Below are 57,671 nucleotides of genomic sequence, written 5' to 3'. Positions count from 1 at the left end.
GTCCAAGATTGGGTAAACCTTACTCACAGAGGAATGGCATTAATCGCTTTTATCTGGATAATGATTACGTTCATTCATGCTGTAAATAATTACAAAGACAACCGCACAATACGTTATGGTTACACAGCTGCATTTATATTAGTTATCCTGCAAGTAATTACTGGCGCATTATCAATTATTACAGAAGTTAATTTATTTATCGCCTTATTACATGCTTTATTTATTACATTACTCTTTGGTTTAATAGCCTACTTCATTGTATTGATGTTACGGACAATTAGAAGTGGTGGCTAACTAAAACATTAAATATGTTATATCAATGAAAAACTGTCAACAAGATAAAACACTTGTTGACAGTTTTTCATTGCAAATTTTTTGTACATATACTCCAAATTACTTTTTTACATTAGATACATAATGCAACCTTGAAAATTTTCTAACAATATCAACGCCACTATGCATTATGTAATTCCATAAAAATACAAATAGATGTGATTAGCACGTAAATCACAGAAAAATAGCACTCAGATGATTCAATTCATCTGAGTGCTTCTTTTGATTCAACAATACATATTGAATAATCTTATAAATCATTTTGCTGAAAATTTAATCCACAGGTTCTTTTTCAATTTCTATTAATAAATCTCCCGTTTCAATTGCCTCTCCACTTTGCACTGTCACTTGCTTCACAACACCATCGAATGGAGCCTGAATCGTTGTTTCCATCTTCATAGCTTCAGTTATCAATAATGCCTGTCCACTTGTGACTGTTTCGCCTACTGAAGTCTTAACTTCAGTAACTGACCCCGGCATTTGAGCACCGATGTGGTTTGGATTTAATTTATCTGCTTTCGGTTTAACACTTTCATTCGCTTTTACATTTTCGTCTTGAATGAATATACGTCTCGCTTGTCCATTCATATCATAGAAAATGGTACGAATACCTTTGTCATCTGGTTCCGTAATCGTCTTCAATGTGATGATTAGACGTTTACCTGTATCAATTTCAATTTCCACTGTTTCATTTGAACGCATTCCAAAGAAGAATGTAGGTGTATCTAACAGAGATACATTTCCAAACTGTTCTTGCGTAGCAATGAACTGTTCATAAACTTTAGGATATAGAACATAACTAATAATATCTTGTTCTGTCACTTCTCTCTCTTGCTTCTCTTCTAACTCTGCTCTTACCGCTTCAAAATCAACAGGCTCTAAATATTCTCCTGGACGATCTGTAATTGCTTTTTGACCTTTTAAAATCACTTTTTGTAATTCCTTATTAAAACCATTCACTGGTTGGCCAATATCCCCTTTGAAGAACGAAACAACTGATTCAGGGAAGTCTAATTTATAGCCATCTTTTATCACTGTGTCTTCATCTAAATCATTTTGTACCATATATAATGCCATATCCCCAACAACTTTAGAGGAAGGTGTCACTTTAACAATGTCACCAAACAAGAAGTTAACACGTTGATACATTTCTTTCACTTCATTAAATCTATTGCCTAACCCTAGGCTCTTCGCTTGTTGGCTAAGATTTGAATATTGTCCACCTGGCATTTCATGTTTATAAATTTCAGTATTTGGTGATTTAATATCACTTTCAAAGTCATTGTAATATTGACGTACAGTACCCCAATAATGTGATAATGTTTCCATTCCATCAACATCGGCACGCATATTTCTATCAAAACCATTTAATGCATAATACAGTGAATTACCACTAGGTTGACTTGTTAAACCACTCATTGAAGCAACAGCTGTATCAATAACATCCACACCTGCATCTATCGCTTCTTTATAAACTAACAAACCATTACCACTTGTATCATGTGTGTGTAAGTGAATTGGTAGGTCGACAGCTGCTTTTAATTCACCAATCAATTCATTTGCTGCTTTAGGTTTCAACAGACCTGCCATATCTTTAATTGCTAATATATGGAAACCTTCACGTTCTAATGTTTTCGCCATATTTACATAATACTCTAACGTGTATATATCCGAGCGATTCGGATTTAGAATATCACCTGTATAACAAATAGTACCTTCTGATATTTTACCAGCTTTTAGTACAGCTTCATTTGCCACTTTCATTTGATCTACCCAGTTTAATGAATCAAAAATTCTGAAGACATCAATACCAGCCTCTGCACTTTCTTTCACAAATTTTTCAATGACGTTATCAGGATAGTTCTTATAACCGACAGCATTAGATGCACGAAGCAACATTTGGAATAATACGTTAGGAATTGCTTTTCTAAGTCTTTCTAAGCGTTCCCAAGGATTCTCTTTCAAGAAGTTATACGCTACATCGAATGTAGCACCTCCCCACATTTCTAGGGAGAAACTATCTTTCATTACTTGCGCTGTTTTCGAAGCAATGTTCATCATATCTTTCGTTCTAACACGCGTTGCTAGTAACGATTGATGCGCATCCCTAAAAGTAGTATCAGTTATTAAAACATCGTCTTGCTGTTTAAGCCATTCAGCTACAGCATTTGGGCCTTTACTATCTAATAGTTGTTTAGTACCTTCTAATGCTGCAACTTCTTTTTTAGAGACTTGTGGTATAGGTGAAGTTTCATAAATAGGTTTAGGGCGCTTTTCTACGTTTGGAAAACCATTAATTGAAACATTACCAATATATTCCAGTGTCTTTGTACCTCTATCGAGTGTTGGTGCAATATCAAACAGTTCTGGTGTTTTTTCTATAAATTTAGTTGTGTAATCACCTGTTTTAAATTGTTCATTTCTCATAACATTAATTAAAAATGGAACATTAGTTTTAACTCCACGAATTCTCATTTCTTGTAGTGAACGGTCCATTTTTTCATTCGCTTGTTTGAAAGACATTGCATGCGTTGATAATTTCACTAAAAGAGAATCATAATAAGGTGATATTTCGGCACCTTGGAATCCGTCACCAGCATCTAACCTTACGCCAAAACCACCACTCGAACGATAAGCAATGATTCTACCACTATCAGGCATAAAATCATTTGTCGGATCTTCGGTAGTAATACGACATTGAATCGCATAACCAAGCGTTTGTATGTCTTGTTGTTGTGGCATACTAATTGCTTCATCATATAAATTCTCGCCATCAGCAACTAATATTTGTGTCTTAACGATATCAACACCTGTAATCATTTCAGTTATCGTATGTTCAACTTGTACACGCGGATTTACTTCTATGAAATAAAATTCATCGCCAGCAACTAAAAATTCTACTGTACCCGCATTCACATACTCAATGTTTTCCATTAATTGAATCGCAGCAGCACATATACGTTCTCTTAAATCGTCTTCAAGCGCAACTGAAGGTGCTACTTCAACAACTTTTTGATGACGTCTTTGTACCGAACAGTCACGTTCATATAAATGGACTATATTTCCATGTTCATCACCAATGACTTGAACCTCAATATGTTTTGGATTATCGATATATTTTTCTATATAAACTTCACTATTACCAAAAGATTTTTCAGCTTCTGACTTAGCACGACGGAATGCATCTTCTAGCTCATCTTCTGAACGCACGATACGCATACCTTTACCGCCACCACCGCTTGTCGCTTTAATCATCAATGGATAGCCAGCTTTATTTGCAAATGCAATTGCATCTGGTTGATTATCTATCGGGCCATCTGTACCTGGTATAACCGTTAGATTTGCATTAATTGCTGTGGTTCTAGCTTTAACTTTATCGCCAAACATATCTAAGTGCTCAACACGCGGGCCTATAAATTTAATGCCTTCTTCCTGACATCTTTTTGCAAAAGTTTCATTCTCACTTAAAAAACCATATCCTGGATGAATTGCGTCTACATCTGCTTGTTTAGCAACATCAATAATTCTTTCAATGTCTAAATAAGATTCAGCTGGTCCTAAATCTTCACCCACTAGGTATGATTCATCCGCTTTATATCTATGTAATGATCCTTTATCTTCATTTGAGTAAATAGCAACTGTTTTAACATCTAACTCTGTTGCTGCTCTAAAAATCCTTATTGCAATTTCACCACGATTGGCTACCAAAAGCTTGTTTATTTGTTTCACATCATGGTCCCCCTTAAATTTAGAATTTTCAAAAAAGTTTGATATAAAATTCATTATAGCAAAATCCGAACAATGTAGACAGTAAAAAATATATAGCCATCATGTTAAAACAGCTCAAAGTTCATGTATCACTTACTGGTGGATAGCTAACAACCATCGCGTTACAAACTACATAAGACCCTGCTATCATCACTTTCTCACAAAATTATATCATAAGATTTACATAATAAAAAGTTATTAATTACGATAAGTTTTAGTTATCATTATTATACTTTGCTAAAAGTTTTTCAAAATTAATTTAAAAATGTAAAAAAATAAGCAAACGTTTTCAATACATTTGTATCAAAACGTTTGCCTTTATTAAGAATATCTAGTTGAGTTAATTCTTGTTCTGTTTTTTCTTACTTTTTTATATTTTGCTTGTTCGATTTTAATTTGTTTTGCTGTTATTAACAATAAGCCCATCGCTATACTTAAACTAATCATCGAAGAACCACCAAAACTAATGAATGGTAAAGGTACACCTGTTAATGGGATCGTACCTGAAATACCACCTAAATTAACAAAAGTTTGACTACCTATATAACTTGCTACTCCTACACAAACTAGCTTATAAAAATAAGAATTTGTTTTGCTTGCAAGTTCAAAAGCTCTATAAACAATAAAAAAGAGTAAACATATAACGAATAAACCACCTAATAAACCTAATTCTTCGCAAATAATAGAAAAAATAAAGTCTGTATGTGGCTCTGGTAAATACCCTAATTTCATAATACTGTTTCCTAAACCTCTGCCTAGTAATCCTCCATTACCAATTGCAATCAACGAGTTTGAAATGTGGTACCCTGTACCAGACTCTTGACTAAATGGATTCGTTAACGTACTGAATCTCGCTGTTAAGTAATCCGGAACCAACCCAACTAGTAAGAAAAGCGAGCCAATAATTACGATCCCTACTATAATTAACAATCCATATTTGATTGATTTTTGAACACCAATACCTGCATAGAATAATATTGAAAAGAAAATAATCATAATAAGTAACGTTTGACCAACGTCGCGTTGTAATAAAACGAGACCTATACATATGCCTGCTAAAACGATAGGATATGTTAGCAATTTAGGTTCTTTGAATACTTTAGGGCGTTTTTTTTCAATCATATATGGTATATATAAAATTATGCCAATTTTTAGTAACTCGGAAGCTTGTAAATTCATAAAGCCTAAATTAATCCAACTTTTTGAACCATTGATATTGCTACCAATTAACAACGTCGCAACCAATAATATAACGATGCCAAGCATCATGCCTTTTTGGAACCTGCTCGTTTCAAGAAATTTGACGTTCATAAAGAAAGCCATAAAAAATACAATAATCAAACTCATAATTACATACATTAACTGTCTAGTATAAAAGTATGTACCAGCTACTGATATACCACCCGTTAACGACCCTTTAGTGGCAGCGACCATACTTGCGCTGTATACCATTACCAAACCTATTAAACATAGTAATAAATAGGTAATGACTAACGGATAATCAATATACTTTGCATTTCGACCTATATATCGAAAAAATTGTTTTACATTATTCATTTGACATATCATCCAATTCTCATTATTTATTATCACTAACTAAATACTTTTATTAATTCGACTTATGTTCAATAACTTAGTTGTCTTTAAAACTTTACCAACATTATGTAAAAATAAATTGTACATCAAACATTATAACAAACATTCTATCAATTTCTCGAATAAACATAATAAAATATTCTTTTTAGATACTCATATATTTAATCTTTTAAACACGACAAAAGTGGCTAAGATATAATCAACAATTATTGATATCCTAGCCACCCGCAGTATACTTATGTAGTTTGACAATGAACACTATATAAGTTTTTATATTTTTCGAACATGGAAAACAACTTTCCCAGTTATAAAACTAATTTATTTTACCCCAATTAAACGTTTGTAAATGCATCATGCAATTTAGAAAGTTCTTTTTCTAATCGAAGCATTAAATCTTTGCCCACTTCTCTATCAACTAAACCAAGTTGTACAGCGAAATCTACTTCTTTTTGTAATCCAAACATCTGTGTATCAAGTACTTCTTCATACAATGGGCATTGAGGTAATGTAAGATTATCCATCTGTACTTTAATAAGTTGGAGAATCCTATCAGCATCTTTATTCAACTGGTCATATGCCACATTACTAATATTTTGATTTTTTACCAAGACATACTCCCCCTATCAATTGTAACTTTATATGACGAGTTTATCTCAATGCATACCAAAAAGCAAGTAAATTCAGGAATATACGTAATACTAGTATTTATGATAAAATTATAATTAACAATTATTTATTTTGATTGAATTTATAACGTTACTAAGTGTCAGACGAACAATATCAATATATCTACTGATTTTTGTCAGAATTTTTTCGCTTTAACAATAGGATAAATATTTTTATTTTAAACATGTATTTGTTCACAAAAAAGTCAGATTCAATCTCATATATTTACGTTGTGAGTCATTACTTAATAACGTTTTAATTTAGAAACAAGATATGCAAATAGGAGTGGGATTATGATTCAAATTAAGGGTGAAGTTAAATTTCCAATTACTTTAGATAGTACAACTTGGATTTTTGACGACAGAAAAGTTCAAATAGAAGATTTAGAGCAAGGTATATTCGACGGTACTAAACCAATCAACTTTGATGATAACCGCGAATGGAATAGAGCAATCTTAGAAGGTCAAACTAATCCACCAACGTTAAATTCTGAAATTAAATATAAAAAAAGAGCCATATTAGAAAATTCATTTGTCATTAACATGTCTCCATTTTTCAAGAATGCTGAACCGTTTGATCACGCAAAAGCAATTCGTTTATTTAATGATAATGAGTCAATTGAAGTACCTATTGACTTATTACCATATCTTTTTTTCCAATTTGCAAAAGACGGCAAAAAATTATATGACGATTATTCAGTAGATAGCTTTGTATATATTCCAGAAGAAGGTTATTCATACGAATTTAAGTATGTCACTCATATCGAGGTGATTTAATATGAAGAAAGTTCAATGCATAATTTGTGATACTGAAGTATTTATAGATCAAAATACTTTAGAAGCTAAAAGATTACGCAATGATCCAATGCATACCTTTATGTGTGATGAATGTAAAAGTAGACTTGATACCCCTAAACAGCGCAATCAAGTAACTACTTACAATCATCGTTAATATAAACATAATAAATACTCCCCATCGTAAAACGATGGGGAGTATTTATTAACATATTATTTAACCTAACTATAAACAAGAATAGTTACCGTTATTTTTGTGTTTTATTGTTATGCTATTACTTCAACAATAAATGGTATGAGCCTTTTATGCCCCTATAAAATACTAAATATAATTTAGTATTTTATTCATCTTCTTGCATTAGTTGTTTAATACGTTTCGCTTCTTTTTCACGAGCATTTTTTTCTAATACTGTTTTTCTAATACGGATATTTTCTGGTGTAGCTTCTACAAGCTCATCATCATTAATAAATTGTAAAGCTTCTTCAAGAGTTAAAATTCTTGGACGCTTCATAGTTACAGTTTGGTCTTTGTTAGATGAACGTACGTTAGTTTGGTTTTTCTCTTTCGTAACATTAACTGTTAAGTCGTTTTCACGATTATGTTCACCAACAACCATACCTTCATAAACTTCAGTACCTGGTTCCATGAAGTTAATACCACGGTCTTCTAAGCCCATAAGTGCATATGAACTTGCTTTACCTGTGTCTAATGATACTAATGCACCATTTCTTCTACCGCCAATACGACCTTTAACACGAGGTTTAAATTCTTCAAATGTGTGGTTGATAATACCATAACCACGTGTTTGAGACATAAATTCAGTAGTATAACCAATTAATCCACGTGCTGGTACCATAAAGATAATACGCGTTAAGCCATTATCTGTAGTTACCATATCTAACATTTCACCTTTACGTTGGCCTAATGATTCAATAACAGCGCCTGTATATTCTTGAGGTACTTCACATTGTACACGTTCAAATGGTTCACATTTTACGCCATCAATTTCTCTTAAAATAACTTGTGGTTTAGAAACTTGTAATTCGAAACCTTCACGTCTCATATTTTCAATTAAAATTGATAAGTGTAATTCACCACGTCCAGCAACTATCCATTTATCTGGTGAATCAGTTTGTGTAACTTTTAGCGACACATCTGTTTCTAATTGTTGATCTAAACGTTCTTGAATTTGACGAGAAGTTACATAATCACCTTCACGTCCAGCAAATGGTGAATTATTTACTCTGAATGTCATTTCTAACGTTGGTTCGTCAATTCTTAATACAGGTAAAGCATCTCTATTATCTGTTGGGGTAACAGTTTCACCAACGTTGATGTCTTCCATTCCTGATACAGCAATTAAGTCGCCTGCGTATGCTTCATTAACTTCTTCACGTTTCAAACCAAAGTAACCAAAAATCTTAGTTACACGGAAATTTTTAACAGTGCCATCTAATTTAATTAACGAAACGCTATCACCTACACGCATTGTTCCTCTAAACACACGTCCAACACCAATACGACCTAAATAATCACTATAATCTAGTAATGCCGTTTGGAATTGTAATGGCTCATCTCTATTATCAACAGGAGCAGGAACATAATCAATGATTGTTTCATATAATGATTGCATGTTTTCGTCTTGTTTCTCTGGATCTAAACTTGCTGTACCATTAACAGCTGAAGCATAGACTACTGGGAAATCTAATTGCTCATCATTTGCTTCTAATTCGATAAATAAGTCTAATACTTCATCTACTACACCTTCAGCTCTAGCTTCAGGTTTATCAATTTTATTAACTACAACTACTGGTTTTAAATTTTGTTCTAAAGCTTTTTTTAATACGAAACGAGTTTGTGGCATTGTGCCTTCATATGCGTCAACTACTAAGACAACACCATCAACCATTTTCATAATACGCTCAACTTCTCCACCAAAATCGGCGTGACCTGGTGTATCTAAAATATTAATACGATTATCTTTATAATTTACTGCTGTATTTTTAGCAAGTATTGTAATACCACGTTCTCTTTCGATATCATTTGAATCCATTGCTCTTTCGTCTACATGCTCATTCTCACGGAAAATTCCTGATTGTTTTAATAATTCATCTACAAGTGTCGTTTTACCATGGTCAACGTGAGCGATGATTGCTATATTACGAACATCTTCTCTTAATTTAGTCATTTTATACAATTTCCTTTCTCGAGTAAATTCCCACTTTTCTTTGCAACTTTTTTATTATATCATATAATTGGTTAAAGAAAACTATAAAGGTGTGGTATAATGCAACAAAAAAAATCCAAATCAATTTTCTGGGTACTCGCTGTAATAGCTATTGTCTTTTTGCTATTATTTAGCTTTAGTATAGCTGCTACAAATGTTCCATTCATGATTTTAACATTTATATTATTCATTGCAACATTTGGTTACGGTTTCACATTAAAAAAGAAATATCGTGAAAATGATTGGCTATAATTGAATGATTTTGACTATATATAATAACTGAGTGTCCCATTCCTTCAAACTAGGATTGAGACGCTTTTTTTATAAATAATTATAAAATATATACACTAATTCTATTTTTTTAATCGCTGCTGTAATAATTCAATAATTTCGTTATTTTTTTGAAAATGGTGTTCGATTAATTCGGAATGTAACTGTGCATTAGCCATAACGATTGAATTAGGTTCATAAATCGATAATGTATCTCCCATTAAATTTGTACCAAGCCCGCCTACTTCATTTAAAACAATCAAACCACCTGCGAAATCCCAAGGTTGTAATCTGGGGGTAACATAACCACCCAATTTTCCTGTTGCGACATGTATAATCTCTAAAGCTGCGGAACCATATGCTCGTGCACTTCTGGCTTCCTCTACTATAGGTTTAAACACTTCTCCTAATCTAGGCTTTGTAAGCCAATTCGGATTAATTCCAATAATACTTGTCTTTAATGGCGTATTCTCGATTTCAGGTAACAACGTACCATTTTCATATGCACCTTCACCGCTTTTAGCATGATATAGCACATCATTCATAACGTCATAAACAAATCCAGCGTATGGTTTTCCGTTATTATAAATACCAATAGATATTGCAAAATTCTCTTTTTGGTGCACAAAATTTAATGTACCATCTATTGGATCGATGACCCATACTACACCTGTTTCATCTTTTAGGTGATGCCCATGACCTTCTTCTCCAATAACTAAATGATTAGGATAAGTTTCTGTTATATTGTCAAAAAGGTATTTTTCTGTAGCTTTATCGACATTTGTCACTAAATCATTAGGATTAGATTTAGTTTCTACTTTTATATCTTCTTTCATTATTTTTCTAACATTAATTCCTGCTTCTAATATAAGTCCTTTGGCATATTCATAGACAGTCATCGTATCAGCTCCTTATTCACTCTTCATTATACATTAACTAACTTTCAAAAAGATATTAACCAACCTTTATTTTTTCAATATTTATACGAATTAAGAATAAGGTAAATTTAAGATTATTCAATATAATTTATCTCTACCCTTTTCAAACATAGTGTACACAATACACAGCAAATCATTTACTATCTTAAATAAGAAGCATGTAAAATGTCTATATGAGTATAATGTGCTACAATACATACGAAAATAATGATTATAGGAGGCACAAATGACTCAATATACATTTAAACCAAAAGACTTCAAAGTATTTACAGTAGATGGCTTAGATGCCAGAATGGAAGCACTTAACAACCATATCAGACCTCAATTACACGCCTTAGGTGATTATTTCTCACAATATTTAGAAACCGCTACAGGTGAAGTGTTCTATCCTCACGTAGCCAAACACGCTCGTCGAAGTGTTAACCCACCTAAAGATACATGGGTAGCATTTGCGACTAATAAACGTGGTTATAAAATGCAACCTCATTTCCAAATAGGACTTTTTGAAAATCAATTATTTATTATGTACGGCGTTATGCATGAAGCGAAAGATAAAGCGCAACAAGTTACAATTTTCGAAAATCAATTTGAAACATTAAAAAATCTACCAAATGATTTTAGTATAAGCTTAGACCATATGAGCCAAGAAAAGACATACATACACGAAATGACCGATGAAGATATATACAAAGCATTTAAACGTGTTAAAGAAGTTAAAAAAGGTGAATTTTTCGTAGCTCGTACGTTAACACCTGGTTCTGAAGTCCTTAAGAACGATAAGTCATTTTTAGAATTTTTAGAAGAAACCTTTGAATATCTATTGAAATTTTACAAATAACACATTCCTTATTTTTTATTCGTAAACTTCATAAAACCAAAGAAAACATCAATTTCTATATATTTTCAGTAGAAATTGATGTTTATTCTTTAGTCACAGATATTTATGTCTCGGACCTAATCATTATATTAGTAATAGCTTAAAATCTTACTTCTTTGAAAGATTACTTTAAAATCCATTGAGTTAGTGTTCCTTATACAATAATTCAAAGTCTTGTAAATTCATTAAATCACCTAATCAAAACCATTTTAGTAAATATATGGGTCATCCTCTTTTTTCTTTTTCATTTCATTTTCTGGGTTTATTTCTGATTGTTTGCGCTGATTATTTTGCTCATCAAAATTTTGTTGATAAAATGCTCTATCATTTTGATTTTGTCCATCGTGCGGATCTTTTCTTACAAACAACATGATAGCAACAACAAACCATAATATCAGTGCAATAAAGTTCCCTGCAAATATACCAGTAATTGCTGCAATAATTAACATACAACCTGCTAATATACGATTACCTTTAATAGTCAATGTTCCAATAATACCTAGTATCGTTGAAATAATTAAAAAGGTACCTTGGAAAATCACGGAAGTTTTAAATGCTTCAACTGACATTTCTACACCTTGTTGCTGATTCATCTCTTTAAATGTTTCTTGAAACTCTGGCACATTTAGGAAAGAAAATACAAGGATCATGAGTAACAAGAATAGTATACTTAGACCATTTGCTACCCAGGCTGTGATTCTTTCAGCTTTTCTTTTCATAATCTTCCTCCTACTTATTTTATTAATTCTATCATAGCAAATTTATATTGAGTAAAAAATCATCACGTCCTAATTGCTACACATCTTTATTCAATATGTTTAAATTTAATAATAAATTCAGTAAAAATAAAGTGACTATCACAGTACTGTTTAGGTTGACCTAATATTTTTTTTGGAGTAATCTATGAAATGTTAATAAATGTATATGGAGGTGAGGGTATTGACCAAAACGAATCAATCCCATAACAAGAGTTTAGATGAAATCAATAATACGGTTTCCGTCAATGCTCATGGCAAGTTTAGCCAAAAACTTTTTTCATATTTAGGACCTGGCCTATTAGTAGCAGTAGGTTATATGGATCCTGGTAATTGGATTACATCTATGCAAGGTGGTGCACAGTTCGGCTACATTTTGCTATTCGTGATTTTACTTTCAAGTCTGTCAGCCATGTTATTACAAAGTATGACAGTAAGGTTAGGAATAGCAACAGGTATGGACTTAGCACAAGCAACAAAACACTATTTAAATAAACCGATTGCTTTTATATTTTGGATTATTGCAGAACTAGCAATTATCGCAACAGATATTGCTGAAGTAATAGGTAGTGCAATCGCACTTGATTTACTCTTTGGCATCCCCTTATTGGCAGGGGCATTAATCACTGTCTTAGATGTTTTTCTATTATTGTTCATTATGAAATTTGGCTTTAGAAAAATTGAAGCTATTGTAGGCACACTTATTTTTACAGTGCTTGTTATATTTATCTTTGAAGTCTTTGTAGCTTCCCCACATGTAACAGAAGTTTTAAATGGATTCGTCCCTAATAAAACAATCGTCACAGATAATAGTGCTCTCTTTATTGCTTTAGGTATAATTGGAGCGACAATCATGCCTCATAACTTATATTTACATTCATCCATTGTTCAATCAAGAATGTATGATCGTAAAAGTACTAAATCTAAAGCACAAGCGATTAAATATGCAATTATAGATTCAAACATTCAATTGTCCATTGCTTTTATAGTTAACTGTTTACTTTTAGTACTAGGTGCCGCGCTTTTCTTTGGTGTTAATTCAGACCAACTCGGTGGATTTTATGACTTATTCAATGCGTTACAAAATCAACCTGTATTAGGAGCTTCGTTAGGCGCAATCATGAGTACACTTTTTGCTGTTGCATTACTAGCTTCTGGTCAAAATTCTACAATAACCGGGACAATGGCTGGTCAAATTGTGATGGAAGGTTTTATCAATTTAAAAATACCAAATTGGTTACGTAGATTGATTACTCGTTCAATCGCGATATTACCAATTATATTGTGCTTAATTATCTTCAAAAGCAACGAAGCAAAAATGGAACAATTACTAGTGTTCTCACAAGTTTTTTTAAGTTTAGCCCTACCATTCTCACTAATCCCATTACAACTTTCAACTAATAACCATAATTTAATGGGACAATTCAAAAATAAAACGTGGGTTAATATCATCTCTTGGATTTTAATCATTATTTTAAGTTTATTAAATATATACTTAATTATACAGACTTTTCAAGAACTATAAATGAAGCACAAAAAAGGAACGAGACCTAATGTCTCGTTCCTTTTTTAACTTTCAAATACGCTATCATATCTCATAACACATTTTAAAATATTTATACTTATTTATTGTCTTCTTTGTCGTCGGATTCAGATGCTTTATTATTATTATAATCAGCTGAATCATCCGTAGTTTGTGAAGTCATTTTTTTACGTTCTTCAAAATTTTGTCTGCGTTGATTTACTGCACTTGGTTGTTGTTTACGTCTTTCTTTTTCACGTTTTCGACGTTCTTTTTTCTCTTGTTTAATGCGAGCCTTTTCTTCTGCTTTCTCTTGTTTCAATCTTGCCGCTTCTTCTGCTTGAGCTTGCTTACGACGTTGTTCTTCTTCGTATGCTTCTTGCTGTTTTCGTTGCTCTTCTTCATACGCTTCTTGTCTTCTCTGAGCAGCTTCTGCTTGAGCTTGTTCTTCATACTCTGTTGTTGTATCATCAACTTCTGTTTGACTTTGATTTGAAACTGGCTCTCCATCTTCATCATAAACATCACTAACTGCACCAAATTCATCAGTTTGCTGTTGGTTATCTTCTGTCTGTTTTTTCTGTTTATAATTGTATTTCGCTTGTCTTGAAAGTACTTGGGGTTCTTCATGTGCCTCTTGTGTTTCAGCGTTCACTTTTTCTGCTATTTCAGAAGAATAGCCACCTCTTCTTAGCTGATTCTCTTTGCTCACTTGTTGTTCAACGTCAGAAGTATGTTCTCTCTCACTATATTGTGGTGTTGATTCAACCTGTGGTTCATATTCTGAATAACGACCTTGATATCCTTCACCATAATAAGTAGGCACCGTTTCCAACTTATCTTTACGTGCAAACATCATAACTGCTACGATTAAAAATAAGATTGGAATAATAAGTGGAACAAACAATAACACTAACGGCAATGTAACTATTGTAGCTAAAAGGAATAAAAATCCTGATAGCATTCTAATATTCATTGAGATAAGTGCTAAGAATGATAATAATAAACATACAATAAAGTAAACGATAATAGCCCAAACTCCATTTTGTAACCAAATAACAAATTGAGTTGTATTCAAGCTATTATTAGCTAAAATTTGCTGAACAAAATCATTACCATTTAATGTTGTTTCTAAATTTTGTATTGATGTCTCACTACTAAAAGATACTAGTGCAATAAACATCGTAATAATGGTTAGTAATAATAAAAATACCCAGCTTAACCAACCTAATACTTTTTCTGCTAGTCGACTCACAGGTCGTCTAACTTGAGTATATTGCTCTCCTGACATGTCTATACAACTCCTTATAATGCTTTCAAACTATTATAGCGAAAATACGCTAAAATAACTACTAACTTAGATTTATTTTAATGACATTTTAAAATTTAAAAATCGTTCATTATATTCACTCAATGTTTCTTTTCCTAAATCTCTGTATACTTCTAATTTTTCTTGTGACTCTTGTGATGGATAAAATCGTTCATCATTTTTCACATCATCTGGAAGTAAATTTCTTGCTGCTTTATTTGGTGTTGCATAACCGACCCATTCTGTATTCTGTTTATTATTTTGTGCGTCTAGTAAGAAATTCATAAACTTATATGCGCCTGCTTTATTTTGAGCAGTTTTAGGTATAACCATATTATCAAACCATAAATTTGAACCTTCTTTAGGCACAACATAATCAAATTCATCACTACCCTGAACCATAGGAGCAGCAACACCACTCCACACAACAGCAACATTCGCTTCATGTTGTTCTAGCATCATTGTGATTTCATCACCTACGACACCTTTAACGTTTGGACCTAAATGCCTTAAAGTTCTTTCCGCTTTTTCTAGGTGTTGTGAATTCGTATCATTTAGACTGTATCCTAATTTATTCAATGCTAAACCTATTACTTCTCTTGCACCATCTACTAATAATACATCATTGCTATACTTTTTATTATATAATTGATTCCAAGAGTCAAAATTGTCATTAGGATAAGCTTTTTTATTATAAATAATTCCTACAGTTCCGAAAAAATACGGCAACGAATATCGATTATTTTTATCAAAAGACATATTCATATAATCCGAATCTAAATTTTTGATATTAGGGATTTTATCATGATTTATTGGTAATAACATGTTTTGTCTTTTTAATTTTTGAACAGTATATTCACTAGGAAAAGCAACGTCGTAGTGCGTACCGCCGTTACGTATTTTTGCTTCCATAGCCTCATTAGAATCAAAAGTTTCATAGATTACTTCAATACCTGTTTCCTTTTGGAATTTTTTAATTAAACTAGGATCGATATATTCTCCCCAATTATAAACGTAAATTTTTTCGCCAGTTTTTGAATGATCTTTCGCTGTATACTTATGACTGACAAACAGACATATCAATCCCACAACAACTGAAACTATGATTAATTGTAAGAATCGCTTCATTGCTGTAAACCTCGTTTCACTTGCTTTTTATGTTTCATCATATTTCGAATGAAGTAATAACCAAAAATACCTAACATAATAACTACAAATAATATTGTAGAAATAGCATTGATTTCCATGCTTATACCTTTTCTAGCCATGGCATACACTTCTACTGATAATACACTAAACCCGTTACCTGTCACAAAGAAACTTACAGTAAAATCATCTAGTGAATATGTGAGAGCCATAAAAAACCCACCAATGATTGCTGGCATCAAATGCGGTAACATTACTTTATTTAGTACTTGAAATTCAGTTGCACCTAAATCACGCGCTGCATTAAGTGTATAATCATTCATTTCATAGAGTTTGGGTAAAACAATAATAACAACAATGGGTATACAGAATGCAATATGAGATATTAACACAGTCGTGAATCCAAGTCCTAGACCCGTAAAATGACCAATTGCTGTAAACATAATTAAAAATGATGCTCCAATAACAACATCTGATGAAACCATCAATACATTATTTAATGTTAATAATGAAACTTTTAACTTTTTATTTCTCAAATGAAATAAACCAATCGCACCCATCGTACCAATCACCGTTGCAAAGGCTGCAGCTAATAAAGCAACAGCAATTGTATTAAAAATAACTGCCATAAGGCGTTCATTACTAAATAATGATTGATAATGTTCTAATGTAAATCCTTCAAAGTGAATCATGTTACCTGCGGAATTAAAGGAATAAAGCATTAAAAATAAAATTGGAACGTATAATACTGCCGTTAATATGCAGATATATGCCTTACCATACCATTTCACGTGATTCACCCTCTCCCATTCGAAGATTTAGTATTAGTAATGATTAACACTATTGCCATAAACATAATGAGGCATAGCGCAATCGTTGAACCCATCCCATAATTTTGAATTACAAGAAATTGCTCTTCAATCGCAGTTCCTATATTAATTACTTTGTTTCCTGCAATTAATCTCGTTATCATAAACAATGATAAGGCAGGAATGAACGTCACTTGAATACCTGTTAATACACCTTGTTTAGTTAAAGGAAGTATTACTTTTCTAAAGGTAGTGAGCGGACTTGCACCTAAGTCGCTAGATGCTTGTAATATATTATTGGGAATGTCTTTCATACTATTAAAAATAGGCAAAATCATAAATGGGATATAAATATAGCTTGCTACAATTAAAAATGCTGGAACAGTAAACAATAAATCCATTTCAGGTAAATGTAATAATTTGAGCATTTGATTGATAATACCATCATGACTTAATAACCCAATAAATGCATAGGTCTTCAGTAGTAAATTAATCCATGTAGGTATGATTAATATCAGTAACCATAAATTTTGAAATTTTGAAGACCTGATAAAATAAGCTGCTGGATAACTGATAAGCAACGTGATGAGCGTAATAACAGCTGCAAAAACTACTGAGTCCCATATCATATGAAAATATTTCCATGTCAGAATTTGCTTATAATTGTCAAAACTAAAATGCCCGTGTAAATCAAATAATGAAAAGTACACAAGCAAAAGTACTGGAACGATAATAAATAGTATCATCCACAACACATACGGAATAAATAAGAACTTGTTTATTTTACTCATGGTTAAGCTCCTCATAACTTTCGATACGTTGATCAAATTCTTCTTCAGTTTCTCCTGGTACCATAATGTGAATCGCTTCAGGATCAAAATACAAGCCAACTTTGCTTCCTATTTCCGCTTTTTTAGTAGAATGAATCATCCATTCATAGCCTTTTCTATCTATACAATTAATTTCATAATGAACGCCTCTAAATAGCATTGAATCAACAGTAACCTCAAATAGACCTTCTTCCGCTGCTATCAAACTAATATCTTCTGGCCTTATAACAACTTCAACCTTTTTCTGTGAATCTATCCCCATATCAACACAGTCAAAATCTTGACCATAAATATTAACTAAATAGTCATCGATCATTGTACCTTCAACGATATTAGATTCTCCTATAAAATCTGCCACAAAGCGATTGACCGGTTCATCATAAATGTCAGTAGGCGTACCAAATTGTTGAATTTTACCATCTTTCATAACAAAGATATAATCACTAAGTGCTAAGGCTTCCTCTTGGTCATGTGTTACAAAAATAAACGTTATTCCTAATCTTGATTGTATCTCTCTTAACTCATATTGCATTTGTGTACGTAATTTTAAATCTAGTGCAGACAGTGACTCATCTAACAAGAGTATTTCAGGCTCATTGACAATAGCTCGTGCAATTGCAATACGTTGCTTTTGACCGCCACTCATACCATCAATTGTGCGGGTCTCATACCCTGTTAATTTCACAAGCTGTAAAGCTTCATCAACTTTGTTTTTAATTTCAGTCTTAGTCATTTTTTTAAGTTTTAATCCAAAAGCTATATTGTCATAAACATTAAGATGAGGAAACAATGCATAATCCTGAAACACTGTATTTACTTTACGTTTATTTGCAGGTGTTTGATTGATTTTCTTATTTTGATAAATAATTTCTCCATTATCTGCAGTCTCAAAGCCAGCAATGAGTTTTAATATGGTTGTTTTACCACAACCCGACGGACCAAGTAGCGTATAAAAATAACCTGACTCTATATCAATATCAATCTTGTCTAGAATCTGTAAATCATCATAGCTTTTACTTACAGATTTGAAAGATAATAAAGGTTCCATGTATATATCCTCCTATAAATAAGAAGCAGTAGCGACTATCATCACTTGAGCTTCCTCTGATGTTGGGTTTATTAATCTATGTAACTGGTTTGCCTTAAAATAAAGTGCGTCACCTACTACAGCATGGTGCTCATCATCGCCTAATTTCAAAGTAACTTGCCCTTTTAAGCAATAGATGAAAGTATCTGATTCTGAAGGTTCAAAGTTTTTATATGAGGCATTTCCTTTTAAAGTTAATAATAATGGTTCCATTTCAAATTCATTTGATTGTGTAACCGGCCAATTTAATATATAACCCTTATCATATTCATCATAAGTAACTTGTGATGCTTTTTTGTATAATACCTTTTCTGTTCGGGCTTCTTTGAAAAAATCACCAGGGGTCGTGCCCAAAACTTCTAATATATTCAAAAATGTTTCCATACTTGGCGATGCATGTTGACTTTCTATCTGTGATATATAACCTTTTGATAAGTCAGTACGTTCTGCTAATTCTTCTTGTGTTAAATGCTTTATAATACGTAAATTCTTAATTTTCTTACCTATATCCATTTCTTTCACCTTTTCAAAAATTATAGTGAAAAGTTTTAATTTTTCATTATAAAAAAGTTTATAGTCTTAAAAATAAAAAGCCATATTCTGTTTACTTTTATCAAACATTTTGTTTAATGCTTAATAAAAATATCAGAATATAGCTTTTATGACAATAGTTATTTTTATTTTGACGAAAAATATTTTTGTTCTGGTGAAGTTTGCACTGCTTTAACTACTTGATAACTGTTATAACCACTACTATTTTCGAATTCTTTGAAAATCTGTTTTTCTTCAGCTTTGCCAGGTACAATTTCTTTAAATTGTTTATAGCGATCTAGTACGCGTTGCCCTTCGACTTTAGATTCATAATAAGCCTCAACAGCATTGAAAAATGACACGACTTGCATCATCTCGTCATTCGTCCAATCTAAATCTATCGGATATTGATATTCCATTGTTCTTTACCTCCAATTCCCTTGATTTATATTCATAATATTTTAAATTAATATTTAGTATCATCTACATAGTATATACAAAAAAATCCGAGACATCTATTTATGCCCCGGACTCATTTGTCATATTGGTAATAAATGATTACATTGAGCATGAACTTAATTTAAGCTATGCTCAATTGTAAACATCTGTACCAGTGTGATAACAAATATTTGTTATATCACATTCATTTTTAACTTTAGTATGAAAATCTAAAGTAATTACATTGTATGGATAGGTAATCCTAATGCTTTTTCAGCAGCTTCCATAGACATTTCACCTAATGTTGGGTGAGCATGAATAGTTAAAGATAAGTCTTCAGCATTCATACCTGCTTCAATTGCTAAACCTAATTCAGAAATAATATCTGAAGCACCAGTACCAACTACTTGAGCACCTACTAATGTATTATCTTCTTTAAGTGTTAACAATTTAACAAATCCAGTTGTATCATCTAATGATAAAGCACGGCCATTAGCTGCATAAGGGAATTTAGAAGCTGTAACTGCTAATCCTTCTTCTTTAGCTTGAGCTTCAGTGTAACCTACAGTAGCAAGTTCTGGTTCAGTGAAACATACAGCAGGCATACCAATGTAGTCTACTTCAGATGCTTCGCCAGCAATTACTTCAGCAGCAACTTTAGCTTCATAGCTAGCTTTATGCGCAAGTGGTAAACCAGGAACGATATCACCAATTGCGAAAATGTTTTCAACTGAAGTACGGCTTTGTTTGTCTACTTCTAATAATCCACGATCTGCAAATTTAAGACCTAACTCTTCTAAGCCTAATTCGTCAGTGTTAGGACGACGTCCTACAGTAACTAATACGTAATCAGCATCGATTGTTTGTTCTTCACCTTTTACTTCATAAGTTACTTTAACACCATTTTCAGTTTCTTCAGCAGATTTAGCCATTGCTTCAGTTACAATTTCAACGCCTTTTTCTTTCATACCTTTTTTAACAGGTTGCGTCATTTGTTTTTCGAAACCACCTAAGATGTCTTTTGCACCTTCTAAGATAGTAACTTCTGAACCAAAGTTAGCGAAAGCAGTTCCTAATTCTGAACCAATGTAGCCTCCACCAACAACAACTAATTTACCAGGAACATCTTGTAAATTTAAAGCGCCAGTAGAATCAATTACGCGGTTACCAAACTTGAAGTTAGGGATTTCAATTGGTCTAGAACCAGTTGCAATAATCGCGTTTTTGAAGTTATAAGTTTGAGCACTTTTTTCATCCATAACACGTAGGCTATTGTTATCAACAAAGTAAGCTTCACCTTTTACGATTTCAACTTTATTACCTTTTAATAATCCTTCAACTCCACCAGTTAATTTCTTAACAACTGATTGCTTGAATTCTTGAACTTTATCAAATTTTAGTGAAACACTTTCAGCGATTACACCTAAATTTTCAGAGTTCTTCGTTTCGTCGTAACGATGCGAAGCGTGTAATAACGCTTTTGAAGGAATACATCCTACGTTAAGACATACACCACCAAGTTCGCCTTTTTCTACGATTGTTACTTTTTGACCTAATTGTGCCGCACGAATTGCTGCAACATATCCACCAGGTCCTGCTCCGATTACAATAGTATCTGTTTCAATTGGGAAATCTCCAACTACCATGTTTTACCCCTCCATTAATAATAATTCTGGATTATTTAATAAACGTTTAATATGATTCATAGCATTTTGTCCAGTAGCACCATCAATTTGTCTGTGGTCAAAGCTTAATGATAATGATAATACTGGAGCTGCAATAATTTCACCATCTTTAACGATAGGTTTTTGTGCAATGCGTCCAATACCTAAAATTGCAACTTCTGGGTTATTGATAACTGGCGTGAACCATTGTCCACCAGCTGAACCGATGTTACTGATTGTACAAGTAGCACCTTTCATTTCATCAGCTGATAATTTACCATCACGAGCTTTAACAGCAAGTTCATTAATTTCGTCTGAAATTGCAAACATAGATTTGCGATCAGCATTTTTAACTACTGGTACTAATAATCCTCTATCTGTATCAGCTGCGATACCAATATTCCAGTAATGTTTATGCACGATTTCGCCAGCTTCTTCGTTGAATTCTGTGTTAAGTGCTGGATATTTTTTAAGTGCAGAAACAAGTGCTTTTACAACGTAAGGTAAGAAAGTTAATTTAGTACCTTGCTCAGCTGCAACTTCTTTGAATTTTTTACGGTGATCCCATAATTCTTGAACATCAATTTCATCCATTAATGTTACGTGTGGTGCAGTGTGTTTTGAGTTAACCATTGCTTTAGCAATTGCTTTACGCATTGCAGGAATTTTTTCAGTAGTTTCTGGGTATTCACCTTCAGTAGAAACTGCTGCTGGTTGTGAAGCACCTGTGCTAGTTGTTTCTTCGCTAGTAGCTGCTGCACTTTCGTTAGAAGCAGATGCTTGACCACCATTTAAGTAAGCGTCAACGTCTTCTTTAGTAGTGCGTCCGTTTTTACCTGAACCTGAAACAGCTTTAATATTAATACCTTTTTCACGTGCGTATTTACGAACTGAAGGCATCGCTTTAACGCGTTTGCTTTCATCTACTTCTTCATCATTTGAAGATTGAGCAGGTGCTTCTGATGTAGTTTCTTCTGCTGGCGCTTCTGTTTCTTCGCTAGCAGCTTCGTCACTTTCGCTACCTTTAAATTGCATGTCTTCTGCATCTGGTGCGTCGATTTTAACAATTGTATCACCAACAACTGCTACAGTACCTTCGTCTACTAAAACTTCTTCAACAGTACCTGAAACAGGAGATGGAATTTCTACAACTGATTTGTCGTTTTGTACTTCTGCTAATACATCGTCTTCTTCAATTGTATCTCCAGCTTTAACAAACCATTTTACAATTTCACCTTCGTGGATACCTTCACCAATGTCGGGTAATTTAAATTCAAATGCCACGTTATTATCCTCCTAAAAATTCATATTAAGTCAAAAATTAGAAAACAGGTCGAGATAATTTACTCATACCTTCTTTGTTGTATATATAAACTTGAATGGAGTGTCGTATACGCTACTCCATTCAATGAGTATATTAAAATTCTAATGTTTCTTTTGCTTTTTCAATGATATCGTTTTTGTTTGGTAACCAAACGTTTTCAGCTTGTGTAAACGGATAGACAGTGTCAGCCGCTGCAACTCTTGCAATAGGAGCTTCTAATGAAAGAATTGAACGCTCAGCTAATTCAGATGCAACTGTAGCACCAACACCAGCTTGACGTTGAGCTTCTTGAACTACTACCGCACGACCAGTTTTTTCAACTGAAGCGACAAGTGTTTCAATATCAATTGGTTGAACAGTACGTAAGTCAATAACTTCTACTGAATAACCTTCTTTTTCTAATTCTTCTGCTGCTTTTAATGACTCTTGTACCATTGCACCATATGCAATAAGTGTTATGTCATTACCTTCTTGTTTTACGCTAGCTTTACCGATTTCAATTGTGTACTCTTCTTCAGGTACTTCATCACGGAAAGAACGGTATAATTTCATGTGCTCTAAATATACAACTGGGTCATTACTTCTAATTGCAGAAATTAATAATCCTTTAGCGTCGTACGGATTTGAAGGGATTACCACGTGTAAACCAGGTGATTGAGCTAAAATACCCTCTAAGTTATCAGCGTGTAATTCTGGTGTATGAACACCGCCACCAAATGGTGCACGAATTGTAACTGGAGCTTGTTTAGAGTTACCAGAACGGAAACGCGTACGCGCAATTTGTCCTGCTACAGAGTCGAATACTTCAAATACAAATCCTAAGAATTGTATTTCCATAACTGGACGGTATCCTTGTGTAGTTAAACCTAGAGCTAAACCACCAATACCAGATTCCGCTAAAGGTGTATCGAATACACGATCTTCTCCGAATTCTTTTTGTAAACCTTCAGTTACACGGAAAACACCACCGTTAACACCGACGTCTTCACCGAAAAGTAAGACATTTTCATCATTTTGTAATTCGGTTTTAAGCGCATTATTAATCGCTTGAACCATTGTCATTTGTGCCATCGGTTACTTCGACTCCTTCTCTTTATAAATTTCATATTGCTCAGCTAAATTTTGAGGCATTTCATCGTACATATTTTCCATCAAGTCAACAACTGTTTGTTTTTCAGTGTTGTCTGCTTCTTTAATAGCAGCTTTGATTTCAGATTTAGCACGTTCGATAACTTCGTTTTCTTTTTCTTCAGTCCATAAACCTTTATTTTCAAGGAATTTTCTAAAGCGTACTAATGGATCCTTTTTCTCCCATTCAGAATCTTCATCAGATGTTCTATATTTAGTTGGATCGTCACCAGCCATTGTATGAGGACCATAACGGTATGTTATTGTTTCAATTAATGTTGGACCTTCACCATTTACAGCACGATCACGCGCTTCTTTAGTTGCTTGATATACTGCTAATGCATCCATACCATCAACTTGGATACCAGGGATACCAACTGAGATTGCTTTTTGAGCTAATGTTGTAGCTGCTGTTTGTTTACTACGTGGTGTAGAAATCGCATAGTTGTTATTTTGAATAACGAAAATTGCAGGTGCTTTATAAGCAGAAGCAAAGTTAATTCCTTCATAGAAATCACCTTGTGACGAACCACCATCACCAGTGTAAGTGATTGCTACAGCTTGTTTACCACGTTTTTTAATACCTAATGCTACACCAGCTGTTTGAACATACTGTGCACCGATAATAATTTGTGGACTTAGAGCGTTAACTCCTTCAGGCATTCTATTACCTTTAAAGTGACCTCTTGAGAATAAGAAAGCTTCCGTTAAAGGTAAACCTTGCCAGATTAATTGTGGTACATCACGGTAACCTGGTAAAATAAAATCTTCTTGCTCTAAAGCATATTGTGAAGCTAATTGTGAAGCTTCTTGTCCTGCTGTTGGAGCATAGAAACCTAGTCTCCCTTGTCTATTTAATGAAATAGAACGTTGATCGAGGATACGTGTCCATACCATTCTTTCCATTAATTCAACTAATTGCTCGTCTGACAATTCTGGTAATAAATCTTCATTAACAACATTGCCATCTTCATTCAAAATTTGAATCATTTCAAATTTAGATTCAGTATCATTCAATACCTTCTCTGCATCGAATTGGGCTTTTAATTTCTGAGCCATTCAATTCACCAAACCTTTCCCGTATAGTAGAAATTCATTTTATCCTATCACATTGTACCACAAAACTGTTACACTGTTAAACAATTTGAAAAAGTTCTGTAATACTCAAAATGAGTACAGTTTTTCAATCTGTACTAATGAAAATTATAACACTGTACCACCAAAAATTCTGCGTTTTAATCTAGAATCTTCCTTTTAAATGTAAGCGCCCACAATGTTCATGCTATAATCGATTAACACAAATTTCAAATGTATTGCATCCAGTTTTAAGCAAGACTATCTACATCTTCTTTTTCTTGATTAACTTTGTTCATTGCATCTGAATATTTTTTAAACGCTTTATTCATATCTTTGTATGATTTTGATACTGCTTCCGACTTTTTATCGATTTCAGCTTGATCCACTTGATTACCTGACGTATATTTGAACATATCTTTCTCTTTAGTCAATATATTTTTATAAGCTTTAGAATAATTGTCGTGTGCTTTGTACTTATCTTTAAGGGCATTATTCAATTCTTTAACTTCTTTTTTCTTTTGTTTATCACTTATGTTATCGACATGCTCTTGTGCTTTTTCAAACTCTTTTTCAGAATCATCAAGCGCTTTTTCTTCTTTTTCAAACTCTTTTTCTCTTTTTTCTACGTTATCCACTACTTTTTTTGAAGTTTCTTTAACTTCCTGCTGATCTTTTCCGTTTATTTCTTTTACTAATTTTTGTTTTTCTTGCTCAAGACTATTTAATTTTTTACCCACTGATGAAACAGGTTTCTCTTCATCAAATGCTTTTTGTACTTTTTCATTGTAGTCTTTAATTTCACCTTTATCTGTTGTACAACCTGCTACTAAAATTGTAGAAGCAAGAACTGCACCGATGCCATATTTTAATTTCATTTTGAGAAATCCTCCTTTATTTGTATGATATATTATATAATATTTTATGATAAATCAAATCTATCACTGTATTTTTCCTATTAAGTTTTGGTATATTTTATATTAAGGAAGGTGTATGAACAATGTTAACAATGAAAGATATTATCCGTGATGGACATCCAACACTTCGACAAAAAGCACAAGATGTGCCACTACCGATTTCTGATGAAAATCGCAATATATTAAAATCAATGCGAGAATTTTTAATTAATAGTCAAGATGAGGAAACTGCTAATAAATATGGTCTGCGTTCAGGCGTTGGGCTTGCTGCCCCTCAAATCAATGTTTCTAAAAAAATGATAGCTGTATACTTACCAGATGATGGTGATGGCAAAAGCTATGACCTTATGTTAGTTAATCCAAAAGTAGTAAGTCATAGTATACAAGAAGCTTACCTACCCACTGGTGAAGGATGCTTAAGCGTAGACGAAAATATTCCTGGTCTTGTCCATCGTAAATATAGAATTACAGTAAAAGCTACTGATATTGATGGTAAAGAAGTTAAATTACGTTTGAAAGGTTACCCTGCAATTGTGGTCCAACATGAAATTGACCATATTAATGGTGTTATGTTCTATGATCATATAAACCAAAACAATCCACTTGCACCACACGATGATGCAATAGAAGTTTAACTTACACAGATTAAAAAATACCGTTAACAATTTGATAATTTCAAATTGCTAACGGTATTTTTACATAAAGTCATCTCTTCGTTCATGGTAAGGAATTTCGAGTTCTTTTAATTCTGATTTCAATATATTTAACTCTTGAATATCTATAAACTCTGGATCATGATTATGTTTTACGTAAATTTGATTACCATTCACATTATCAATAATTTCATTATAATTAAAAAACATGATTACTTGTTCAGCACGCACCTCAAAAGTTACATCTTGAAATATTTTGTCAGTTCGTTTTTTTTCAACTTTTACATCTTCAATAATTCTTTTTACTTGATCCATTTTTTCATCACCCTCAACATCACTTTCACTACGTTAATCTTCTTACTTTGCAATGATAATTATTTTCCTTTTCAATATTATCTTATAATAACTTTCATTTCTTACTCAAGCTTAAACTTATTTTTTTACAAATTTTCTGAAAAAATATGAAGTTAATTTTACATTCTATATAAAATATGAGCCTAATTGTTCGTATTAATGGCACGCAACAAGATAAAACTGCTTTATTTATTCTACTACATCATGTAAAATGAGAGGTAACTGAAAACATACAAACAATTATATTTGTGTTTTTCTAATCGAACGAAATTAAGAAAATCGCCCTAGCAACATACTGGGATAACTAGTATGTTGTATTTCTATAATGGTAGCGTAAACATCACGTTTTTGAAAATAATGATGATTCATCATAATCCTCATCATTTTCATCCCACTTATAACACTAGGGTTTTACAATAAAAAAAGAAAATCAATAGATGATTTTTAGGAGGAAAATAATAAAATGGCAGTATTTAAAGTATTTTATCAACATAATAGTGAAGAAGTAATCATACGTGAAAACACGCAAACGATTTATGTTGAAGGACAAACAGAAGAACAAGTTAGAAGATATCTAAAAAACCGTAATTTTAATATTGAATTTATAACTAAATTAGAGGGCGCACATTTAGAGTATGAAAAACAATCAGATCATTTCAACGTGGAGCAAGCTGAATAATGAAACAAATTCATAAAAATGAAGTTGCGGTTTATGCACTTGGTGGCTTAGGTGAAATTGGTAAAAACACTTACGCCGTTGAGTATCAAGATGAAATCGTTATTATCGATGCCGGAATTAAATTTCCTGATGACAATTTATTAGGTATCGATTACGTTATTCCTGATATTACTTACCTAGAGCAGAACCAAGATAAAATCGTTGGGCTGTTTATTACTCATGGACACGAAGACCATATAGGTGGTGTGCCCTACCTATTAAAGAAAATTAATGTCCCTATATATGGCGGACCATTAGCTTTAGGCTTAATTAGAAATAAATTAGAAGAACATCATCTGCTAAGAACTACAGAACTTATTGAAATTGAAGAAAGTAGCGTAATTAAATCAAAACACTTTGAAGTTTCATTCTATTTAACTACGCACAGTATTCCAGAATCCTATGGTGTCATTGTAAACACACCTGAAGGTAATATCGTGCATACAGGAGATTTCAAATTTGATTTAACACCGGTTGGTGAGCCTGCTAATATAGCTAAAATGGCTAGACTTGGTGAAGAAGGTGTTCTATGCTTACTCTCTGATTCAACCAACTCATTAGTACCTGATTTCACATTAAGTGAACGCGAAGTTGGTCAAAACGTCGAAAAAATATTCAGAAATTGTAATGGCAGAATTATATTCGCTACATTCGCTTCTAATATTTATCGTGTTCAACAAGCCGTAGAAGCCGCAATTAAACATAATCGTAAGATTGTAACTTTTGGTCGTTCGATGGAAAATAATATAAAAATCGGTATGGAATTAGGTTATATCAAAGCACCACCAGAAACATTTGTTGAACCTAATAAAATCAACACAGTTCCGAAACATGAACTCTTGATTTTATGTACTGGTTCACAAGGTGAACCAATGGCTGCACTTTCAAGAATTGCCAATGGTACCCATAAACAAATTAAAATAATACCCGAAGATACGGTTGTCTTTAGTTCATCACCTATCCCAGGTAATACAAAGAGTATTAACCGTACGATTAACTCATTATATCGTGCTGGTGCAGAAGTTATTCATAATAAAGTATCGAATATCCATACCTCAGGACATGGTTCTAAAGGCGATCAACAATTGATGCTACGCTTATTACGCCCTAAGTTCTTCCTACCCATTCATGGTGAATACCGCATGCTAAAAGCACACGGTCAATCTGGAATCGAATGTGGTGTCGAACCCGATAATGTCTTTATATTTGATATAGGTGATGTCTTAGCTTTAACACGAGACACAGCACGTAAAGCTGGTAGAATTCCTTCAGGAAATGTACTTGTCGATGGTAGTGGCATTGGAGATATAGGTAACGTAGTTATTCGCGATAGAAAGCTATTATCTGAAGAAGGCTTAGTAATCGTTGTAGTTAGTATAGACTTTAATACGAACACACTGTTATCAGGCCCAGACCTTATTTCAAGAGGTTTCGTATATATGCGCGAATCAGGGCAACTGATTTATGATGCACAACGTAGAATTAAAACAGATGTAATTGCTAAGTTAAATCAAAACCCAGAGATTCAATGGCATCAAATTAAGTCATCTATTATCGAAACGTTGCAACCTTATCTATTTGAGAAAACTGCACGTAAACCAATGATATTACCAGTTATTATGAAAGTTAACGAAGATGGTAATCAATCATATTCTAAAAAGACTAATAATAATCAGCCTAAACCTAAGAAAAACAACACGAAGGCACCCGCTAAATCTAAAAAGCCAATAGATAAGAATAATAAAAAAGTTAATAATAATAATAAACAAAAACAAAATATTAATAAAAAGCAATCAACAGATTCAAAAGATTCAACAGATACACCATCAAACAAAGAATAGTGGTAAGTTGTACAAAATGTTGATTTGCGATAGCAAACATAAACAGAATTAATATTAATTAATAACGGTTCGTTTAGTAAGTACCAATACAAAGATGAAGTTGAGACGTCATTTCAAGTCTCAGCTTCATCTTTTTTATTGAAATTTAATCACTAGCATCTTAATCCCTAAATAAAAAATACGCTTAAAAGTAGCTATTGTATAAGTGGCTACTTTTAAACGCATTTTCTATCTTTAACTTTTATGAAATATATAATCATTATAACTTTTCATAAATTATTAATTTTAATAATCTTGTGCTAATTATCTCACTACTTTTTTCTCAAAACGATTTAAATCATTATCGTGTCCTATCATTATTAAAATATCGCCTATTTCTATACTTAAATTAGGATCTGGAGATACTAAGATTTCTCTACCACGCTTAATGGCAATAATACTAATGCCAAATTGTGCACGAATGTCCAATTGTATAATTGTTTGACCGGCCATTTTCTCACTTGCTTTGATTTCAACAATAGAATGTTCATCTGCCAGTTCTAAATAATCCAACACACTTGCACTAGCAACATTATGCGCAATTCTTCTTCCCATATCTCGTTCTGGATGCACGACCGTATCAGCACCAATTTTATTTAAAATCTTAGCATGATAATCGTTTTGGGCTTTTGCTGTTACTTTCTTCACGCCTAACTCTTTTAAAATTAAAGTCGTTAAGGTACTAGATTGAATATTTTCTCCAATAGCAACAATAACATGATCAAAGTTTCTAATACCTAAACTTTTCATCACAGCTTCATCCGTTGTATCTGCTACAACAGCGTGTGTTGCAATATCACTATATTCATTTACTCGAGCTTCATTCATATCTATTGCCATAACATCCATGTCTAATGCATTTAGTTCTCTTACTATACTTCCACCGAATCGACCTAGACCGATCACCACATATTCTTTATCCATATGCGTCCTCCAATTTAAAAATTGTGGCATATTAATTGAAATCGTTACTTTTAGAAGTATTACTTTCAATTAATATAACCACATTTGAAAATATTAAGTTATTTTTTGCCTTCTACATATTTTTTATCGAAAACAAATAATCTTAATAATAATATTAACGATGGAATGAGTAAAAGTAAACCTAAAATAAACACAATAATTAAAGCTATTGCCATACTACTATTTACAACACCTTCATCTATGCGAATGTAAGGATACAATATATACGGCAATTTACTTGCGCCATACCCGAAGAATGCAAAGCCCATTTGTAAAATCACTAATATAAATGCAAAGCCATGCCCTTTTTTCATAAGTGTTAATAGCATTGCTCCAACAAAACATATAAAGCTTAGTAGGAACATCCACCAATAATTTGTTACTGCATTTAAAAAGTGCCCTTCATTTTGCAAACGCAATGACAAGAATACAAATAATGATACTGCGATCATAGGTGCTCCCCAAATTAAGAACCAATATCTCAATAAATTGTAAGCTGGTTTATCTTTTGCTTTAGAAGCGTAAAATGTAAGAAACCCTGATGAGATATAAAGTACTGAAATAATCGCTAAAAAGACTACTGACCATGAATATGGACTAAGCAATAGTTCTAACCAGTTTAAATCTAAATGATTTTCTGTGCCAGTGATATAACCACCTTCAGATATCGTTAACGTTGTAGCCAGTGCAGCTGGAATCAATAATCCAGCAATGCCGTACATTGCTAACCAAGGTAACTTTGTATCTGGACCATAGTTTTCAAAAGCGTAAAAGCCACCTCTAATTGATAGTAAAATCAACGCGATTGACGCTGGCAATAGTAACACTGTGCCAAAATACTTCGCTGCATCCGGGAAGAATCCAACCATTCCTACGAAGAAAAATACAAAGAACACATTTGTTACTTCCCATACTGGATTTAGATAACGTGCGATTAAATGATTAATTTTCTTATCCTGCTTCGTAATTTTTGCATGTAGTGTAAAAAAGCCTGCACCAAAATCAATTGAGGCGATAATGATGTAACAGAACAAGAAAATCCAAAGCACTGAAATACCAATATAAGCAAATATCATTCTGCTTCACCTCTTTCTGAAGCTAATGCTTCAACGTCTTTATAAGCTGGCTTATGTCTAAACATACGAATCAGTACATAAGCAGAAGTAACTATAAGCACGATATAAAGTAATCCAAATAATATCGTCACGAGTGTTAGGCCACCTGCTTGTGTTGCGGCATCAGCTACTTTTAGATAGCCCCGAACCATCCATGGTTGACGGCCTTGTTCTGTTAAGAACCAACCAAACTCAATTGCCAACATGGCTGCAGGTCCAGTCAATAATGCACCATATAACATTGGTTTAGAATGTGTAAATTTCCGTAACTTTTTAAATACAAGCGTCAACACGTATGCACCTGATACTACAAGGCAAAATACACCCATAGAAACCATTAAGTCAAAATAATAATGTACAATCATCGGCGGATGTAATTCCTCAGGGAAATCATTTAACCCTTTTACTTCCGTATTTGTATTATTATCTGCTAAGAAGCTTAAAATACCAGGGATTTTAACCGCACCTGAAACCTCTTGTGTTTTTTCATCTAAAGAACCAAATAGTACTAAATCTGCATTTGATTCTGTATCAAAATGCCACTCATATGCTGCTAGTTTTTCTGGTTGCTCTTGATGTAAGAATTTTGCTGACATATCCCCAGCTAACATTGAGCCCAAGGTGAATATCACACCTAGAATCATAGTTAATTTAAGTGCTTTTTTATGATACTCAGTATCTTTTTTAAATTTATTTCTTAATAATTTGAATGCTGCAATAGCTGCTAATACAAATGCCATCGTCATTAACGCAGTGGCTACAACGTGAAATGAACGTATTAAGAATGAATCATTAAACATTGCTACTAGTGGCTGTACGTTAACCATTTTACCGTTTTTCATTTCAAATCCAGCAGGTGTGTTCATGAATGAGTTAACTGCTGTGATAAAGAACGCGGAGAATGAGCCACCTAATATAACCGGAATACTTATTAGAAAATGTGTCCACTTCCCTTTAAAACGATCCCATGTATATAAGTAAATACTCAAGAAAATTGCTTCAAAGAAGAAAGCAAAAGTTTCCATAAACAATGGTAATGCTATAACGTGACCGCCCATTTGCATAAACGTTGGCCAAAGTAAAGACAATTGCAAACCAATAATAGTACCGGTTACAACACCAACCGCAACTGTGATGGTATAGCCTTTAGACCACCTTTTAGCCATAGCCGTATATGATGGATCATTTTTCTTAATCCCTAAAAACTCAGCAACAGCAAACATGACCGGTACACCTACTCCGATTGTTGCAAAAATTATATGAACTGCGAGTGTCATCGCAGTTAAAAAACGTGCTAATTCAACTGAATCCATAATATCACCTTTTTTATTTATTTGTGACAAAAATCACAACGTCTATTCATTATAAACTGCTTTACTTTTTTTTGAAATAAATTGCGCTCAAAATAAAGTGACAAATTAATGACCAATAACATGTAATTTTTAAACTTGAATAATTTATTAAAGTTTCTTATATTTAAGTAAATTACAATTATGAAAGGACAAAGTACCATGACTGAAATTATAATTTACACTCAAAATGATTGCCCCCCTTGTACATTTATCAAAAATTACTTATCAGATAAAGCAATTGACTATACTGAAAAAAATATTAGCAATTCAAAATTCAGAAAGGAAATGATAGATTATGATGCATTTGCTACACCATTTATCTTAATAGACAACGAACCAATGTATCAAATTGATATGGATAAAATCAATCAAAGTCTAAACTTAAGTTAATTGGCTTTGTCCTCATTAACTCATATATCAAACCTAACTCAGAAAGTTTCTTTTTACAACAATTGTGTATTGAAAGACTTGAATAATAAAAAAACTGTTCACAAAGTTATTTAACTCTGTGAACAGTTTTTTGGTTAAAGCGATACACTAAAGCAATTCAAACTTATATGCATTCGCTTACAAAATTATTCAAAATTTTTATTTTGCGTATTGTTCAACCAATTCTTGCACTTCTTCTGAAGTCGCACAATTAATTGCTCTATCCGCTAGTTCTTCCATTTCATTTTGACTTAAACCTTTGATTTGTCGACGTGCTTTCAATATAGATGTCGCACTCATTGAAAACTCATCTAAACCTAGACCTAATAGCAATGGAATAGCAGTTTCATCTCCAGCCATTTCTCCGCACATACCAGTCCATTTTCCTTCATTATGTGAAGCTTTAATCACTTGTTTTACTAAACGTAAAATTGAAGGATTGTATGGTTGATACAAGTAAGAAACACGCTCAGACATACGATCAGCAGCCATTGTATATTGAATCAAATCATTTGTACCAATACTAAAGAAATCAACTTCTTTAGCAAATACATCTGCTAAAGCAGCAGTTGATGGTATCTCTACCATAATACCTAATTCAATATCGTCAGATACCTCAATGCCTTCGTTTGTTAAATTCTCTTTTTCTTCCAATAATAATGCTTTTGCATCTCGAAACTCTTTAATTGTGGCAACCATTGGGAACATGATATTTAATTTACCGTAAGTAGATGCACGTAATAATGCTCTTAATTGTGGTCTGAAAATATCAGGTTGATCTAAGCATAAACGAATTGCACGATATCCTAAGAATGGATTCATTTCTTCAGGTAAGTTTAAATATGGTAACTCTTTGTCGCCACCAATATCTAAAGTACGTACAACAACACGCTTATCTTCCATTGTTTCCAACACTTTTTTATAAGCCTCAAATTGTTCATCTTCAGTTGGCATTTCATCTCTACCCATATATAAGAACTCAGTACGGTATAATCCAATACCTTCTGCGCCATTTTCGATAACACCTTTTAAGTCATCTGGTGTACCTATGTTAGCAGCAAGCTCTACATGCGTTCCATCAGCTGTTGTTGAAGGTTCATCACGTAATTGTTGTAACGCTTGCTTATCTTCAAAGAAACGCTCACGTTTATTTTGGTACGCTATAACTTCGTCTTCAGTTGGGTCAATAATTACTTCACCAGTTAAACCATCAACGATAATCATATCGCCTTGTTTTACTTCTTTAGTAATTGATTTAGTGCCTACAACTGCAGCAATTTCTAATGAACGACTCATAATTGCAGAATGTGATGTTCTACCACCAATATTTGTAACAAATCCTTGTACAAATTCTTTGTTTAATTGAGCAGTATCTGAAGGTGTTAAATCGTTTCCGATTATAACAACGCTTTCATCAATCATACTAGGATTCGGTAATTCTACACCTAAGATGTGTGCTAATACACGTTTGGAAACGTCTCTAATATCAGCAGCACGCTCTTTCATGTATTCATTATCCATTGATTCGAATATTGTGATAAATTGTCCAGTTACATCAGATAATGCAGTTGGTGCGTTAACTTGTTCGTTTTTAATTTTATCTTCAATCGGTTGAATTAATTCAGGATCATCTAAAACTAATAAATGTGCATCAAAAATCGCTGCCTTATCGGCACCTAAATTCTCTTCTGCATTATTTCTAATCTTAGTTAATTCAACTTTAGATGTTTCGATAGCATGATTAAACTTAGCAATTTCAGCGTCGATATCCGTTACTTTTTCATTATCAAATGAAAGATCAGGTTCAACTAATAAATATGCTTTAGCAATAGCTACACCATCAGATGCAGCTATGCCATTAATATGATTAGACATAATTATTTAGTTAATCCTTCTTTAGATAAGATATCTGTAATTGCTTCGATTGCGTCAGTTTCATCGCTACCATCAGCGTAGATAGTGATTTCAGCATCTTTACCTACACCTAAACTCATAACACCCATGATTGATTTCAAGTTAACTTTTTTACCATTATATTCTAATTGAATATCTGAGTCGAATTTTGAAGCTGTTTGAACAAGCATTGTCGCTGGACGAGCGTGGATACCTGTTTCGTCAATAATTACATATGATTTTTGTTCCATAATATGATATCTCCTTCGTATAGTTAGAATCGTTAGTTTATTATAAAACCTAGCATAGTTTTATATAATAACATTACCAAATTATACATATAAATTCAATTCGTTGCACCCATGATATGACAATATTCAACGAATTTTAATCATTTTGTGAAAACGCTATAGTTCTAAACAAGTGTTTTCACAACTTTTTCACATTTTTGAATGTGTTCTTCCCCTATTTTCTTCATGAAGTAATAGCTTATTGAAGCAGAGATTGCTTGGCCAAGAATAGGAAACCATTTAGTTTGTTTAGCCGCTACTCGTTTTGCTACATCTCGAATAACTACTTTCAATATTGCATTAGATACTTTTTTACCTATAAATTGACTTCCTTGAATGGCAGCCGCTGCAAAAACACGTTCTTTCATATCGTCTCCCATATTATTAACTTGTTTATGGTCAAGACCATAAATCTTGTTTACATCTTCAATTATATCTCTCATGAGTTTAATATCTACACCAAAGTCTAAACCTGGAATTGGTACAATACTCACACTCGAAGATAAAACTGATTTTTTTCTAACAAGTGCTTGTGCTCTTTCACGGCGTTCCTCAATTTCAATATTAGTTGTAGGTATACTACTTTTTTGTTTAATATCTTCAATTTTTAATACTTTATTGCCTACTTTATTTGTAAATTTATTTGTTATTTTATTTTTAAAGCTCATCTCGTTCACTCCTTAAGTAAATTCATTCACATTAAAAATAATACCCTTTTTTCAAAGTTTTACTTTATTTTTACAAAAATAGCTTTTAAATATTTAGAAGGTTTATAATGAGGATGTGTTTTAAAGTCTTTAGGCAAGCCCATTACATCAACAATTTCATAATCTACATTTTCAGCTTTTAATGTTGTATTCACTACATTTTTAAATGCTTTTAATGAAAATGCACTATTATTTGTACACAATAATAACGTGCCGTCTGGTCCAAGTATATCTAGCGCACCTAAAATTAATTTATCGTAATCTTTTTGTACAGAAAACGTTTTTTTCTTATTTCTAGAAAAACTTGGAGGATCTATAACAATTGTGTCATAAAATAAATCATGACGACGTGCATAATTATAAAAATCAAATGTATCCATTACATAAATATATTGCGATTTAGGATCGATACTATTTAACCCTAAGTTTTCTTCAGTTAACGCACGAGAACGGTTTGCTAAATCTACACTTGTTGTCATTTCAGCTTTTTCTGCTGCAACGACTGAAAATGCACCTGTATAACTAAAAACATTTAATATTTCTTTATTTTCTGCGTATTGGTCTTTTAATTTTTTACGTACTTCTTTCTGATCTAAAAAGATGCCAGTCATCGGCCCATCGTCTAAGTGTACATTATAAAAAGTAAAGTTCTCTTCAATTACAATTGGAAATTCTGGTGCTTCACCATCAACAAAGCCACCTTCGATTTCTGCATCTTTAAAACGCATTTTTTCATATACTGAAGTGTAAGGAAAGACCGCTTTTAAGGCTGACAGTACATTATAACGGAATTTATAAATCCCTTTTGAATACCATTGAATTAAGAAATGTCCATCGTAGTTGTCTATTGTCAGACCGCCAACGCCATCTCCTTCACCATTAAAGACTCTAAAAGCGTTTGTTCCGTCGATATTATAAAAATACGTTCTTTCAGATTTTGCTGTTTCAAATAGTCTTTCAAAAAATTGCGTGTTAATCACTTCATTTTTATCATAACTTAAAACCCATCCGATTCCTTTATGTTGTTTACCAACATATGCAGTAGCAATATATTGTTCCTGATTATTAACTAAATAAAATAAATCTCCTTCTTTTAAATGGTCATGTGAGTAAATATCATCTTCATCTATAAGTGGATATTCATTTAAATACTTTGTTTCTTTACCTCTATTTAATGTGGCAGTTTTCATAAAATTATGTCAGCCTTTCTGCTTTTTATATTTATAATTTTTCTTCGCTTACTTATTCTATCATCTCAACCTTATCGTAACATCAATTATCTTTAAATAACTACATTATTGTTAGTAAATATTAAAGGCCGAGACAACTAATATATGTCTCAGCCTTTTAAAGATTATATTGGAAAAATCTGACTAAAATTGAAAAGTATGCTCATTTGTCACAAACTTGATTCTTTAATAGTCACTATTACCAGAGTCAGTCGATATCATCTTATTTATTCAATAAGATTTAACGCTTCGTCTTATCTGCTTCAATGTCCTAGTGCATTAATATTTACTTGGTTCACGTAATTTCATTACAAAAGCTACTACAATAGCAATTAACATAATTAGTAATATTGGTGTTATGAAAATTGATAGTAATAAGCCATGTACCATAATATTCACAAATTCAGTTAGTAATTTGAAAAATAATAAACTGACCATGAATAGTTGTAAATAGTAAAATCTATCTTTCAAGAAATTTGTTAATGTCGTTAATATATAAATAATGATGATAAACATTAACAGCAGCAATGTTATCCACTCAATTACGTATTGTGTTTGAGAAATCTCCCAATTGCCAGACACAAACAATGAATTTCTATTGTTAAATTCAATTAAAGTAAAAAACAATAGGACTGCGCCACAAAATAATTCTACATACGCTGATTTTACCCATTTTGGTATTTTCATCCAATTAGGAATATCATCCTCTTGAATATCAATTTTTTCTTTCCACTTCGTAATGAATTTATCTTTTTTATCTCTTGCTTTTTGAATATCTACACTTCTACGTGTCTTCCTAGTAAATTCTGTCGTTTTATCTTGTATGTTTTTCCACGTTTCTTTCGTTTGATTTGTTACTGTGCCTTTACTTGTTCTAGATAATTCCGGTTCTTCTTCACCAAGTTCTTGCTTAGTTAGTGGAAGGGATCTTCTTAAGAATAAAAAGTTCCAAATTGACATTTGACCTAGTAACCACATGATTATGAAAAATGTGTTCACACTTAAAATATCAATCGGTATAATTTCATCACTATCAATTCTTCCGTATAGCACAATTTGCGTGAGTAAATAACTAATACCATAACTGAAAATAATCCAAAGATAATGGTATTTTCTATGATCTGTATTTAACTCATCCTTATAAACGATGTAACCAATGTGAATTACAAATGGTATTACGAAAATAATAGCAAAGAAGCTATAAACTTGAGTCATTAATATTAACGTGATAATAAAGAACAATATACCAACAACTAAAAAGAATATTGAAATATCATAGTCGTATCTTGTTGTTCTAAATAGAGTGAAACCAAGCAAAATAACACCAATACCGAATAAAATGATTATAATGGCACTAATTACTGGGAAATTCCCAATATAATTGCTTATTACTCTAATTATTTCACCAAAGAATGCGTTTATAAAATCCCATACATTATGAATATGTAAGTCAATTTTACCCTTGTTATTTAATTTATCAATTAAAGGTAAATTAATTAAAATGATGAGACCTGTGAAAAGCGAAACGATGCCTATAATATAACTATACAATATCTCAGCGTGTTTCTTCAAAAAAGACATACCATTCACCTCAAAAGTTATTATATATTAACATTTAGTTCTTGTCTTTAAGAATTTAATAAATACGTCCATAGTATGATATAAATCGATGTATAGTCAACTTTCCACTTATATCATACATTTAAACAATAAATTGATTATAACTAAGACTAAAATTTAAATCACTAGTTTTGTTTGATTTTTTTATGTTGTGGTATGTATATATTATACAAGCCATATAGTTTAAAAGGAGTGTTTAATCTATGAGTAAAGAAGAATTAAACAAAAAAGCCGCAGAACAAGCAAAAGAAGCGGAAGATAAATTAAAAGATAAGAAAGAAAAAGCTGATGATAGTACAGAAGAAACTAAAAAGAATGTACAAGATTCATTAGACTAAATGTTTCAATAATATAAGTATCACGTGCTTTAAAATATAAATGTAAATTCGACAAGTGAGGGTAGAGCATAATTATGCTCTACCCTCACCTTCTTATGTGATTTTTCAATGTCATTTCATTAGTATAGATATGATATGCTTTAAAACAATATTTCTAGATGAAAACATTATATATTAAAATGCAATGCGATAAGATGTGTATTAATATAATAGCTCATCTTCGTCTTATATGAGCACCTTGATTAAATGATAGAATTATTAGCTCTAATGGCAGTAAAGTACATACATTATATATTAAATTTAATGGACAGTCTTGACATTATCCCACAAAAGTCATACATTATAGTTAAATTTAAAATTATCATTCGCACTAGGGGTGTTTTGTGACTGAGATGAGGTATACCCTCAAACCCTTTGAACCTGATCTAGATGAAACTAGCGTAGGAAAGTGTACTAATCACCTATTTTCAGGTATTTGTATGCCTATATTTTAACGCGCAACTTTCTAGAAGGTTGTGCGTTTTTTATATTAGGAGGCGTTTTAATGTCAAAAGGATTAAAGCTTTCAGAAATTCTAGTGACTGTATTAATTGCTGTTGTTTTTGCAGTTATTTACAACATATGGAATTTTGTGTATAAAGCGTTACAAGTTACAGGATTACATTTTGAAGAATTAACATATGGTGCTTGGTTCATGGCTGCTATCGTTGCATACCTAATTATTCCTAAAGCTGGTATTGCAATTTTAGCTGAATTTGCTGCTGGTGCCGGTGAAACTATTGTCATGGGCCGTTTTGATATAGCAACTATGGTCTATGCCTTATTACAAGGTGTAGCCTGTGAAATTGTATTTGCTATTTTCAAATATAAATCTCGTTCAGCAATGATTGCAATGCTCGCTGGACTCTTAGCTTCTATTTCAACATTACCTTTAGACTTTGCTTATGGTTATTTAGGTGAAATTGCAGGTTGGAATCTAACGTTATATATTGGCTTCAGACTTATAAGTGGTATCGTCGTTGCCGGCCTAATTTCCTACTATATTGTAAAAGCATTGGATCAAACGGGCGTAACCAAATTGTTTAGACCTGCTTCAGCAAGTGACTATGATAATTTATAAGGAGCAATCACGTTGATAGCTACAAAAAATTTACGATTAAAATATCCAAACGGTAAGAGAAAGATATTTGATAATTTATCACTTCAAATCAACGAAAACGAAAAAGTACTTTTACTAGGTCCATCAGGTTCTGGCAAAAGCACTTTGTTAAATGTATTAAGTGGCATTGTACCAAACCTTATTGATTTACCTATCAAATATGATGAATTGATTATCGATGATTCTAGTAGTGTTATATTCCAAGATCCAGATAGTCAATTTTGTATGCCTAAAGTTGACGAAGAATTAGCTTTTGTTTTAGAAAATCAACAAATTCCTCGCCACGAAATGGATGAACGTATAGATAACGCATTAAAAGCCGTCGATTTAAAAGTTGATAAAAACCAATACATTAATCAACTAAGCGGTGGTATGAAGCAGAAACTAGCAATTGCCGAAACGATATTACAACAATCGAACACCTTATTTTTAGATGAACCTACCGCAATGTTAGATGTTGAATCTACTGCAGAATTATGGGGTAAAATCAAAGCCCTGTGGCAAGATCAAACAGTTATTATTGTCGAACACAAAGTGAATCATATATGGCAACATATGGATCGTGTCATCTTATTAAATTATGAGGGTGACATCATTGCCGATAACACGCCCGAGGAAATCTTGAATGAACATGAAGATTTGTTAACAGAATATGGTGTTTGGCACCCGAACGCATGGCAATATGCCCCACCAACTATGCATTTCAATAGTGGTAGCGCAAACTTAGACCTTGAATTTGATAATGTAACTATAAAACGTGGTAAGCGAAATCTTGTTAATATATCTCAATTAAATGTAGGTACTGGAGAATGGATTACAATTACAGGCGCAAATGGCTCTGGAAAAACATCATTACTCGAATCAATGATGCAATTAATTAAATATGAAGGACGTATGTTAGTGAATCATCGGCCTTTCAATAAAATTAAAGTAGCCGCTAAATATATGTATTTAGTTTATCAAAATCCAGAGTTACAATTCATTACCTCCTCCGTTTATGATGAAATTTATATTCAATATAGAAATAAATTTAATTCTAAACAAGAAGCTGAGACGCAGACTGAAGCGATGTTAGAAACGCTTAACTTGTTATCAGTAAAGTCTCAACATCCTTATGAACTTTCAATAGGTCAAAAAAGACGTTTAAGTGTTGCAATCGCACTAAGTTCATCATCTGATTTCATATTACTTGATGAGCCTACATTCGGCCTCGATAGTCATAATACATTTAATTTAATAAAATTATTTCAACAACGTGTAGCAAGTGGTCAGACTATTGTTATGGTTACACACGATTCAGAAATTATATCTCGTTATCCAACACGAAGACTACATTTATCACATCACGTCATAGAAGAAATGGCCGGTGATTCTTATGTTTGATATTTGGAAGAAACATTATACTTTTGTAGATGATGTAAATATAATTACTAAGTTAGCAATCGCTATTATTTTATTTTTCTTTGTTATATTTGTTCATCAATTTGATTTCATGCTCTACATTGTATGCTTGATGCTACTATTTTTGTTGGCTTTTAATGGTTTGCAATTAAAAATCACTTTAACTTTTGTTATTTTAACAATGCTATTCAGCCTCATATCTGCGTTGTTTATGATTTTTTATGGTGATGGTACGCACACACTATTCCAATTTGGTTTTATCCATATTACTTCAGAGAGTTTATATCGTGGCTTACATTTAGCCATGCGTACGACTACCATCTCATTTTTCGGGGTTTTAATTGCTTTCACTTCTCAGATTGTTTTAGTTTTTTACAGTTTAATGCAACACTTAAAAGTAAAACCTAAAGTTGCTTATGCCTTTATGGCAGCAATTCGTATGGTTCCACTTATGTTCATTTCATTAATACAACTTAGAAAATCATTAAAAATGCGTTATCAGTTAATTAACGCACAAAATTATCGTGGCTTTAAAAAATTAAAACATTTATTAATTCCTTTGTTAAGCCAAAATATTCGTAAAGCACATCAGCTATCTGTAGCAATGGAAAAAAATGGATTTAAAGATGGTCCAAGAACATATTATTATTATGCGCCTTTCTCGTATAAAGATTTTCTATTAATTTTAGTAATGGGTATCATGTTATTAAGTGCTTATTTATTAGCTCAATACATTCCCATTACTGGCATTGAAGATATACGTGTAACAGATATTTATTAAAAGGATTAACCACTTTTTAAGTAGACATATTATCCAAAAAGAAAAGCGATTGGACAAAATTTAAACCACTTTGTCCAATCGCTTTTTAATTTCATGATAAACTTTTAACTATTTTATTGCTTTATTACTAATATCTTTACGATAGAAAAGACCATCGCTTTCTATTTTGTCGACCGCTTCATAGGCATTAAATTTAGCTTCAGCAATATTTTCACCTTCGCCTAATGCTAATATGACACGACCGCCCGAAGTAACATACTCATCATTTTCTTTCTTTAAACCACTTATAAAGTAATCTCCATTTAAATTAAACCCTGATACTCGATGCCCTTTTTCATATTGTCCTGGATAACCTTTTGAAGCTAACATAACACCTACAACCGCATTATCTTTCCATTCGAAATTGATAGGCGCTTTTTCTTCTAAATCAATTATATGTTGCATCAAGTCGCTCTCCATACGTGTGAGTAGTACTTGTGCTTCAGGATCACCAAAACGAGCATTAAATTCTATTACTTTTGGACCGTCTGCTGTAATAATTGCGCCTATATAAAGCACACCAAAAAATGAATACCCTTCTTGGACCATAGCTTTGGCAATTGGTTGAGCAATTTCGTCGTTAGTACGTTTCAAGATTGATTCATCAATATGAGGTACTGGACAATAAGCACCCATCCCACCTGTGTTTGGGCCTTGATCATTATCGTATGCACGTTTATGATCTTGCGCAATACAATCAAATGGTACTGCGTAGTCACCATTAACCATAGTCATAAGTGAAAATTCTTCGCCTTCAAGGAATTGTTCAAATACAACAACACCCTTTTCTTCAGGATATAAAGTTTCTACACCTGCTTGTGCTTCTTCATAATTATTTGCAATAATAACACCTTTACCAGCAGCTAACCCATCTTTCTTTAATACAACAGGATATTCACAAGATGCAATATATTGTAAGGCACTCTGTTTATTAGTAATTTCTTTGTATTCTGCCGTTGGTATTTTATATTTTTCCATTAATTGTTTTGCAAATAATTTTGAACCTTCTATTTGCGCAGCAGCTTGATTTGGACCAAACACTTTGACATCTGCTGCTTGTAATTTATCAGTTAAACCTTCTGTTAGTGGTAGTTCTGGCCCAATAATCGTCCACGCTATTTCATGTTGTTGTGCAAATGCCACTATTTTTTCATGATCAGTTTCAGCTATTTCCGTATGGATTATCGCTACATCTGCCATTGCATCATTACCTGGGATAGCATGTATTTCATTAACGAGAGGTGATTGACTTAATTTATGTGCTAAAACATGTTCTCTACCACCTGCACCAATTACAAGTACTTTCATATAATATATGGCCTCCATTATTAATGTTTAAAGTGTCTAACGCCTGTAGTTACCATAGCAATACCGTGTTTATTTGCCATATCAATAGATGCTTGGTCTTTAATTGAACCACCTGGTTGAATAATCGCTTTAATGCCTGATTTAGCAGCTAGCTCAACAGTATCATCCATTGGGAAGAAACCATCGGAAATCATTGCTACATCGTCGTTAATTTCAATCGCACGATCAATAGCGATTTGCGCTGAGCCAACACGGTTCATTTGTCCTGCACCAATACCCACAGTTTGTTTGGCGTTACTTAATATAATTGCATTACTTTTAACTGAAGCAACTACTTTCCACCCTAGTAACATCGCATCCCATTGTGCTTCTGTAGGTTCAACATCAGTTACGACATTCATTTCTTCACGTTTCAAAGCTACATTGTCTTTATCTTGTACTAAGTAACCACCTGAGACTGATACAACTTCTTGTTCACTATTATCAATAGTCATATCAATTTCTAATAATCTAATATTTTTCTTTTGACTTAAAACATCTAAAGCTTCTTGCGTGAATTTTGGTGCAATAATAACTTCTAGGAAAATACCATGCAATGTTTCAGCTAATGATTTTTCAACTGTTCTATTTAAAGCTACAATACCACCAAAGATAGATTGGCTGTCAGCTTCAAAGGCATGTTGGTAAGCTTCATCAATTGAACTAGCAACGCCAACGCCACAAGGATTCATATGTTTCACAGCAACTGCTGCTGGTTGTTCAAACTGTTTAACAAGTGATAAAGCAGCGTCAGCATCTTTAATATTATTATAACTTAATTGTTTACCGTGTAATTGCTTAGCACCGGCAAGTGTATGTGATGCATCCGAAGTACGTACAAAATATGCAGACTGTTGTGGGTTTTCACCATAACGTAAACTTTCTTTATTATCTTTAAAATAATCGACAATTGCAGCATCATATTCATTTGTATGTTCAAATACTTTAATCATTAATGATTTACGATAATCTTCATCTAACTGGTCTTCTTTTAATCTATTTATGATTTCATTATAATCAGCAGGGTGAACTACTGTTGTTACGTGTTTATAGTTCTTAGCTGCTGCACGTAACATTGTAGGACCACCAATATCTATATTTTCAATCGCGTCATCATCTGTAACATTTGGATTAGCAACCGTTTCTTTAAATGGGTAAAGATTCACCACGACCATATCTATTAAATCAATTTGTTGTTCTTTTAATTGTTCTAAGTGTTCAGGTTTATCACGATCTGCTAAAATACCACCATGCACCGATGGATGTAACGTCTTAACTCTGCCATCCATAATTTCTTCAAATTGCGTTAAGTCAGAAATAGATTTTACAGGTACGCCCGCTTCTGCGATTGCACGCATCGTTCCACCTGTTGAATATAATTCATAACCATTTTTTGTAAGTGATTGCGCAAACGCTACAATCCCTGTTTTGTTAGACACACTTAAAATTGCTTTCTTCATTATTACTTGCACCTCTTATTGAATGATTTTTGAAATGACTGCTGGGTATAATTCATGTTCTAATGCTTTTATTCGCTCTTCTAAATCAGCTTTAGTATCGTCCGGGTATATATCACATGTTCTTTGTTCGATAATTTCTCCTGTATCCATCCCACTATCGACATAATGTACCGTTGTACCCGTTATGTCGTCACCACTTGCTAGTGCTTGCCCCACCGCATCTTTACCTTTGTATTTAGGTAATAAGGATGGATGAATATTTAAAATCCTTTTATCATAGGCTTTCAAAATATTTTCGCCAATTAATTTCATATAGCCTGCTAAGACTATCCATTCAACTTTTTCTGAAGTAAGCCACTCTATAATTTTCCGTTCGTAGTCTGCTTTAGAATCAAAGTTTTTCAATTCGTTAATATGTACATCTAGATTGTATTTCCTAGCACGTTCAATACAATGTGCACTCACTTGATCTGTGTACAATGCTGTCACTTCAATATGAGGAAGATTACCTTGCTCAATTTGTGTCATTATACTCTCAAAATTACTACCTGACCCTGACGCAAAAATAGCTATTTTGGTCACTTTTATACCCCCGTTAATTGAATTGGTTCTTCGCCTTCAACGATTTCTCCAATTGCATAAGCATTTACATTTTGTTTTTTTAGTATATCTAAAGTCGTTTGTACTTGGGCCTCATCTACGACAAGCGTAAAACCAATACCCATATTAAAAATATTGTACATTTCTTCAGTTTCAATTTCTCCTTGTTGTTGCAACCAATCAAAAATTGGTAATGTCGGGAATTTAGTTACGTCTATTTTGGCAGTGACACCCTCTGGTAATGCTCTAGGAATATTTTCATAAAATCCACCGCCTGTAATGTGTGTCATAGCATGAATGTTAACAGCTTCTTTAACAGCTAATACTGGAGTAACATATAATCTTGTTGGTTCTAAAAACGCTTCTAAATATGTTTGTTCATCATTGTAGTTATCTTGTAAATCAATTTTAGATTTTTCGATTAATTTTCTCACTAAGCTGTAACCATTGGAATGAATACCACTAGATTCAAGTCCTAAGATAACTTGACCTGGCTTTACGGAAGAACCATCAATATATTCACTTTTTTCAACAGCACCTACAGCAAATCCTGCCAAATCATATTCACCTTCGTGATACATTTCACCCATCTCTGCAGTTTCTCCACCAATTAAAGCAGTATGTGTCTCTTCACAACCGTCACTTACCCCTTTGACAATTTGTTCGATGACTTCTGGGACAACTTTATGTGTTGCAATATAATCTAAGAAATACAGTGGTTCAGCACCTGTAGTTAAAATATCATTGACGCACATTGCAACGGCATCAATACCAATTGTGTCATGTTTATCGTTATCTATTGCTAATTTTAATTTTGTACCTACTCCGTCTGTACCTGAAACGAGTAATGGTTCTTTCATGTTTAATTGTGATAGGTCAAATGTTGCCCCAAAGCCACCTAAACCACCAAGTACTTCTTTACGCATTGTTCTCTTAACGTGACTAGACATACGATTTACTGCTTCATAACCTGCATTAATATCTACACCGGCTTGTTGATATGCTTTAGACATTTAAATTACCCTCTCTATCAAAGAATTGTTTATGATCTGCTATATATGCTTTTTGGCGGTCACTTAGATGTGCTATATAATCTTCTTCATAGTCATAAAGTCCTGCTGGATAGTCACCAGTAAAACTTTCTACACATAATCCACTGTATGGTGCATCTACTTCAAGTCCGATGGAATCGATCAATCCATCAACCGATAGATAAGCTAACGAATCTGCACCAATATGTTCGCTTATTTCTTCTGGCGATTTGTTGGCAGAAATAAGTTCAGCTGTTGTCGAAACGTCGATACCATAAAAGCTCGGGAACATAAACTCAGGCGACGCGATGCGTACATGTACTTCTCTTGCACCAGCATCTTTCAACATTTGCACGATGCGTCTACTAGTTGTACCTCGAACAATTGAATCATCTACAAGTACGATATTTTTATCTTGAACAATATCCTTAACCGCTGATAATTTTACGCGTACACCTTGTTCACGTAATTCTTGGGTCGGTTGTATAAATGTACGTGCAACGTATTGGTTTTTAACTAGGCCCATTTCATAAGGTAGCCCACTTTCTTCTGCGTAACCAGAAGCAGCAGATAATGAGGAGTTCGGCACTCCAATGACCATATCTGCGTTGTTAGCTGGACTTTCTTTAGCTAGTTGCTTCCCAGATTGCTTTCTAACAGCGTGAACATTTTTACCAGCAATTGTAGAATCAGGTCTAGCAAAGTAAATATATTCCATAGCAGAAATAGCTGTCGTCGTGTGTCTCGTGTATGACTCTACTCTAATACCTTCGTCATTAATCACAACGTATTCTCCTGCATGAATATCGCGTACAAATTCAGCACCTAATACATCAATCGCACATGTTTCACTCGCAATCATGTAAGAACCGTTTTTCATCTTACCTACAGCTAATGGTCTAATTGCATTAGGATCAACTGCACCATATAATGCATCTTTAGTTAAAATAGCAAAAGTAAATCCACCTTTTATCTTTCTCAAGCTTTCTTGGAATGCGTCTTCAAAGGTCGGCGCTTTACTTCTTCTAATTAAATGCATGATAACTTCTGTATCCGATGATGAATGAAAAATAGACCCCTGATGTTCTAATGAACGCTTTAAACTTTGTGCGTTTATCAGATTTCCATTATGACAAACTGCAACACTCATATCATAAAAGTGGTATAAAAACGGTTGGATATTTTCAATACCTTTATTACCAGATGTTGCGTATCTCACATGACCAATAGCATGCTGGTATGATTTGAAAGTTTCAAGTTGAATATCAGAGATTGCTTCTGTTAACAATCCTAAACCACGTTCACCAATTAACTTTTCACCATCAGAGCATACTATACCAGCACCTTCTTGCCCACGATGTTGTAAACTGTGTAAGCCCATATAAGTTAATTGTGCAGATTCAGGATGATCCCAAATTCCAAATACACCACATTCTTCATTTAGTCCGTTGCTGTCATACATTTAGGTATTGCTCCTTCCCATATATCAGTAAGGTTTTGAACATCACGTGTTACTTGAACCTCATCATTAGCTACTTTAAATTGACCATCATTTGTTAACTGACCAATTTCTACAGCATTTTCAATTTCTAACGTTTGTCCTTCTTTTACTGCAACAATATAGCGCCCTTGTGTTTCACTAAATAATTGCGCGTTCGTTACGTTTAATTGTACGTTTAATCCAAGTTGGTAATGTGCGCTCATACGTGCTAAAGTCAACAATAATCCGCCTTTTCCAACGGTTTGAACATGTGATGCAACACCATTACGAATCACTTGTTTAATAGATTCACCCTTTTGTACTTCATTAGATAAATCAATCGCTTCAAATTCATGATTTACTTTCTTATAAAGTAATTTCTCAACTTGGCTACCACCAAAGTCATCTTTTGTGTCACCTACTACATATAAAGTGTCGCCAGCACTTGGTTGGAAATCATTTAAATAATCGATGTCTTCGATTAATCCGACCATGCCTACAACTGGCGTAGGGAAGATAGATGTCTCTCTAGTTTCATTATAAAGTGATACGTTACCTGATACGACTGGCGTACTTAATACTTCACACGCTTCTGACATACCTTTCGTTGAATCCGCTAGCTGTTGATAAATTTCTTTCTTTTCTGGTGAGCCATAGTTTAGGCAGTCAGTCATTGCTAAAGGCGTAGCACCTACAGAAATCAAATTGCGGTATGCTTCTGCTACAACCATTTTTCCACCCTCATAAGGGTTGTTAAATACATAACGCGCTTCACCATCGATCGTAGAAGCGATTGCTTTATTCGTACCTTCTACTCGAACTACAGATGATTGTAACCCTGGTTTCACAATTGTATTTGCACCAACTTGTTGATCATATTGTTCATATAAGTAACGTTTAGATGCAATAGTTGGATGTTGTAATAGTTCATCAAATACAGACTCTACATCCACTTTGCTATAATCATTTTTACTCTCATTATAGTTTGGCGCTTCACCTTCTAATACATAAACAGGTGCTTCATCTGATAAAGGTTGTACAGGAATATCTGCAAACACTTCATCTTCGTACGTTAATACAAAGCGATCTGTATCCGTTACTTCACCTATCACAGCACTATCTAATTCGTGTTTATCAAATAAGTCTAAGAATTTTTGTTCTGTACCTTTTTCAACAACAAGCAACATACGCTCTTGTGTTTCTGATAACATCATTTCGTATGGTGATATACCTTTTTCTCTAGTTGGAACTTGTTCTAAACGCAGATGTAAACCACTACCACCTTTTGCAGCCATCTCTGAAGAAGATGAAGTTAAACCAGCAGCTCCCATATCTTGTATACCTACAAGTTCATCAAACGTAATCGCTTCTAATGTTGCTTCCATAAGTTTCTTACCAACAAATGGGTCACCAATTTGTACTGATGGTCGTTTACTTTCACTATCTTCACTTAGTTCTTCTGAAGCAAAAGTAGCGCCATGAATTCCATCACGGCCAGTTTTTAGTCCTACGTATATCACTGAATTACCTACACCTTTTGCTGTACCTTTTTGAACCATATCATGATCGATGATACCAACACACATAGCATTTACTAAAGGATTTCCATCATATCTATCATCAAACTCTATCTCGCCAGCAGTTGTTGGAATACCTATACAGTTACCATAACCACCGATACCAGCAACCACACCACGTAATAAACGGCGATTTTGTTTTTCAGTTAATTCACCAAAGCGTAAGCTGTTTAATAAATTAATAGGTCTTGCGCCAATAGACACGATGTCTCTAATAATACCGCCGACACCAGTTGCTGCACCTTGATAAGGTTCTACAGCAGATGGATGGTTATGAGATTCTACTTTAAATACGACAGCTTGATTATCACCTATATCCACAACACCGGCACCTTCACCCGGTCCCATTAATACATGTTCACCAGAAGTTGGAAATTGTGTTAAGAATGGCTTAGAGTGTTTATAAGAACAATGCTCGCTCCACATTACAGAGAAGATACCTATTTCTGTAAAATTAGGTTCTTTACCTAAAATTTCACAAACTTTTTCATATTCTTTTTCACTTAAACCCATATCTTTGTACAACTGTTCTAATTTAATTTCTTCTGCACTTGGTTCAATAAACTTAGACATTTTGTTCCCTCCAACTATTTACCATTGCTTCAAATAACTTCACACCACTGTCAGTACCTAAAATGGACTCAATTGCGCGTTCTGGATGTGGCATCATACCACAGACATTCCCCTGTTCATTTACAATACCAGCGATATCATTAAATGAACCATTTGGATTATCAACATATTTTAAAATAATTTGATTGTTTTGATCTAAAGCTTCATACGTATCTGGCGTGCAGTAATAGTGTCCTTCACCATGTGCAACAGGGTATACTACCACTTCATTTTCACCATATAAATTTGTAAATGCTGTTTGATTATTAACAACTTTTAAAGATTCGTTACGGCTGACAAACAAGTGCGAGTCATTATGTAATAACGCGCCAGGTAATAGCCCTATTTCTGTTAATATTTGAAATCCATTACAAACACCTAATACCGGTTTACCTTCTGATGCAAGTCTTTTCACTTCTTCAGTAATTGGTGCAACACTAGCCATTGCGCCCGAACGCAGATAGTCTCCAAATGAAAAACCTCCTGGAATTAACACACCATCAAAACCATCTAAAGAAGTGTTTCTATAATCAACATATTCTGCTTGTACACCAGACTTTATCGCCGCATTATACATATCTCTATCACAATTGGACCCTGGAAATTTCAGCACTGCAAATTTCATTATGCTTTCTCTCCTTCTTCCAATACTTTATAGCTATATTCTTCAATTACAGTATTAGCAAATAGTTTTTCACTTAATGTCGTAACCACATTGTGCACTTCAGCATCTGTAGCTTCATCGACCGTCATATATAAAACTTTCCCAACACGAATATCATTAACTTGTTTATAACCTAAATCATGTACCGCACGGTTTAACGCTTGTCCTTGTGTATCTAATACTTGTGGTTGTAATGTGATGTGTAGTTCAATTGTTTTCATTTTTATAAAGCCTCCAGTTTATTTAAAAAAGTTTGATATGTTTCAATGATTGATCCTCTATCTTCTCTATATACATCTTTATCAAAATTTGTATCGCTATCTTTATCCCAGATACGACATGTATCTGGAGAAATTTCATCAGCTAATAAAATTTGACCATCAGTTGTACGGCCAAACTCTATTTTGAAGTCTACTAATCTTAAGTTCATTTCATTCATTAATTGAACTAATACTGCGTTGACTTCTTTTGCCGCTTCTTTTAATATATTAATTTCGTTATCTTCAGCTAGATGTAGTAACTTAATATGATCTTCAGTAATTAATGGATCGTTTAGATCATCATTTTTATAAAAGAACTCAACAAGCGGTTCGTCAAATTCATGTCCTTTATCAAAACCAAGTCTTTTTGTTATAGACCCTGCAGCAATATTTCTTACCACTACTTCTAAAGGTATAATTTCAACTGATTGTACGAGTTGTTCTGTTTCAGATATCTGCTCGATAAAATGACTTTTAACGCCTTTTTCTTTTAAGTAATTAAAAATGTGAGAAGTGATTTGGTTATTTAAACGCCCTTTCCCTTCTATCAAATCTTTTTTAGCACCATTTCCTGCAGTCACTTCGTCTTTGTATTCAACGCGTAATACATCATTTTCACCAGTTGAAAATATTCTTTTTGCTTTACCTTCATATAATAAAGACATTATTCAGATCTCCCTTCAAATTTATCAAGTAGCATTTGTTCGTATCTATTTATGTCAGTAGTCAACACTGTTAAATGACCCATTTTTCTATTTGGTTTTCTAGATGTTTTACCATATATGTGCACATGCCACTCAGCATGATCACTAAATTGATCCTCTAATACATCTAAATCTTTACCTAATAAGTTCATCATTATTGCTGGCTTCAATAATTCAATTTGTGGTGGTAACTTTTGTCCAGTAATTGCTAGTATATGTGTATCAAATTGTGAAAAATCACAGGCCTCTATTGAGTAATGCCCAGAATTATGTGGTCTAGGTGCGATTTCATTTACATATAAACGATTTTCACCATCTATAAAGAATTCCACAGTAAAAGTACCTACGAAATGTATTTTTTTGATTATTTTATCAACTTCATTTCGAGCTTCTGCTTCTTTTTCATGTTCTGTACGCGCAGGTACTATTGTTTTAAACAGAATTTGATTTTGATGTTCATTTTCTTGCAGTGGAAAATACGTTATTTGGTTATCACTACCAATGGTTACTGTTAGAGATACTTCTTTCTCTAGTTGCAAATATTGTTCAGCAACACATTCTTGTTTTTCTACAAGTGCTTTTGCTTCATCTATATCTGATGTTGACTTAACTAATATTTGACCCTTACCATCATAGCCACCAAATCTTGTTTTCACGATAAAAGGATAACCAATTGTTTCAATTGCAATGTTCAAATCATCCGGCTCAGATAATTGTACAAATGATGCAATTTTGCAATCTGCTTCTTGTAATGTTTGCTTTTCAGTCAATCGATCCTGAAGTAGCTGTATAGCTTGATACCCTTGAGGAATATTATATTTTGAAACAAGTGTCTTTAATTGATCTGCTGATATATTTTCAAATTCATAAGTGATGACATCAGATAACTCACCAAGTTGTTCCAATGCTTCTTGATCGTCATAGTCAGCATTGATAAATTCGTGTGCGACATGTTGGCATGGACATGATTTGTCAGGATCAAGTACGATCACTTTATATCCCATCTTTTGAGCTGATTGTGCCATCATCTTTCCTAACTGGCCACCACCAATAATGCCGATTGTTGAACCGAACTTTAATTTATTGAAGTTCATCTTGCATTTCACTCACTTTCTGAACCAATGATTTTTCATAATTTTCCAAATTCTTTTGGATTGATTGATTACCAATACTTAGTATTCTTGCAGCTAATACACCTGCATTTTTAGCACCAGCTTTACCTATAGCTGTAGTAGCAACAGGGATACCTCCTGGCATTTGGACAATTGATAATAAAGAATCTAAGCCTTTTAAACTTTTTGACTCAATTGGCACACCAATTACTGGTAATGTTGTCATCGATGCAACCATACCTGGTAAATGAGCGGCACCACCTGCGCCTGCAATAATGACATCATAACCATTCGCTCTTGCTTCTTTAGAAAAATCAACCATTAATTGTGGCGTACGATGTGCTGAAACAACTTTCTTATCATACGGAATTTCCAATTGGTCTAACATAGAACAACTTTCTTTCATAGTTTCCCAATCTGACGAACTACCCATTATGACTACCACTTTCAAAACGAACACCCTTTCAGAAATTTGAAATGTTACTACTATTAGATGTATATTACAGTTATAGCATAACAATTAAACTATGCTTTTTCAATCAAAAATCGAACTATAACCAAAAAAAAGTAATTAATTTACGTCTTTTGAGTGTTAATCGCTATAGTTTTTGTGTTAATGTTAAGTAAAGTTCATACATATAAGGAGGATTTTTATGGTCGCAAAGATTTTAGACGGAAAACAAATTGCTAAAGATTACAGACAAGGGCTCAAAGATCAAGTTGAGGCTTTACAATCTAAAGGTTACACACCTAAATTATCAGTAATTTTAGTAGGTAATGATGGTGCTAGCCAAAGTTATGTCAATTCAAAAAAGAAAGCTGCTGAAAAAATCGGTATGATTTCTGAAATTGTACATTTAGATGAATCAACATCTGAAGAAGATGTATTGAAAGAGCTTAAACGCTTAAACGAAGATGATAGTGTCAGTGGTATATTAGTTCAAGTGCCATTACCTGAACAAGTAAGCGAACAAAAAATATTGGAGTCTATAAATCCTGCTAAGGATGTTGACGGCTTTCATCCAGAAAATATCGGTAAGTTATACATTGACCAACAAACTTTTGTACCATGTACACCACTTGGAATCATGGAACTTTTAAATCATGCTGATATTGATTTGGAAGGTAAAGAAGCTGTTGTAATTGGCAGAAGTCATATTGTAGGTCAACCTGTTTCTAAATTATTACTTCAAAAAAATGCAACTGTTACAATCTTACATTCTAGAACGAAAGATATGCATAGCCACTTAAAAAATGCTGATGTTATCGTCAGTGCAGTGGGACGTCCAGGCCTAGTAACTAAAGATGACGTCAAAGAAGGTGCAGTCGTAATAGATGTTGGTAATACTCCAGATGAAAATGGTAAATTAAAAGGCGACATCGCTTATGATGAAGTTAAAGAAGTAGCTGGTGCAATTACTCCAGTTCCTGGTGGCGTTGGCCCAATGACAATAACTATGGTATTAAACAATACACTAATAGCTGAAAAAATGCGTAGAGGTATTGAATAATCGAATAATTAACGACTGTTGATTACTTAATAAGCTATGAACATCATTAATTTATGATCATATTAAAACAGGATAAATGAACAGACTCACTAGAATAGCAATTACAACTGATTGTCAAGCGTTTGTAAGAAACGTTTAAACACGCCTTACCTTGGCTTTCTACTATTGCTAATACAAAAACAAAGAGGTTGAGACATAAAGTTTTCTACCTAAAAAATAAACGTCAATTTCTATTGGAACATTTTAGAAATTGACGTTTATTTGTTTTATGATGTTTATAACTTGTAGAATCCAGATGAATAATGAACAAACTACAGAATCGCACCACATAATCCTTTGGCAATCATGCACATCTATAATAGTAAGATTATAAAGAGTTTTTCATCAGTAAAGCATATTAATTATTTACAGTTATACGCCTACGCTTAATCTTGGAATAAATGATTCAAAATGTATACGTTGTTCTTCAATACCTATTTCTTTCAATGTAGTAATAATTGATTGAAGGAATTTAACTCCTCCGCAAACGTAAATTTCAGTATCTGTTGAAATAAACTGCTTTAGATAAGTTGCGTCTATATATCCACTTTTATGTTTATCGTGAATTATATACGACGTATTATCACTATTGTTTGCAATGTGTTCTATTTTACTGTTAAAAGGGATCTCTTGTACACTTTCAACATTTTGAATAAAGTCTGCTTTTACATTTGATTTTGCAGACTCATTAAACATTGAAATTAATGGAGTCACCCCTATACCTGAACCTATAAACAACTGAGGCGCTGTGCCATTAACTATTCCAAATCCTCCTACAGGAGCAGACAAATCTATCGTCCCACCTACTTGCATCTCATCATGTAAAATCGTCGATACTTCTCCCTCATGTGAATCTGTTACATCTCTTTTCACAGCAAAAGTTAATGTATGTTCACTACCTTCAATAATTGAATAGTGTCGTTTGGCACGATATTCCAATTTATCACTTTCTACATCAACTGTAATATATTGTCCAGCTTCAAATTTACTTAGATCATATTTATCTGACTTAACAGTAAACATTATTATATCTGAAGTGATTGATTTTATATTGATAATTTCAAATGGTTTAAAGCCCTCCCAAGCCATTTCATTATAAATATCTTTCTCTACATTAATAAATACTGAAGCTATTTCACCGTATGCTTTCGCCCACGTAGCAATAATCACATCATCTTCTGGAAGATGTAATACATTTTGAATAGCTGCTAACAAATTTTCTCCTACTATATCATACCCAGCTTCTGGCACTTGTAGCGCACAGTGTTTATAAGCTATTTCTTTAACAACTGGCATGATCCGCGTCAAATCATCGATATTAACCGCTGCAGCTAGTACACTTTGTGCTAATGCAGTAGACTGTAAACCTTTTTTCTGATTAGTCTGGTTGAACATATTCTTCAACTCAGGGTGTCTGGTAAACATTCTATTGTAGAAGTATGATGTGATTTCTTCTCCCTTTTGTTGTAATACAGGAACTGTCTCTTTAATTATATCTCGTTCTTTTTCATTCAACATTTAATCAACCCCTAATTTTATTTACTCCTTTTTACATTTTTATCTTATTACAAAATTAAATATTGCAAAAGGTTTATGTGATAAAATTCACAAAAAGTTCAATTTACATAATTTTAATCGGAAATTACAATGAAATTTATAGAAATAAGATATATTAGGACTATAGTATGATGTGTATTGTAGCAAATTAAAGTATAGTAAGATTTAATAAAATTAATGTTTTGCGTTCGGAGGTTACGTAATGAATAAATTAATACAATCTTTGTCTGCATTAGGTGTATCTGCTACGCTTGTGTCACCTAACTTAAGCGCAGAAGCTACTGACAATTCAATTCCAGAACTTAAAGGAATTAATGATACAATTATCGATAAAGGCGACGACTACAATATATTAAATGGCGTACGTGCTTATGATAAAGAAGACGGAGATCTTACACACAAAATCACAGTTGATGGTAATATTAATACCAAAAAAGCTGGTAAATATAAGATTGAATATAAAGTTGAAGATTCAGATGGCGCAACTAATAAATCTATTCGTTATATAGAAGTAAAATGATTTTCCAAATTTAATACATATACCCCTAAATGATAATGTTTATCACTATTTTGTGAGTAATTTTGGTTTATTGTCTTAAATATGACACTTTTCACAAAATGTACACATAATTTTAACAAATCTTTAAAAGCCCACCAGACGTTGAGTTTGTTGGGTTTCTTTTAATTTTACAATATTTTTTTTCGCACAAACACTTGTAAATATTGCGTAATATCTTAAAATTGATGGTAAGCCCTACATTTGTAGTATTAGGAGGTCAAAAAAGTGTCAAA

General features: G+C 33.1%; 56 protein-coding genes and 1 riboswitch (2 of these 57 cut by a window edge). Of the genes, 17 read left to right on the top strand and 39 right to left on the bottom strand.

Annotated elements, in window-relative coordinates; genetic code table 11:
* Nucleotides 1-294, top strand: partial view of a COX15/CtaA family protein gene (locus BTM19_RS10410; protein WP_029379054.1) — the final stretch only. Its footprint begins 615 nt before the window's first position; the window shows 294 of its 909 coding nt (coding positions 616-909); the start codon falls outside the window, past its left edge; it ends in the stop codon at nucleotides 292-294.
* Nucleotides 295-606: 312 nt separating this feature from the next.
* Here BTM19_RS10410 and BTM19_RS10405 read toward each other — a convergent pair whose 3' ends face one another.
* The 3 genes from BTM19_RS10405 to BTM19_RS10395 all read right to left on the bottom strand — a co-directional run bounded on the left by BTM19_RS10405 (nucleotide 607) and on the right by BTM19_RS10395 (nucleotide 6,305).
* Nucleotides 607-4,062, bottom strand: coding sequence for a pyruvate carboxylase (locus BTM19_RS10405; protein ID WP_029379055.1), 3,456 nt, complete (start codon nucleotides 4,060-4,062; stop codon nucleotides 607-609).
* A gap of 360 nt (nucleotides 4,063-4,422) precedes the next feature.
* Complete coding sequence (ftsW, locus tag BTM19_RS10400; protein WP_029379056.1) at nucleotides 4,423-5,658, bottom strand: cell division peptidoglycan polymerase FtsW; 1,236 nt, start codon at nucleotides 5,656-5,658, stop codon at nucleotides 4,423-4,425.
* Between the two features lie 371 nt (nucleotides 5,659-6,029).
* Nucleotides 6,030-6,305: an Fpa/YlaN family protein gene (locus tag BTM19_RS10395; protein ID WP_017724164.1), complete on the bottom strand. Its 276-nt coding sequence runs from the start codon at nucleotides 6,303-6,305 to the stop codon at nucleotides 6,030-6,032.
* A gap of 351 nt (nucleotides 6,306-6,656) precedes the next feature.
* On the opposite strand from BTM19_RS10395, the gene BTM19_RS10390 reads away from it, so the two are divergent.
* Entirely contained in the window at nucleotides 6,657-7,139 is a 483-nt protein-coding gene (locus tag BTM19_RS10390) for a hypothetical protein (RefSeq protein WP_029379057.1), read from the top strand.
* Between the two features lies 1 nt (nucleotide 7,140).
* Nucleotides 7,141-7,314 carry a DUF2197 domain-containing protein gene (locus BTM19_RS10385; protein ID WP_080661282.1) on the top strand — a complete coding sequence of 58 codons (174 nt, stop codon included), beginning with the start codon at nucleotides 7,141-7,143 and terminating at the stop codon, nucleotides 7,312-7,314.
* 184 nt (nucleotides 7,315-7,498) lie between these two features.
* On the opposite strand, the gene typA is transcribed toward BTM19_RS10385, so the two are convergent.
* Complete coding sequence (typA, locus tag BTM19_RS10380) at nucleotides 7,499-9,346, bottom strand: translational GTPase TypA (protein WP_029379058.1); 1,848 nt, start codon at nucleotides 9,344-9,346, stop codon at nucleotides 7,499-7,501.
* Nucleotides 9,347-9,445: 99 nt separating this feature from the next.
* On the opposite strand from typA, the gene BTM19_RS10375 reads away from it, so the two are divergent.
* Nucleotides 9,446-9,637: a DUF5325 family protein gene (locus BTM19_RS10375; RefSeq protein ID WP_038678296.1), complete on the top strand. Its 192-nt coding sequence runs from the start codon at nucleotides 9,446-9,448 to the stop codon at nucleotides 9,635-9,637.
* Between the two features lie 101 nt (nucleotides 9,638-9,738).
* On the opposite strand, the gene BTM19_RS10370 is transcribed toward BTM19_RS10375, so the two are convergent.
* Entirely contained in the window at nucleotides 9,739-10,554 is an 816-nt protein-coding gene (locus BTM19_RS10370) for an inositol monophosphatase family protein (protein ID WP_029379060.1), read from the bottom strand.
* Nucleotides 10,555-10,819: 265 nt separating this feature from the next.
* On the opposite strand from BTM19_RS10370, the gene BTM19_RS10365 reads away from it, so the two are divergent.
* Nucleotides 10,820-11,431: a YktB family protein gene (locus tag BTM19_RS10365; protein ID WP_038678288.1), complete on the top strand. Its 612-nt coding sequence runs from the start codon at nucleotides 10,820-10,822 to the stop codon at nucleotides 11,429-11,431.
* 248 nt (nucleotides 11,432-11,679) lie between these two features.
* Here the strand turns inward: BTM19_RS10365 and BTM19_RS10360 are convergent, their stop codons facing one another.
* Nucleotides 11,680-12,189, bottom strand: coding sequence for a DUF4064 domain-containing protein (locus tag BTM19_RS10360; protein WP_029379062.1), 510 nt, complete (start codon nucleotides 12,187-12,189; stop codon nucleotides 11,680-11,682).
* A gap of 205 nt (nucleotides 12,190-12,394) precedes the next feature.
* Between BTM19_RS10360 and BTM19_RS10355 the strand changes: the two genes are divergently transcribed.
* The gene (locus BTM19_RS10355; RefSeq protein ID WP_037557337.1) at nucleotides 12,395-13,750 is read left to right on the top strand and encodes an Nramp family divalent metal transporter; all 1,356 of its coding nucleotides are present in this window, start codon (nucleotides 12,395-12,397) and stop codon (nucleotides 13,748-13,750) included.
* 97 nt (nucleotides 13,751-13,847) lie between these two features.
* Here BTM19_RS10355 and auxB read toward each other — a convergent pair whose 3' ends face one another.
* The 12 genes from auxB to BTM19_RS10295 form a co-directional block, all read right to left on the bottom strand.
* Complete coding sequence (gene auxB / locus BTM19_RS10350) at nucleotides 13,848-15,038, bottom strand: lipoteichoic acid stability factor AuxB (RefSeq protein WP_029379064.1); 1,191 nt, start codon at nucleotides 15,036-15,038, stop codon at nucleotides 13,848-13,850.
* A gap of 72 nt (nucleotides 15,039-15,110) precedes the next feature.
* A complete protein-coding gene (locus tag BTM19_RS10345) occupies nucleotides 15,111-16,184 on the bottom strand; it encodes an ABC transporter substrate-binding protein (protein ID WP_029379065.1) in 1,074 nt (357 codons plus the stop codon).
* Entirely contained in the window at nucleotides 16,181-16,993 is an 813-nt protein-coding gene (locus tag BTM19_RS10340; RefSeq protein WP_029379066.1) for an ABC transporter permease, read from the bottom strand. Before BTM19_RS10340 ends, BTM19_RS10345 begins: the two co-directional genes overlap by 4 nt.
* Before the next feature lie 5 nt (nucleotides 16,994-16,998).
* Nucleotides 16,999-17,802 carry an ABC transporter permease gene (locus BTM19_RS10335; RefSeq protein ID WP_029379067.1) on the bottom strand — a complete coding sequence of 268 codons (804 nt, stop codon included), beginning with the start codon at nucleotides 17,800-17,802 and terminating at the stop codon, nucleotides 16,999-17,001.
* Nucleotides 17,795-18,889, bottom strand: coding sequence for an ABC transporter ATP-binding protein (locus tag BTM19_RS10330; RefSeq protein ID WP_029379068.1), 1,095 nt, complete (start codon nucleotides 18,887-18,889; stop codon nucleotides 17,795-17,797). Before BTM19_RS10330 ends, BTM19_RS10335 begins: the two co-directional genes overlap by 8 nt.
* Before the next feature lie 12 nt (nucleotides 18,890-18,901).
* Complete coding sequence (locus BTM19_RS10325) at nucleotides 18,902-19,441, bottom strand: helix-turn-helix domain-containing protein (protein ID WP_029379069.1); 540 nt, start codon at nucleotides 19,439-19,441, stop codon at nucleotides 18,902-18,904.
* Between the two features lie 164 nt (nucleotides 19,442-19,605).
* On the bottom strand, nucleotides 19,606-19,878 hold the full coding sequence (locus BTM19_RS10320) for a UPF0223 family protein (protein ID WP_029379070.1): 273 nt from the start codon (nucleotides 19,876-19,878) through the stop codon (nucleotides 19,606-19,608).
* A gap of 258 nt (nucleotides 19,879-20,136) precedes the next feature.
* Nucleotides 20,137-21,543 carry a dihydrolipoyl dehydrogenase gene (gene lpdA / locus BTM19_RS10315; RefSeq protein WP_029379071.1) on the bottom strand — a complete coding sequence of 469 codons (1,407 nt, stop codon included), beginning with the start codon at nucleotides 21,541-21,543 and terminating at the stop codon, nucleotides 20,137-20,139.
* Between the two features lie 3 nt (nucleotides 21,544-21,546).
* On the bottom strand, nucleotides 21,547-22,845 hold the full coding sequence (locus BTM19_RS10310) for a dihydrolipoamide acetyltransferase family protein (protein ID WP_029379072.1): 1,299 nt from the start codon (nucleotides 22,843-22,845) through the stop codon (nucleotides 21,547-21,549).
* 133 nt (nucleotides 22,846-22,978) lie between these two features.
* On the bottom strand, nucleotides 22,979-23,956 hold the full coding sequence (locus BTM19_RS10305; protein WP_017724146.1) for an alpha-ketoacid dehydrogenase subunit beta: 978 nt from the start codon (nucleotides 23,954-23,956) through the stop codon (nucleotides 22,979-22,981).
* A 3-nt stretch (nucleotides 23,957-23,959) separates the two neighbouring features.
* Nucleotides 23,960-25,072: a pyruvate dehydrogenase (acetyl-transferring) E1 component subunit alpha gene (gene pdhA, locus BTM19_RS10300; protein WP_017724145.1), complete on the bottom strand. Its 1,113-nt coding sequence runs from the start codon at nucleotides 25,070-25,072 to the stop codon at nucleotides 23,960-23,962.
* Nucleotides 25,073-25,338: 266 nt separating this feature from the next.
* Nucleotides 25,339-25,965, bottom strand: a complete 627-nt coding sequence (locus BTM19_RS10295) for a YkyA family protein (protein ID WP_029379073.1) — start codon at nucleotides 25,963-25,965, stop codon at nucleotides 25,339-25,341.
* A 122-nt stretch (nucleotides 25,966-26,087) separates the two neighbouring features.
* Here BTM19_RS10295 and def point away from each other — a divergent pair, with 122 nt between their 5' ends.
* On the top strand, nucleotides 26,088-26,639 hold the full coding sequence (gene def / locus BTM19_RS10290) for a peptide deformylase (RefSeq protein WP_038678281.1): 552 nt from the start codon (nucleotides 26,088-26,090) through the stop codon (nucleotides 26,637-26,639).
* Nucleotides 26,640-26,699: 60 nt separating this feature from the next.
* Here the strand turns inward: def and BTM19_RS10285 are convergent, their stop codons facing one another.
* On the bottom strand, nucleotides 26,700-26,972 hold the full coding sequence (locus BTM19_RS10285) for a hypothetical protein (protein WP_029379075.1): 273 nt from the start codon (nucleotides 26,970-26,972) through the stop codon (nucleotides 26,700-26,702).
* A gap of 502 nt (nucleotides 26,973-27,474) precedes the next feature.
* Here BTM19_RS10285 and BTM19_RS10280 point away from each other — a divergent pair.
* Both BTM19_RS10280 and rnjA read left to right on the top strand, forming a co-directional pair.
* A complete protein-coding gene (locus tag BTM19_RS10280; RefSeq protein WP_029379076.1) occupies nucleotides 27,475-27,690 on the top strand; it encodes a DNA-dependent RNA polymerase subunit epsilon in 216 nt (71 codons plus the stop codon).
* Nucleotides 27,690-29,570: a ribonuclease J1 gene (gene rnjA, locus BTM19_RS10275; protein ID WP_038678279.1), complete on the top strand. Its 1,881-nt coding sequence runs from the start codon at nucleotides 27,690-27,692 to the stop codon at nucleotides 29,568-29,570. Before BTM19_RS10280 ends, rnjA begins: the two co-directional genes overlap by 1 nt.
* A gap of 303 nt (nucleotides 29,571-29,873) precedes the next feature.
* Here rnjA and BTM19_RS10270 read toward each other — a convergent pair whose 3' ends face one another.
* The 3 genes from BTM19_RS10270 to BTM19_RS10260 form a co-directional block, all read right to left on the bottom strand.
* The gene (locus tag BTM19_RS10270) at nucleotides 29,874-30,533 is read right to left on the bottom strand and encodes a potassium channel family protein (protein WP_017724139.1); all 660 of its coding nucleotides are present in this window, start codon (nucleotides 30,531-30,533) and stop codon (nucleotides 29,874-29,876) included.
* Between the two features lie 98 nt (nucleotides 30,534-30,631).
* Entirely contained in the window at nucleotides 30,632-31,648 is a 1,017-nt protein-coding gene (locus BTM19_RS10265) for a cytochrome d ubiquinol oxidase subunit II (RefSeq protein WP_038678278.1), read from the bottom strand.
* On the bottom strand, nucleotides 31,645-33,000 hold the full coding sequence (locus BTM19_RS10260) for a cytochrome ubiquinol oxidase subunit I (protein WP_029379079.1): 1,356 nt from the start codon (nucleotides 32,998-33,000) through the stop codon (nucleotides 31,645-31,647). Before BTM19_RS10260 ends, BTM19_RS10265 begins: the two co-directional genes overlap by 4 nt.
* 198 nt (nucleotides 33,001-33,198) lie before the next feature.
* Between BTM19_RS10260 and BTM19_RS10255 the strand changes: the two genes are divergently transcribed.
* Nucleotides 33,199-33,429, top strand: coding sequence for a glutaredoxin family protein (locus tag BTM19_RS10255; RefSeq protein WP_029379080.1), 231 nt, complete (start codon nucleotides 33,199-33,201; stop codon nucleotides 33,427-33,429).
* 198 nt (nucleotides 33,430-33,627) lie between these two features.
* On the opposite strand, the gene ptsP is transcribed toward BTM19_RS10255, so the two are convergent.
* From ptsP to auxA, 5 genes are all read right to left on the bottom strand, one after another.
* Nucleotides 33,628-35,343, bottom strand: a complete 1,716-nt coding sequence (gene ptsP, locus BTM19_RS10250; protein ID WP_042362936.1) for a phosphoenolpyruvate--protein phosphotransferase — start codon at nucleotides 35,341-35,343, stop codon at nucleotides 33,628-33,630.
* Between the two features lie 2 nt (nucleotides 35,344-35,345).
* Nucleotides 35,346-35,612, bottom strand: a complete 267-nt coding sequence (locus tag BTM19_RS10245; protein ID WP_017724134.1) for a phosphocarrier protein HPr — start codon at nucleotides 35,610-35,612, stop codon at nucleotides 35,346-35,348.
* Between the two features lie 164 nt (nucleotides 35,613-35,776).
* On the bottom strand, nucleotides 35,777-36,319 hold the full coding sequence (locus BTM19_RS10240; RefSeq protein ID WP_029379082.1) for a hypothetical protein: 543 nt from the start codon (nucleotides 36,317-36,319) through the stop codon (nucleotides 35,777-35,779).
* Between the two features lie 59 nt (nucleotides 36,320-36,378).
* A complete protein-coding gene (locus BTM19_RS10235) occupies nucleotides 36,379-37,548 on the bottom strand; it encodes a class I SAM-dependent rRNA methyltransferase (RefSeq protein WP_029379083.1) in 1,170 nt (389 codons plus the stop codon).
* A 318-nt stretch (nucleotides 37,549-37,866) separates the two neighbouring features.
* Nucleotides 37,867-39,168, bottom strand: a complete 1,302-nt coding sequence (gene auxA, locus BTM19_RS10230) for a lipoteichoic acid stability factor AuxA (protein WP_029379084.1) — start codon at nucleotides 39,166-39,168, stop codon at nucleotides 37,867-37,869.
* 242 nt (nucleotides 39,169-39,410) lie between these two features.
* On the opposite strand from auxA, the gene graF reads away from it, so the two are divergent.
* The 4 genes from graF to BTM19_RS10215 all read left to right on the top strand — a co-directional run bounded on the left by graF (nucleotide 39,411) and on the right by BTM19_RS10215 (nucleotide 42,886).
* Nucleotides 39,411-39,545 (top strand): glycopeptide resistance-associated protein GraF, encoded by a 135-nt coding sequence (gene graF, locus BTM19_RS13100; protein ID WP_194185128.1) that lies wholly within the window; start codon nucleotides 39,411-39,413, stop codon nucleotides 39,543-39,545.
* Between the two features lie 362 nt (nucleotides 39,546-39,907).
* Nucleotides 39,908-40,009, top strand: a riboswitch (TPP riboswitch).
* Between the two features lie 80 nt (nucleotides 40,010-40,089).
* A complete protein-coding gene (locus BTM19_RS10225) occupies nucleotides 40,090-40,665 on the top strand; it encodes an ECF transporter S component (protein WP_029379085.1) in 576 nt (191 codons plus the stop codon).
* Between the two features lie 12 nt (nucleotides 40,666-40,677).
* The gene (locus BTM19_RS10220; protein ID WP_029379086.1) at nucleotides 40,678-42,087 is read left to right on the top strand and encodes an ABC transporter ATP-binding protein; all 1,410 of its coding nucleotides are present in this window, start codon (nucleotides 40,678-40,680) and stop codon (nucleotides 42,085-42,087) included.
* Nucleotides 42,080-42,886 (top strand): energy-coupling factor transporter transmembrane component T family protein, encoded by an 807-nt coding sequence (locus tag BTM19_RS10215; protein ID WP_029379087.1) that lies wholly within the window; start codon nucleotides 42,080-42,082, stop codon nucleotides 42,884-42,886. The genes BTM19_RS10220 and BTM19_RS10215 overlap by 8 nt, the downstream gene beginning before the upstream one ends.
* Nucleotides 42,887-42,994: 108 nt before the next feature.
* Here the strand turns inward: BTM19_RS10215 and purD are convergent, their stop codons facing one another.
* From purD to purE, 11 genes are read right to left on the bottom strand one after another with little or no spacing between them, the layout of a single operon-like run.
* Nucleotides 42,995-44,233, bottom strand: a complete 1,239-nt coding sequence (gene purD, locus BTM19_RS10210; protein WP_029379088.1) for a phosphoribosylamine--glycine ligase — start codon at nucleotides 44,231-44,233, stop codon at nucleotides 42,995-42,997.
* A 20-nt stretch (nucleotides 44,234-44,253) separates the two neighbouring features.
* Nucleotides 44,254-45,732, bottom strand: a complete 1,479-nt coding sequence (gene purH / locus BTM19_RS10205) for a bifunctional phosphoribosylaminoimidazolecarboxamide formyltransferase/IMP cyclohydrolase (RefSeq protein ID WP_029379089.1) — start codon at nucleotides 45,730-45,732, stop codon at nucleotides 44,254-44,256.
* Nucleotides 45,733-45,747: 15 nt separating this feature from the next.
* Complete coding sequence (purN, locus tag BTM19_RS10200; RefSeq protein ID WP_029379090.1) at nucleotides 45,748-46,314, bottom strand: phosphoribosylglycinamide formyltransferase; 567 nt, start codon at nucleotides 46,312-46,314, stop codon at nucleotides 45,748-45,750.
* Between the two features lie 2 nt (nucleotides 46,315-46,316).
* Entirely contained in the window at nucleotides 46,317-47,345 is a 1,029-nt protein-coding gene (gene purM, locus BTM19_RS10195) for a phosphoribosylformylglycinamidine cyclo-ligase (RefSeq protein ID WP_029379091.1), read from the bottom strand.
* Nucleotides 47,338-48,825 carry an amidophosphoribosyltransferase gene (gene purF / locus BTM19_RS10190; RefSeq protein WP_029379092.1) on the bottom strand — a complete coding sequence of 496 codons (1,488 nt, stop codon included), beginning with the start codon at nucleotides 48,823-48,825 and terminating at the stop codon, nucleotides 47,338-47,340. The genes purM and purF overlap by 8 nt, the downstream gene beginning before the upstream one ends.
* The gene (gene purL, locus BTM19_RS10185; protein WP_029379093.1) at nucleotides 48,804-50,993 is read right to left on the bottom strand and encodes a phosphoribosylformylglycinamidine synthase subunit PurL; all 2,190 of its coding nucleotides are present in this window, start codon (nucleotides 50,991-50,993) and stop codon (nucleotides 48,804-48,806) included. The genes purF and purL overlap by 22 nt, the downstream gene beginning before the upstream one ends.
* A complete protein-coding gene (gene purQ / locus BTM19_RS10180) occupies nucleotides 50,986-51,657 on the bottom strand; it encodes a phosphoribosylformylglycinamidine synthase I (protein ID WP_099265851.1) in 672 nt (223 codons plus the stop codon). Before purQ ends, purL begins: the two co-directional genes overlap by 8 nt.
* Nucleotides 51,657-51,917, bottom strand: a complete 261-nt coding sequence (purS, locus tag BTM19_RS10175; protein ID WP_017724119.1) for a phosphoribosylformylglycinamidine synthase subunit PurS — start codon at nucleotides 51,915-51,917, stop codon at nucleotides 51,657-51,659. The genes purQ and purS overlap by 1 nt, the downstream gene beginning before the upstream one ends.
* Before the next feature lie 2 nt (nucleotides 51,918-51,919).
* Nucleotides 51,920-52,621, bottom strand: a complete 702-nt coding sequence (gene purC, locus BTM19_RS10170) for a phosphoribosylaminoimidazolesuccinocarboxamide synthase (protein WP_029379095.1) — start codon at nucleotides 52,619-52,621, stop codon at nucleotides 51,920-51,922.
* Complete coding sequence (purK, locus tag BTM19_RS10165) at nucleotides 52,621-53,754, bottom strand: 5-(carboxyamino)imidazole ribonucleotide synthase (protein ID WP_038678261.1); 1,134 nt, start codon at nucleotides 53,752-53,754, stop codon at nucleotides 52,621-52,623. Before purK ends, purC begins: the two co-directional genes overlap by 1 nt.
* Entirely contained in the window at nucleotides 53,741-54,223 is a 483-nt protein-coding gene (purE, locus tag BTM19_RS10160; protein WP_029379097.1) for a 5-(carboxyamino)imidazole ribonucleotide mutase, read from the bottom strand. The genes purK and purE overlap by 14 nt, the downstream gene beginning before the upstream one ends.
* Nucleotides 54,224-54,425: 202 nt before the next feature.
* On the opposite strand from purE, the gene folD reads away from it, so the two are divergent.
* Nucleotides 54,426-55,283 (top strand): bifunctional methylenetetrahydrofolate dehydrogenase/methenyltetrahydrofolate cyclohydrolase FolD, encoded by an 858-nt coding sequence (gene folD / locus BTM19_RS10155; protein WP_029379098.1) that lies wholly within the window; start codon nucleotides 54,426-54,428, stop codon nucleotides 55,281-55,283.
* A gap of 411 nt (nucleotides 55,284-55,694) precedes the next feature.
* Here the strand turns inward: folD and BTM19_RS10150 are convergent, their stop codons facing one another.
* Nucleotides 55,695-56,840, bottom strand: a complete 1,146-nt coding sequence (locus BTM19_RS10150; protein ID WP_029379099.1) for a globin domain-containing protein — start codon at nucleotides 56,838-56,840, stop codon at nucleotides 55,695-55,697.
* A 241-nt stretch (nucleotides 56,841-57,081) separates the two neighbouring features.
* Between BTM19_RS10150 and BTM19_RS10145 the strand changes: the two genes are divergently transcribed.
* Together BTM19_RS10145 and qoxA are read left to right on the top strand one after the other, a co-directional pair.
* Nucleotides 57,082-57,399 carry an immunoglobulin-like domain-containing protein gene (locus tag BTM19_RS10145; RefSeq protein WP_029379100.1) on the top strand — a complete coding sequence of 106 codons (318 nt, stop codon included), beginning with the start codon at nucleotides 57,082-57,084 and terminating at the stop codon, nucleotides 57,397-57,399.
* Between the two features lie 264 nt (nucleotides 57,400-57,663).
* Nucleotides 57,664-57,671 carry the beginning of a cytochrome aa3 quinol oxidase subunit II gene (gene qoxA / locus BTM19_RS10140; RefSeq protein ID WP_099265850.1) on the top strand. Its footprint extends 1,114 nt past the window's final position, so only the first 8 of its 1,122 coding nucleotides appear in the window; the start codon lies at nucleotides 57,664-57,666; the stop codon falls past the right edge of the window.

Origin of the sequence: Staphylococcus xylosus (genome assembly GCF_002732165.1) — a bacterium.
Taxonomy (GTDB): domain Bacteria; phylum Bacillota; class Bacilli; order Staphylococcales; family Staphylococcaceae; genus Staphylococcus; species Staphylococcus xylosus.
Note: the sequence above shows the minus strand (reverse complement) of the source record. Positions and strands in the feature narration are given on the sequence as shown.

Bases quoted from the DNA above. Each gene is read 5' to 3' on its own strand.
- ftsW (WP_029379056.1), bottom strand. From the start codon at position 5,658: ATGAATAATGTAAAACAATTTTTTCGATATATAGGTCGAAATGCAAAG.
- BTM19_RS10390 (WP_029379057.1), top strand. From the start codon at position 6,657: ATGATTCAAATTAAGGGTGAAGTTAAATTTCCAATTACTTTAGATAGT.
- BTM19_RS10385 (WP_080661282.1), top strand. From the start codon at position 7,141: ATGAAGAAAGTTCAATGCATAATTTGTGATACTGAAGTATTTATAGAT.
- typA (WP_029379058.1), bottom strand. From the start codon at position 9,346: ATGACTAAATTAAGAGAAGATGTTCGTAATATAGCAATCATCGCTCAC.
- BTM19_RS10375 (WP_038678296.1), top strand. From the start codon at position 9,446: ATGCAACAAAAAAAATCCAAATCAATTTTCTGGGTACTCGCTGTAATA.
- BTM19_RS10370 (WP_029379060.1), bottom strand. From the start codon at position 10,554: ATGACTGTCTATGAATATGCCAAAGGACTTATATTAGAAGCAGGAATT.
- BTM19_RS10365 (WP_038678288.1), top strand. From the start codon at position 10,820: ATGACTCAATATACATTTAAACCAAAAGACTTCAAAGTATTTACAGTA.
- BTM19_RS10360 (WP_029379062.1), bottom strand. From the start codon at position 12,189: ATGAAAAGAAAAGCTGAAAGAATCACAGCCTGGGTAGCAAATGGTCTA.
- BTM19_RS10355 (WP_037557337.1), top strand. From the start codon at position 12,395: ATGGAGGTGAGGGTATTGACCAAAACGAATCAATCCCATAACAAGAGT.
- auxB (WP_029379064.1), bottom strand. From the start codon at position 15,038: ATGTCAGGAGAGCAATATACTCAAGTTAGACGACCTGTGAGTCGACTA.
- BTM19_RS10345 (WP_029379065.1), bottom strand. From the start codon at position 16,184: ATGAAGCGATTCTTACAATTAATCATAGTTTCAGTTGTTGTGGGATTG.
- BTM19_RS10335 (WP_029379067.1), bottom strand. From the start codon at position 17,802: ATGAGTAAAATAAACAAGTTCTTATTTATTCCGTATGTGTTGTGGATG.
- BTM19_RS10330 (WP_029379068.1), bottom strand. From the start codon at position 18,889: ATGGAACCTTTATTATCTTTCAAATCTGTAAGTAAAAGCTATGATGAT.
- BTM19_RS10325 (WP_029379069.1), bottom strand. From the start codon at position 19,441: ATGGATATAGGTAAGAAAATTAAGAATTTACGTATTATAAAGCATTTA.
- BTM19_RS10320 (WP_029379070.1), bottom strand. From the start codon at position 19,878: ATGGAATATCAATATCCGATAGATTTAGATTGGACGAATGACGAGATG.
- lpdA (WP_029379071.1), bottom strand. From the start codon at position 21,543: ATGGTAGTTGGAGATTTCCCAATTGAAACAGATACTATTGTAATCGGA.
- BTM19_RS10305 (WP_017724146.1), bottom strand. From the start codon at position 23,956: ATGGCACAAATGACAATGGTTCAAGCGATTAATAATGCGCTTAAAACC.
- pdhA (WP_017724145.1), bottom strand. From the start codon at position 25,072: ATGGCTCAGAAATTAAAAGCCCAATTCGATGCAGAGAAGGTATTGAAT.
- BTM19_RS10295 (WP_029379073.1), bottom strand. From the start codon at position 25,965: ATGAAATTAAAATATGGCATCGGTGCAGTTCTTGCTTCTACAATTTTA.
- def (WP_038678281.1), top strand. From the start codon at position 26,088: ATGTTAACAATGAAAGATATTATCCGTGATGGACATCCAACACTTCGA.
- BTM19_RS10285 (WP_029379075.1), bottom strand. From the start codon at position 26,972: ATGGATCAAGTAAAAAGAATTATTGAAGATGTAAAAGTTGAAAAAAAA.
- BTM19_RS10280 (WP_029379076.1), top strand. From the start codon at position 27,475: ATGGCAGTATTTAAAGTATTTTATCAACATAATAGTGAAGAAGTAATC.
- rnjA (WP_038678279.1), top strand. From the start codon at position 27,690: ATGAAACAAATTCATAAAAATGAAGTTGCGGTTTATGCACTTGGTGGC.
- BTM19_RS10270 (WP_017724139.1), bottom strand. From the start codon at position 30,533: ATGGATAAAGAATATGTGGTGATCGGTCTAGGTCGATTCGGTGGAAGT.
- BTM19_RS10265 (WP_038678278.1), bottom strand. From the start codon at position 31,648: ATGATATTTGCTTATATTGGTATTTCAGTGCTTTGGATTTTCTTGTTC.
- BTM19_RS10260 (WP_029379079.1), bottom strand. From the start codon at position 33,000: ATGGATTCAGTTGAATTAGCACGTTTTTTAACTGCGATGACACTCGCA.
- BTM19_RS10255 (WP_029379080.1), top strand. From the start codon at position 33,199: ATGACTGAAATTATAATTTACACTCAAAATGATTGCCCCCCTTGTACA.
- ptsP (WP_042362936.1), bottom strand. From the start codon at position 35,343: ATGTCTAATCATATTAATGGCATAGCTGCATCTGATGGTGTAGCTATT.
- BTM19_RS10245 (WP_017724134.1), bottom strand. From the start codon at position 35,612: ATGGAACAAAAATCATATGTAATTATTGACGAAACAGGTATCCACGCT.
- BTM19_RS10240 (WP_029379082.1), bottom strand. From the start codon at position 36,319: ATGAGCTTTAAAAATAAAATAACAAATAAATTTACAAATAAAGTAGGC.
- BTM19_RS10235 (WP_029379083.1), bottom strand. From the start codon at position 37,548: ATGAAAACTGCCACATTAAATAGAGGTAAAGAAACAAAGTATTTAAAT.
- auxA (WP_029379084.1), bottom strand. From the start codon at position 39,168: ATGTCTTTTTTGAAGAAACACGCTGAGATATTGTATAGTTATATTATA.
- graF (WP_194185128.1), top strand. From the start codon at position 39,411: ATGAGTAAAGAAGAATTAAACAAAAAAGCCGCAGAACAAGCAAAAGAA.
- BTM19_RS10225 (WP_029379085.1), top strand. From the start codon at position 40,090: ATGTCAAAAGGATTAAAGCTTTCAGAAATTCTAGTGACTGTATTAATT.
- BTM19_RS10215 (WP_029379087.1), top strand. From the start codon at position 42,080: ATGTTTGATATTTGGAAGAAACATTATACTTTTGTAGATGATGTAAAT.
- purD (WP_029379088.1), bottom strand. From the start codon at position 44,233: ATGAAAGTACTTGTAATTGGTGCAGGTGGTAGAGAACATGTTTTAGCA.
- purH (WP_029379089.1), bottom strand. From the start codon at position 45,732: ATGAAGAAAGCAATTTTAAGTGTGTCTAACAAAACAGGGATTGTAGCG.
- purM (WP_029379091.1), bottom strand. From the start codon at position 47,345: ATGTCTAAAGCATATCAACAAGCCGGTGTAGATATTAATGCAGGTTAT.
- purF (WP_029379092.1), bottom strand. From the start codon at position 48,825: ATGTATGACAGCAACGGACTAAATGAAGAATGTGGTGTATTTGGAATT.
- purL (WP_029379093.1), bottom strand. From the start codon at position 50,993: ATGTCTAAGTTTATTGAACCAAGTGCAGAAGAAATTAAATTAGAACAG.
- purQ (WP_099265851.1), bottom strand. From the start codon at position 51,657: ATGAAATTTGCAGTGCTGAAATTTCCAGGGTCCAATTGTGATAGAGAT.
- purS (WP_017724119.1), bottom strand. From the start codon at position 51,917: ATGAAAACAATTGAACTACACATCACATTACAACCACAAGTATTAGAT.
- purC (WP_029379095.1), bottom strand. From the start codon at position 52,621: ATGTCTTTATTATATGAAGGTAAAGCAAAAAGAATATTTTCAACTGGT.
- purK (WP_038678261.1), bottom strand. From the start codon at position 53,754: ATGAACTTCAATAAATTAAAGTTCGGTTCAACAATCGGCATTATTGGT.
- folD (WP_029379098.1), top strand. From the start codon at position 54,426: ATGGTCGCAAAGATTTTAGACGGAAAACAAATTGCTAAAGATTACAGA.
- BTM19_RS10150 (WP_029379099.1), bottom strand. From the start codon at position 56,840: ATGTTGAATGAAAAAGAACGAGATATAATTAAAGAGACAGTTCCTGTA.
- BTM19_RS10145 (WP_029379100.1), top strand. From the start codon at position 57,082: ATGAATAAATTAATACAATCTTTGTCTGCATTAGGTGTATCTGCTACG.